Source organism: Lysobacter sp. CA196 (genome assembly GCF_052078695.1).
Classification (GTDB): Bacteria; Pseudomonadota; Gammaproteobacteria; order Xanthomonadales; family Xanthomonadaceae; genus Lysobacter.
The window spans coordinates 1-57671 of sequence record NZ_JBQJIN010000028.1; the positions used below are offsets into that span (position 1 = coordinate 1).

Genomic DNA, 57671 nt, shown 5'->3' on the forward strand with positions numbered 1-57671 from the left:
GGGTAAGCCTGGACATCCGTATGCCGGCGGAGGTGTTTCTGGAGAAGCTTTACAGGCGGCCGGTGAACTTCTCTATTGAGGACGTGCTTGCGGTGGGGTGATGCACTTGGATGTTGACTCCGCCAACCAAAGAAAAATGCTTTTCTTTGAATCACAAGCCCGCACGTTCGATGCCGACGCAGGGCTTTTTCATACGGGACATCCCTGTCCCGATGAAAAACGGCCTGCATCCATGCAGGCCGCCCTCCGGGTCTTCTATGGCCTTCGCTAGTGCGAAGCGACGCACGGCAACGACAACGGCAACGGCAACGGCAACGGCAAAATCTTTACAGCCACGGCGATGTCCACAACACGTGCGACGGCAACGACGAGAACTTTGTAGGAACGACGTAAGTCGCGACCGCGCGGCCTTGGCTTCGCGCCAAAACTCGCCACCCGAAGATTAGGAACGGCGCCTACGCCCCAACCAGCCGAAACGCCGCCCCGCCGCACTCAGCGGCGCGCGACGATGACGATGTCGCCGCCGGAGGATTCATCCACCGCGACCGGATACAGCTCTTCGAGGGCCTCGACGAAGGCATGCGGGTCGTCGCTGCGGAATACGCCGCTGACTCGCAGGCGCGCCACTTGTTCACCGCCGAGGACCATGCGCCGGCGGCTGTAGCGGTTGAACTCGGCAACCGCCGCCGACAAGGCCTGGTCTTCGAACACCAGCTTGCCCGACAGCCAGGTCGGCAAGGCGCCGGGCGCCGCCGCCGGCAGTCGCTGCAGCGGTTGGTGCTTGCCGAGGCGGGCCTTCTGTCCCGGGTCGAGGGTGCCGAGCGCGGCCTGTTTGGCGTCGGCGGCCGGTGCCGCCAGCAAGGCGACCCGACCTTCGACCAGGGCCACCTCGGTCGTATCGTTGCGTCGGTACACCTCGAACTCGGTGCCGACCGCGCGAACGCTGCCGTCCTGGGTATGCACCAGGAACGGACGCGTCGCCTTGGCCACACGGAAATAAGCGCGGCCATGGTCGAGGACGATACGCCGCTGATCGCCGGAGAAATCGACGACCAGACGGCTGTCGGTGTCCATGCTCACGCGCGAACCGTCGTCGAGGGCGATGGTGCGGCTTTCGCCGACCTGGGTGAGGTAGACGGTCTCCACCACCGGCCGTTGCAGCCAGCGCGGCACCACCGCGGCCAGGGCCACCACTGCGGCGAGCGCGCCGGCGCCCCAGGCGTAACGCACCCAGGCGGCGGGCACCTGGCGGCGGCGCTTCGGCAATGCCGGCGCCACCGCCGCCGCATCGCGCAGGCGTTCGGCGATCTGCGGATGCTGGGCATGCTCGCCCGCGGCCGACCACAGCCGCTCGATGCGCTCGTAGGCGGCGCGATGGCGCGCATCGGCGGCCATCCAGCGCTGCCAGCCCTGGCGGTCGCTCTCGGCGACGTCGTCGGCGCGCAGGCGCGCGAACCAGGTCGCGGCCTGGCGTCGGAACGGGTCGCCGCCTTCGATCACGTTGAGACGCGGCGGTTTCACGAGTCTCCCAGGCGCGTATCGAAATGCAGCAAGGCGCGCATCATGTTTTTCTCCACTGCGCTCACACTGATCTCCAAACGTTTGGCGATGGCGCTATAGGTCAGGCCTTCGTAGCGCTGCAGCAGGAACACCTGGCGGCAGCGCGGCGACAACTCGTCCAGCGCCACCAGGAATGCCTGCAGGCGGCGGCTACCTTCGTAGACGCATTCGCCGTGCGGGTCCTCACTCGGCCAATCCTTCGCGACTTCGTCGATCGACACGTGCTGGAACACCTGATGACTCTTGTCGCGGCGGAAGCGGTCGCGCAACAGGTTCGAGGCGATCTGCAGCAAAAACGCCTCGACGTTGAGCACGCCGGTCAGCGACGGCATCCGCACCAGCCGCACCAGGGCTTCCTGGGCCAGGTCTTCGGCGTCGTCGGCCGATTGCAGATGGCGCGAGAAATAGCGGACCAGGGCTGGACGGTAGCGCGCGATCAGCAGCGGCAGATCGGCGGCGCACGAGGCATCGGAAGCACCCAGCGTATCGCCGGCTTCGCCGCTGTTCATGGCCCCTCCCCCGCTACCGGACAAGCCGACGCTACGGCACCGGCCGGCCGCCGGCAAGCCTGCCGAAAGGCGAGTGAGGGATCCGTGGCAAGCTGCGTCTACATCGGTGGGGAAAGGACAACATTCGAAGGATCGAGCTCGCAGTCACTCATCGGGGAGCGTTGCAATGGGGATCGTTTCACAGCGTCGCGCAGCACAAGGCAGTCGATCGAACGGTACGGATTCGAACAAGCAGGCATCGGCGGGGGCCGATCCGAGGCAAACACTGAAGACAAACGCGCACACGCATTGCGCCCGGCGCCCCTTGTCGGTCGCGCTGAGCCTCGCGCTCGGCCTGTCGGCCCTGGTCGCCGCGGCGCCGGCGCTCGCGCAACAAACGCAGGACAGCGCGCATCACTACGCCTTGCCGAGCCAGTCGCTGGCCTCGGCGCTGAACCAGGTCGCGTCCTCGTCGGACGCACAGATCCTGGTTCCGCCGGACCTGGTGCGCGGCCGCATCGCCCCGGCCCTGTCCGGCCGCTACACCACCCGCGAGGCGGTTACCCGCCTGCTCGTCGGCAGCGGCCTGAGCTTCCGCGTCACCCAGAGCGGCGTCATCGCAATAGTGACTGCGCGCGAACCGGCGCCGCCCAAGGCCAAGCCGGCGAGCTCGCGCGAGCCGGCGGCCAAGGCCAAGGCGGAGCCCGATCCGACCGAACTGGCGGCAATCCAGGTCACCGGCTCGCGCATCAAGCGCGCCGAGATCGAAGGCCCTTCGCCGGTCACCGTGATCACTGCCGAACAGATGGAACGCGAGGGCCATGCCACCGTGTTCGAGGCGCTGGAGACCCTGGTGATGGCCAACGGCGCGGTCGAGACCGAGCTGTCGGGCGGGTTCTCCGCCAACGCCCATCCGCTCAATCTGCGCGGCCTGGGCCCGGGCCGCTCGCTGCTGTTGATCGACGGCCGCCGGGCCGCCGACTATCCCTTCCCGTACGAAGGCCGCAGCAACTTCCAGAACTTCGGCAACATCCCATCGGGCGCGGTCGAACGCATCGAGATACTCGCCGGCGGCGCATCCGCCATCTACGGCGCCGATGCGGTCTCCGGCGTGGTCAACATCGTGCTCAAGCGCAATTACCAGGGCGACGAGGTCAAGCTGCGCGCCGGCAGCAGCACCATGGGCGGGCGCGATCGCTTCGATCTGCAATGGACCGGCGGCAAGACCGGCGAGCGTTGGGGCGTCACCTACGCTTTCCAGGCCTATAACCAGGAGCTGTTGTACGGCTTCCAGCGCGACGACTGGGACCTGCGCGCCAATCCGAGCCCGGACCCGCGGCTCGGCGTGCAGCCCGACGCCGGCCTGCGCATCCGCCGCGGCAGCAGCAGTAGCAGCAGCCCGCTGATCGCGCCGCCGGCCGGCACCTGCGAGCGCTGGGGCGACGAGTTCCAACGCCACACCTACAAGCGCATCAGCTCCGGCAACGTGCAGAGCCTCGGCGATGCCTGCGGCACCTGGAAGGACGTCACCTACCAGCACCTGAGCAAGGGCAAGAACGAGCTGGCCGGTTACCTGTTCGGCACCTGGGATTTCACCGACGACCTTCAGGGCTGGGGCTCGGTGCAGGCCTGGCGTTCGCGGGTCGAATCGCTCGGCGGCTTCGAGAGCATCACCGGCCCGCACACCGACGGCGTCGGCCGTCGCGGCGATTTCTACGACCCGCAGTTCAACGCGGTGATCGCGCCGACGCGTTTGCTGACCCCGGTCGATCTCGGCGGCGTCGAGCAGATGAACCAGCACTACCGCGAACGCTCGCTCGACCTCGCGCTCGGCCTGCGCGGCAAGATCGGCGACCGCTGGGACTGGGACGCCACCGTCAGCCGCGCCGAGTACCAGTTCGAACGCACCCGCCGGCGCATGGTCGGCAACCTGGTCAACGATTATTTCTTCGGCAAGCAACTGGGCACTCGCCCGAACGGCGTGCCGATCTATCGCTTGAACCTGCCGCGCTGGTACCGGCCGATGACGCCGGAGGAATACGAGTCGATCTCCACCCTGGCCAAGTACGAGGCCCAGTCCTGGGTCAACACCGCCAGCTTCGTGCTCACCGGCGATCTGTTCGAGCTGCCGGCCGGTCCGGTCGGCGTGGCCACGGTGCTGGAAGCGAGCTCGCAGGGCTACGACCTGTCCAGCGATGCGCGCGTACAGCCCGGCGTGGTCCGGCTCTACAACCTCACCGGCACCAACGGCGGCGGCGAACGCGACCGTTATGCCGCGGGCGTGGAGTTCAGCATCCCGATCCTGAGCACGCTCAAAGGCAGCCTGGCCGGCCGCTTCGACAAGTACGACGACATCACCGCGGTCGACGACGCCAAGACCTGGAACGCCGGCCTGGAATGGCGCCCCACCGACAACCTGCTGATCCGCGGCGCCTACGCCACCAGCTTCAAGGCGCCGGACCTGCACTGGGTCTTCAGCGAAGGCAGCGGCAGCTTCGCCAGCGCGGTCGACCCCTGGCGCTGCATCGCCGCCGGCGCCAATCCAGGGTGTTCGGGCTATAGCTACAACGTCTTCAGCCTCAGCGAAGGCGACCCGAACCTGGAAGAGGAAACCGGCAAGTCCTGGAGCGTCGGTGCGGTCTGGGACGTGTTCGACGGCTTCTCGGTCACCGCCGACTACTGGAGCATCGAACTCGACGGCGCGATCGAACGGCTCAGCCCGACCAGCATCCTCGAAGGCGAAGCGGGCTGCCGTACCGGCAAACAGCTCAACGGCCAGCCGTTCGCATTCGGGCCCGACTCGGGTTATTGCCGCAACGTCACCGCCCTGGTGACGCGGCGTCCGGAAGGCAGCGAAGCCATCGACCGCATCGCCGAGGTCAAGTCGGCGCCGCTCAACCAGTCCTACCGCCGGGTCACCGGCATCGACGCCAGCGTCAACTACCGGCTCAAGACCGAGCGTTACGGCGACTACCGTTTCGACCTGAGCTGGTCGCATACGCTCAAGTCCGAACGCCAGGTGTTCGCCACCGACCCGATCGAAAAGGATTGGCGCGACGACCCGACCAACCTCGACTTCCGCAGCCGCCTGCGGGCGGGCGCGAGCTGGCGCGCCGGCGACTGGTCGTCGAGCCTGTTCATGACCCGCTACGGCAGCCTGCCGAAGGCGAACGGCCTCGGCCGCACCGGCGTCTATTTCCTGTGGAACGCCAACATCGGCAAGCGGATCACCGACCAGGCCACGGTCAAGTTCTTCGTCAACAACCTGTTCAACAACACCCACCCGGGTGACGAGACCAATACCTCATTCCCGTATTTCTACGAGACCTACAGCCCGATCGGCCGCGAGTTCGCGATCGAGTATGAGTACCGATTCCGTTGATCGGAATTGCGGGCGGCGGCCACCGCAATCACGTACCGATGACCGAAGTTCAGTCATCGATCATCGTTGCCGTTGCCGTTGCCGTTGCCGTTGCCGTTGCCGTTGCCGTGATTTTGATTTGCTTTGCCGCTTTGCCGCTTTGCCGGTCAATTGAAGACCCGTAGGGCGGCCCGCAAGGATGCGGGCCGTGCGCAAGCAGGCCATGGATGGCCTGTCTGGAGCATCCCTGCGTCGGCAGCGATCGCGCGGGCTTGTGCCCTTGCAAGGAGAGCCCTTTTCTTTGGTTACCTTTCTTTTGGGCTTAGCAAAAGAAAATAACCCGGCCGCGTCAGCGGACGGAAGCTTTGCACTTGCTTGATCGAAACGCCGGAGGCCGACAGGGCATGGTCGCGACTCGCGTCGCTCCTACCCTAGAAGCGGCGACCACAGAAGCGGCGACCACGGCGCCTCAACCTCGCGACGCTCCCGGCTGGAGCCAGGGTAGGAGCGGCGCAAGCCGCGACATCGTTGCGACCATCTCGCTATGCATGCATCAAGCAAGATCAAGATCAAACGCCAAAAGCTTCCGCCACTAAAGCGGCGGGTTACTTTCTTTTGTCTAAAGCAACAAAAGAAAGCTAACCAAAGAAGTTGCTTTGTTTTGAATCACAGGCCCGCGCATTCGACGCCGACGCAGGGCTCTACATACGGGACATCCCTGTCCCGATGAAAAACGGCCCGCATCCATGCGGGCCGCCCTCCGGGTCTTCTATGGCCTTCGCTAGTGCGAATCGGCGCACAGCCAGAGCCAGAGCCAGAGCTAAGCCTTGGATCGACATGGCTTCGAAAGATTTTCATCAGCCGAGATTCGCGGTCGCGGCTTGCGCCGCTCCTACCCTGGGCTGCCGACGCGACTGAAACAGCACAACCCCAAACAGCGACAATGGCTATCAGGCGAACATACGAGCCCCCCTGCGATGATCAAACTATCTTGCCTTGCCTCCGGGTCCATTCTGCTGGCCCTGTCCCTCATGGCCGCGACCGCCACAGGCCAGGAGCGCCCGCCTGCGACCGCGGAGAAGACAGAGGCTGCGAACGCGCCAGCCTTCGACGACGGCCCTTATCTGCGCTACGCACTCGACCGCATTGAGGCGCGCTGGGTCTGCGACGGCAAACCGGTCGAGCGTTCGTTTCCGGCACCGCGTTGGCCGGTGATGGTGCCGGCGCAATGCGGCCATGCCGAGCCGGTATCGGTGCGCGCACCGGCCAAAGCCGAGGCCGAGGCCTCGCCGCAGGGCGTCGAGCGCATCGCCGCGCTGTCGGACGTGCACGGCCAGTACGAGCTGATGCTGCGGCTGTTGCAGAGCAACGGCATCGTCGACCGCAAGCTGCGCTGGCGCTATGGCCGCGGCCACCTGGTCGTCGCCGGCGATGTGTTCGACCGCGGCCCCAAGGTCAACCAGGCCCTGTGGCTTCTTTACGACCTGGAACAACAGGCGCGTGCGGCCGGCGGCGCGGTGCATCTGCTGCTCGGCAATCACGAGATCATGGTGCTCGCCAACGACCTGCGCTACGTCAACGAAGGTTATCAGCACAACGCCGGCCTGCTCGGCAGTTCCTATGTCGAGCTGTACGGCCCCGACACGGTGCTCGGCCGTTGGCTGCGCAGCAAGCCGGTGATCGGACAGGTCAACGACGTGTTGTTCGTGCATGGCGGCATCGCCGCGAGCTATTTCGAATCCGGCCTGAGCCGCGCACAGATCAACCAGCGCTATCGCGCGACCCTCGGCACGCCCAAATCGGTCTGGCAGCAGGACCCGTCGCTGCTGCCACTCTACAACGGCAAGACCAGCCCGATCTGGTACCGCGGTTATTTCCTCGACCCGGCCCTGACCCAGGACCAGGTCGACGCGATCGCACACAGGCTCGGCGTCGAGCACATCGTCGTCGGACACACCTCGCACCAGCGCATCGGCAGCTACTTCGACGAGCGTGTGATCGCGATCGACAGCAGCATCAAGAACGGCAAGTACGGCGAACTGTTGCTGATCGAACGCGGCAAGATCAGCCGCGGTACGCCCGAAGGCAAGCGGCTGCCACTGACTGCGGGCGAAACCGTCACCGACTGAGCGAAGCGGCGACGACGCGGCCGATGCTCCGGCCGGCCGCGTCGAACGATCGCCGGGTTCAGCGCGCGATCTCGAGCAATTCCAGATCGAACACCAGGGTCGCGTTCGGTTCGATCTGGCCGGGAAGGCCGCTCTCTCCATAGGCCAACTTGGCCGGCACCCAGAAGCGGTGCTTCGCGCCGGCCGACATCAGCATCAATCCTTCGCGCAAACCCGGCATGACCTGGTTGAGCGGAAATTCGGCCGGATGATCGGTGGCGTAGGTGCTCTCGAATTCGCTGCCGTCGAGCAAGCGGCCAACGTAGTTGACCCGCACCGTGCCGTCGGCCGCCGGCCTGGCGCCACGGCCGGCGCGTTCGACCCGGTACTGCAGGCCCGAAGCGGTCGTGACCACGCCGGCCCGCTTACCGTTATCGGCGAGGTAGCGGCTGCCTTCGCTGAGGTTTTTGCGCGCCAGCGCCTGCAGGCCGGCCTCGCGCTTGCGCTGCAGGTGTTCGACGAAATCGCTGCGCACCTTGGCGAGCTGCGCCTCGTCCAGGCGCGGCGTTGCGCCGGCATGGGCCGCGCGCAACGCGCTGACCACGGCGTCGATGTCCACCTCGTCCTTGATCGGCGCCAGCCGCTTGGCCATGTCGAGACCGACCATGTAGCTGACCTGGCCGCGCGGGCCTTCGATGATGGCCGACGCGGCCGCTGCGGCCGGCTTTGCGGTCGTGGCCGCGGCGTGCTCGGTATCGGAGCTGCAGGCGGCCGGTAACCACACGAGACACAGAACGAGGGCATGGGCGGAGCGGTTCATGGTGCGGCACTCTCCTGGCGATGAGCTGAGACAGTCGGCAAGGCTGGGTTGCAGCCGTCAGTCGGTCACCGCGAAGGTGACCATCATGCCCATGTCCTCGTGCTCGAGGTTGTGGCAATGGATCATGTAGCGATGCGTGCCCGACAAGTCCTGGGCGAAGTCGATGGCGAGGCGGACGATCTCGCCCGGCCAGATCACCACGGTGTCGTTCCAGCCGGTGTCCTGCGGATTGAGCCCGTGGCCGGCCACGGCGCGGCCGCGGATGTCGGGCGGGCTGATGCTGCGCGACACCACCCGGAAGCGGAAACCGTGGACGTGGATCGGATGCGGCATGCTGGTCATGTTGTTGCGTATTTCCCAGACCTCGCGGCTGCCGCGCTTGATCCGGAACATCGGCTCATGGCCGACCGTGTGCATGTTCCAGTCGTTGATGAACCAGCTACCCTCCTGGTCCATGCTCAGGCGAATCGGCCGTACCGCCCAGCCGGTGGTGTCCGGCGGCGGCGCCAGGTCGCTGAGGCGCTCGGGCAGTTTGGCCGGCATCCGCTTTGCTGCCTTCGCCGTGGTCTCGCCGCAACCGGCGATGCAGAACTGCAAGAGATCGAAGGCCTCGCCCATCGCCGCCGCACCCGGGTGCTCGCCCATCGGGTCGGGCGCGAACGCGCCGGACTCGTCTTCGTTCTCCATCGCCACGTATTCCAGGCTGCGCAGCAGCACGCGTTCGCCGGCGGCCACCGCGCTGAAATCGACCAGCACGTCGATACGTTGCGCCGGCGCCAGGAACACGTCGTCGACCGTCCATGGCCGCGCCAGCAGGCCGCCATCGCTGCCGATCAAATGGAACGGCAAGGACTGCCCGCGATGCTCGAAAGCGAGCCGCAACATGCGCGCGTTGGCGACATTGGCGATGCGGAAGCGATACAGCGCCTGCAGCACGTCGAGAAAGGGTTCGGGCGTCCAATTGACCAATAGCCGGTTGCCGATCCAGTCGTCGGCGCCCTGCCGATAGACGATGGCGTTGTCGGCGTTCACCTGCTTGTCGGAAATCATCAGCGGCAGATCGCGCACACCCCAGGGCAGATCAAGGCTCGCGGCGAGCGCGCGCGCTTCGTCGTCGTCCACGCGCAACAGGCCGGCCAGGCCATGTTGTAGCTGCGCTCCGGTGCGTCCGTGCGGATGGGCGTGGTACCAGTACAGGCCGGCGCGATCGGCGACGCGAAAGCGATAGCGCTTGTGGGTGCCGGGCGCGACCGGATGCAGCCCGCTGCCGTCGTTGGCCTCGTCGACGCTCAGGCCATGCCAGTGGATCGTGGTGTCTTCGCCGAGGCGGTTGTCGAGCGTCACGTCCAGCTCTTCGCCGCGTTCGATCCGCAGCAAGGGGTTGAGGCCGGCACTGGCGGTGTGGGCGTAATGCCAGATCCGGGTCGGTGCACCGTCGAAGATCGGCAATGCGGCTTCGGTCGCGGCCAGCAACAGCGGCGCCGACAGACGCGTTTCGGCGAGCAGCCCGGTAGCGCCGGGAATGCGCAGCGGTTGCCGGAACGGTGCCGATGCGGATGGCATCGCCGTACTCGACCCATCCGCGCTCGCCGCATCGCCGTCGCGATGCGCCGCATGCGGCGCACGACGCTCGCGCCGCGACAGCGCATGCGGCAATGCGACCGCCGCCGCGGCGGCCGCCGACAGGCCCAATACCCACTTGCGACGATTCGTGTTGACCATGGCTCGGGACACCCTCGCTAGCGATGCATCGACGAAGCGCGCAGCGGATGCATTCGTCCTTGCACGGACTCATTCGCCGCTATCGATCGCAGGAAACACGATCCGCGCATCCCAGCGGATCGACTCTCCGGCGCATCGGCGTCGGCATGAATTACGGGCATCGATCACGTTTCAGTGTGCCATCGATACCCGCTGAAACCCCTTGATTCGCAGCGTTTGTTTCATCCGCGGCGCTGCCGCGTCAAATAACCAAAGATCATGAGAAATCCAGCCGTTCGCAGCTGAGGTATCGGCGGGCCGCGCCGTCTGCATCTCAACAGGGGTGCACTTCAGTCGTTCGATGCGAGGCAACCACCATGTCCATGAATGGCGGCGAGATCGTTCGCCCGCAGGCAATGTTCGCTGCCGCCGGGCGCGTCTTCGCGACCGCGTCGATCCGGCATCGACTGGCTCGGCACGCTGATGCCATCGATGTCGGACACGCTTTCGCTCGGCACATGCTTCCTGGCCGCGACCTTCCCTCGCCGACGCCGCGCATCGCGCACAGCCGGCGTTTCGCGCGATGCGCGGGAACCACCGCTCCATCGCATCGGCCGAGTCGTCGGCCGATGCGTTCATCCGCAACAACTCACACCGGTCGCCAAGACGAGGCCTGACGACGACTCAGGTCGGGGCGCGCGGATCGGGCGGTGAAGTCAGCGCCCGACCACCGATACGCGGGCGACTTCCCTTCAAACACGGAAGCTAAGAGGAGACTCTGATGGCCACCCCAGGTGCAAGCGGTTTTCGCCGACGAATCACGCTCGGCGCATTGTTGTTGTTCGGAAGCTTGATCGGATCCCAGTGCGCGTTCGCGGCGCAACGCACTTTGCAACTGAGCGAAGACGACGTCGTGAGCAAACGCGTTCCGACCGCGCGCTCGGCACTGTTGGCCGCGCCTGGCAATCGGGTCTGCGAAGCGGGCGCCAAGTGGGTACGGGTCGGCTTCAAGGAACTGGTGCTGCAAGGCTACGACTCGCTCAAGATCACCAGCTCCGGCGGCGACCGCTACATCTTCCAGGGCGACCACTGGAACGACCGCTCCTTCCACTCGCGCGCCTTTCGCGGCGAGTGCGTGGTCATCGAGCCCTACTTCGGCCACCCCGACAGCCGTTACACCGTCGACAGCTACGACTTCGGCACCAAGGACCTCAACCTGACCACGGTGACGGTTGCCGGCGCTGGCGACATCTGCGACAGCTCGCCGGCCGATTGCGGCAAGACCTCGGACCTGATCGTGGCGATCAACCCGACCTCGGTCTTCACCGCCGGCGACAACGCCTACGGCAGCGGCACCTTGGCCGAGTACAACGATCTCTACGACTCACGCTGGGGCCGATTCAAAGGCCTGACCCGACCCTCGCCCGGCAACCACGACTACAAGACCACCGGCGCCAAGGGTTACTTCGACTACTACAACGGCTCAGGCCAATCGACCGGGCCGGCCGGCGACCGCAGCAAGGGCTATTACAGCTACGACGTCGGCGACTGGCATTTCATCGCCCTCAACACCATGTCCGGCAGCAGCGTCGCCTCCGCCCAGCTGACCTGGCTGAGCAACGACCTCGCCGCGAACACCAAGCCTTGCACCGCGGCCTATTTCCATCATCCGCTGATCAGCCGCGGCCACTACACCGGCTATAGCTCGGTGAAGCCCATCTACGACCGCCTGTACGCGGCCAAGGCCGACCTGGTGATGGTCGGCCACGACCACAACTACCAGCGCTACGCCAAGATGGACGGCAGCGGCACGGCCAAGACCGACGGCCTGCGCCAGATTCTGATCGGCACCGGCGGACGCGACTTCTACTCGCTCAGCGGCAGCCATACGCTGTTGCAGGCCAGCCAGGCCCACACCTGGGGCGTGCTCAAGCTGACCCTGACCGCGACCGGCTATACCGGCGACTTCGTACCGGTGGCCGGCAAGACCTGGACCGACAATTTCTCCGGCACCTGCAACAAGGCGCAGACCGGCAACTTGCCGCCGGTGGCGAACTTCAATTCGGCGACCAGCGGCCTGACCGCGAACTTCACCGACGCCTCGACCGACAGCGACGGCAGCATCGCTTCGCGCTCATGGAGCTTCGGCGACAACACCGGCTCGACGGCGACCAATCCCAGCCACGCCTATACCAGCGCCGGCACCTACTCGGTGTCGCTGACGGTCACCGACGACGGCGGCGCCAGCCACAGCACGACCAAATCGGTCACCGTGGTGGCCCCGGGCAATGCCAATCCGGTCGCCGCGTTCACCTTCACCACGTCGAACCTCACCGCGACATTCACCGACGCTTCGACCGATTCGGACGGCAGCATCGCCGCACGTCTATGGAGTTTCGGCGACGACATCACCTCGACCACCACCAGTCCTTCGCATACTTATGCAGTCGCTGGCACCTATAGTGTGTCGCTGAAGGTGACCGACGACGACGGCGCCACCAACACCGTGAGCAAGTCGGTGACGGTGACCACGGCGCCCACCGGCAACGTGCTCAGCAACGGCGTGCCAGCGACCGGCATCGCCGGCGCCAAGGACAGCGAGCAGTTCTGGACCTTGTCCGTCCCGACCGGCGCGAGCGGCCTGAAGTTCGTCACCGCCGGCGGCAGTGGCGATGCGGATCTGTACGTGAAATTCGGCTCGAAGCCGACCACCGCCAGCTACGACTGCAAGTCGGACGGCAGCAGCAACGCCGAAACCTGCTCGATCGCCACCGCACAGGCAGGCACCTATCACGTACTGGTCAAGGCCTTCGCTGCGATTTCCGGAGTGGCGCTGACCGGCAGCTATTCCAGCGGCCCCTCCGGCGGTGTGGTCTGGAGCAACGGCGGCCTCACCACCGGTGCCACCGCCAAGGACGGCACCGTCGCCCCCTCGGGCACCAGTTGGAGCGAAGTGCAGAACGACAACGGCAACACCGCCGAAAGCAACACCACCACCGGTTACGCCGTCAGCAATACCACCTACCGTGTGGCCGACGATTTCGTCGTGCCGAGCGGGCAGAGCTGGACGCTGTCTTCGGTGGATGTCTACGCTTACAAGACCAGCTACACCGGTACCAGCTCGCCGTTCACCGCCGGCGTGCTGCAGGTCTGGCGCGGCCGGCCCGGCGATTCCGGCAGCACCTTGCTGTGCGGCAGCACCAGCAGCAACGTGCAAGCGTCTTCGACCGATGCGCGGATCTATCGCACCGGCAACAGCCTGTATCCGTCGCCAGGCAGCGCCACGGTCACCACGCGCAAAGTCTGGCGCAACCGCCTGAACATGCCGGCGGCCTGCGCGGGCAGCGGCTTCTTCAGCGCAGGCAGTTATTGGCTGGTGTGGGGCAGCACCGACAGCAGCGCCGGCGCGCACTTCGCTCCGCCGATGACCGTGGTCGGCGCGCGCGGCCGCTCCGGCGCCAATGCCCGCCAGTACGATGTGTCTGCGGGCACCTGGAGTTCCCTGATCGATGTCGGCAACCCGTCCTCGGCACCGGACGTCGCCCAGGAGCTACCCTTCGACCTCATCGGCACGACGCAGTAAAGCGCAGGTCCGGGTCGCCGCATTCGACGATCCCGCTGTCCCAAGAATGGCTGCCCATGCACGGCCGGCGCAGGCGACGTTACGACGCCGCCTGCGTCTTCGCGACAGAGAGACTCGAATGAACCACAACGCTTACCGCCTCACCGGCGCATCCCTGATCGTCGCGGCCTGTTTGCTGGCCGCTTGCGAACGCCAGGCCGCGAGCACAGCCGAAGCGCCCTCGCCGGCCGCCGCACAGGGCAAGGGCAACACGGTCATGGCGGTATCGACTTCGCCGGCGGTATCGATCACCGGCGTCGAACTCGGCAGTGCGCCGATGCGGCCACAGGACGTGCCGAAACGGCAGAAGACTTTCACCACCGGCGACACCGTGGTGGTGACGATCAGGACCGCAACCCGCGATGCGCAGATGCGCGTGCTGGGGCGTTTGCAAGTGCGCTGGATCGACCCGGCCGGCAAGATCTTCAACGAAGAAGCCAAACCGGTCACCTTCAACGGCGCCGGCGTCGACGATTTCCGCGTGGCCGAACCGATGGGATGGAAGTCCGGCAACTACCGCGTCGAGGTGTCGCTCGAAGGCGGCCCGGTGGTGCAGCAGGACTTCTTCGTCCGTTAGGCAGGCGCCGGGGTTTAAGCTTGGTGGGCGTGCTTCAAGGGGTAGGAGCGGTCGCGATGGCCATGCCTCGATCTCTCGTCGTTTTCGGGGTGTATCTGTAGGAGCGAGGTGAGTCGCGACCACGGGACGTTTAGAGATGACGAGGCTGTCGTCATCCGCCGAAGCGGCGTGCTCTCGCAGGGTAGGAGCGGCGCAAGCCGCGACCGCGCTGCGTCGGCCTGCGGCGCCTCGCTCGAGCAAGATCTAGATCCAGATCAAACGCCAAAAGCTTCCGCCACTAAAGCGGCGGGTTACTTTCTTTTGTCATAAGCAACAAAAGAAAGGTAACCAAAGAAGTTGCTTTGTTTTGAATCACAGGCCCGCACGTTCGATGCCTCCGCAGGGATCTACATACGGGACATCCCTGTCCCGATGAAAAACGGCGCGCCTCCCTGCGCGCCGCCCTCCGGGTCTTCGATTTCCTTCGCTAGTGCGAGATTACGCAAGGCCACAGCCACAACAAAAGTCGCAGGAATCGGAGCGCGGCGCCGCCATCCCTTTGTAGGAGCGGTGTGAGCCGCGACCCCGGCACGCGCAGAGCCAACAAGGCCAAGCTCATCCGCCGAAGCGGCGTGCTTTCGCCGGGGTAGGAGCGGCGCAAGCCGCGACCGCGAATCTGCGGCCGCCGGCGCGGGGGATCGGGGCTGCGTGGTCGCGGCTTGCGCCGCTCCTACCCAAGAGCTGCCGCGAAACCGCCAATGGTTGCTGTTGCTGTGATGCGCTGGGCGCAGCAACGAGCTTGCGAGAACACCTGGAGACCCAAAGGGCGGCGCACAGGACGTGCGCCCAGCCTTTAAATGGAATGACCCGATAGGACAAGGATGTCCTATCGAAAAATCCCGGCGACAGCTGCGAACTCGCAGGGGAGCTTCGTCAAGGAAAGCCCTTTTCTTTGGTTAGCTTTGACCGAAGGAACTCCCTGTGGGACTTTTGGGCTTAGCAAAAGAAAGTAACCCGGCCGCGTCAGCGGACGGAAGCTTTAGATGTTCATGTTGCTTCAGCGCTTTGCGGTAAGAAACGTAGTACCGGAGAGTGGCGCTGTCGCGACTCGCGTCGCTCCTACCCTGGGCTCTGGAAGCGACCCGAGGTCGAGCATGGTGATCGCAGCCGCTATGAGGAGAAACGACGCAAATCGCGGCCATGCCGCATACCCAATCGGCCGGAATCGCGCCCCACGCATCGCAATGGATGACGCCCACTCAAGCCTGGGGCTATGCTCAGGCGATTCCCTGCAGGAGACCGTCCGTGCGCGAGCTGTATCCGGAAATCGAGCCCTACCGCACCCACCGCCTCGCAGTCGACGAACTGCACGAGTTGCACGTCGAGGAATGCGGCAACCCCGACGGCTTGCCGGTGATCTTTCTGCACGGCGGCCCCGGCGCTGGCGTCTCGCCGTATCACCGCCGCTTCTTCGACCCCAAGCGCTATCGCATCGTGCTGTTCGACCAGCGCGGCGCCGGGCGCTCCACGCCGCACGCGGAGCTGCGCGACAACACCACCTGGCATCTGGTCGCCGACATCGAAGCGATCCGCAAGCATTTCGGCATCGAGCGCTGGGTCGTGTTCGGCGGCTCCTGGGGTTCGACGCTGGCCCTGGCCTATGCGCAGACCCACCCCGAGCGCACGCTCGGCCTGGTCTTGCGCGGGATCTTCCTCGGCAGCACCGGCGAGCTGCGCTGGTTCAACGAACTCGACGGCGGCGCGCGCTGGATCTTCCCGGAGCGCTGGACGCGTTATCTCGACCACATTCCGCCGGACGAACGCGAGGACATGACCGAGGCCTATTGGCGCCGGCTCGACAGCGACGACGAGGCGGTACGGCTGGCCGCGGCGCAGGCCTGGAGCTATTGGGAAGGCGGCAGCACCACCTTGTTGCACGACCCCAACGAGGTCGGCAACTTCGAGGAGCCGCAGGTCGCGATCAGCGTCGCCCGCGCCGAGGCGCACTACTTCCGCAACCGGGTGTTCCTGGAACCGGATCAGTTGCTGCGCGGCGTCGAGCGCATCCGCCACATCCCGGCGACCATCGTGCACGGGCGCTACGACATCATCTGCCCGGTCAAGAGCGCCTACGACCTGGCCTGCGCCTGGCCCGAGGCCGATTTCCGCGTGGTCCTGGCCGGCCACAGCGCGGCCGATCCGGCGATCGTGGACGTGTTGGTCGGCGCGACCGACGCATTGGCCGACCGCTACGCCTGAGATTCGCCGCACGACCCAAGGCCGGCGGCGCTATCGCGTCGCCAGGCCCTGCCAGCGCTCGAATTCGGCGCGCCCGACCTGCTCGGCGATATGACGCAGCCAGCGGCTGAAGTCCTGCGGCTGCCCGGCCAAGGCGGCCCACAGCTCGGGCAAGGTTTTCCAGGCCCAGTCCGAAGCTTCCGCGGGATCGGGCTGGGGCCGGCCGTCGTAGCCGCCGACGAAGACATGGTCGTATTCGTGTTCGATCAAACCGTCGGAGACGTCTAGGCGATAGGTGATGCGGGCCACATGCCGGAGCTCGCACTCGAAACCCATTTCCTCGCCCAGCCGCCGCCGCGCCGCGGCGTCGATGGCCTCGCCCTCGCGCGGATGGCCGCAACAGCTGTTGCTCCACAAACCGCCCGAGTGGTATTTGCCGTCGGCGCGACGCTGCAACAACCAGCGCCCCTGGGCATCGAATACGAACACCGAGAATGCACGATGCAACAGCCCTTGCTGGTGCACCTGCATTTTCTCGCCGACGCCGATGGCCTGGTCTTCGCCATCGACCAGGATGAGCATCTCGTTCATACCGTCCTCGTTTCGTACCGCGCTCGCTGCATGAGCGCGACTATGCCAGCCCCTGGGTTTTCTTACGTGCGCTCAATCACGGGCGAGGCATGAAGCCGCCCGGATCGGCACAGCTCCGCATCTCATGCGTATCCGCAAAAGCGAACGGCCCCGCCAAGGCGGGGCCGCTGCATTCGAACCGGTCGCGACGGATTTACTTGTCGATGCGGGCCGGATCGCGGTTGGTCGAGCTGGCGCCCTTGCTGTCGGCGGTCGGAGCCGGCGGCTCGCCGCCCAGATCGCTGGCCGGCATGCCGTTCGGGAACGCCTGCTTGCACACGCGCGAGAACAGGTTGGCCGAATAGGGGTTGAAACACTTGTGGTTGACGACCTTGTACTCGCCGGTAGCGGCGTTGACCGGCCTCCAACAGTCCTGCGGCACGCCGATCTTGCAGAACAAGAACGGGTTGTTGCCGTAGTACGGGATGAACTCGTTGGCGAAAGCGCTCGACGACGCCATCAGCAACACGATCGACAGACAAAGCTTTTTCATGAGACCTCTCCTTAGTGTGAACTTGAAATTCCTGTATTGCTGATCGGCGCGTCGCTCCCCCGCCAGGACTCGCCTGCGCAACCGGCGAATCGGCACCCCGGGAACCCACGCTTCCCCTTGCCGCCGCAGCCTTCACGGCTTGAGCTTCGAGGCGAAGACTAGCCGATGCGCCATGACCAGGCAAAGACCGGCCCCGCAACGACTATCGCTCAGGCTCGTCGCAAGGGCCTCGACGGCTGAATTTGCAGGGGAACGCCCTCCCTCCGGCGGGCCGAAACGCCCGACCCGGCCTCTTGGGCGATCCCTGGCCGCCTGGGGCCGCCGATCCGGCATCCGAAGCGCTGTAAAGGGCTTCGGACCCGATTTCGGCGCTGCCGGCCCCCACCGGGACGGTCGGGAGCCGCGATCCATGTGGACAGATACGGCGGCCGTCGCCGGGACCGGTCAAGCCCAGCCACCGCAACATCATGAATACGCGGGGCGGGGACCTCACCCGGAGGAGCCCCAGGGGGCCGCGGCCGGAATCGCGGGCAACAAAAAACCCCGCCGGAGCGGGGTTTCTCGTTGGATCGTCGCATCGGTGCCGACTGCGATGATCGATGTAGTGGTGCCCAGGAGAGGACTCGAACCTCCACGGTTTTACCCGCTAGTACCTGAAACTAGTGCGTCTACCAATTCCGCCACCTGGGCCTGCCGCAACACGTTCAGTACTGCGGGGCGCGTATGTTGCGTTGCGGCGGGTCGGCTGTCAACGGTTTTGTCGCAACTTATTTCAACCAGCGTTCAAGGCAAGGTCGGCGACGCCGCGCCCTGCCCGTTGCGCGTGGCGAGGCTCGCGGCGGCAGAAACGCGGCGCCCGCATAGCCTCGTTGTCGCACCGGCGCCGGGCCGGCGCCGGGCCCGCGATTTCACGGCCGCACCGGCGTCCGATTGCGGCGCCGGTTGCCGCCGTATTCGCAGCGCAGGTCGGCGCCGCAGCGGCGTGCCTGCGGCTTGATGCCTCATCGCCGCCGGGCTAAGGTCCGCGGACATCCTGAATCGCGGGCGGCGCATCGTGCGTCGCCCGTTCTTGCTTTGGAGACCCACAATGAACCCGAACCACCTGCCGCACGCGTCCGGATTCCCCCCCCCGCTGACTCTGTCGCGCCTGGACTGCGACCGGCTCGAAGCCCTGCTGGAACAGCCGCAGGCCGCCGGCCTCGACACCCGCGGCCTGCGCCGCGAACTCGACCGCGCCGAGCTCGTCGAACCGGAACAGATGCCGGCCGACATCATCACCATGAATTCGGTGATCCGCTTCATCGACGAGAGCAACGGCGAGGAACGCGAAGTCGCCCTGGTGTATCCGCGCGACGCCGACGGCAGCACCGAGCGCATCTCGATCCTGGCCCCGGTCGGCACCGCCCTGCTCGGCCTTGCCGTCGGCGCCCGCATCGACTGGCCCCTGCCCGGCGGCCGCAGCGCGCGACTGCGCGTGATCGCCTTGCGCTATCAGCCCGAAGCCGCGGGCGACCTGCACCGCTGAGCCGTGCGATCGCCGCCAAGGCGGAGAACCAGTTGGCTATGCGGCAGACGCCGCCAGATTCGCGGCGATCTGAAACCGCGTGGTCGCGGCTTACGCCGCTCCTACCCTAAAAGCATTCGCCGTTGCCGTTGCTGCGATGATTTTGCTTTTGTTGTTGCTGTGCGCGGTTCCGAACTCGCGATGCGATCGTAGACCCGGAGGGCGGCGCACAGGACGTGCGCCCAGCTCCTAAATGGAATGCCCCCGATAGGACAAGGATGTCCTATCGAAAAATCCCCGCGCGAGCTGCGAACTCACAGGGGAGCTTCGTCAAGGAAGGCCTCCCTTTGGTTAGCTTTGACCGAAGGAACTCCCTGTGGGACTTTTGGGCCAGCAAAAGAAAGTAACCCGGCCGCGTCAGCGGACGGAAGCTTTGCTCTTGCCGTGGCTTCACCGCTCTGCGGTTAGAAACGCAGCAACGGATCACGACGCGGTCGCGACTCGCGTCGCTCCTACCCAGGGGCTACATGGAGTCACGACGCGAACGTTAGGCAGCGCGGTCGCGGCTTATGACCGAAGGAAATCCCGTGGGACGCCGCTCCTACAGGGGCCACGGCCAGTAGCGCCTCAAGATTGAGGCGGCGCGGTCGCGACTTGCGTCGCTCCTACCCCGCGACAGTTCACGGCTTCGATCAGTGACGTCGGCGGTTCGGTCTTTACCGTCCCTTGGTCGCGGCTCGCGCCGCTCCTACCCTGTACCGCGCTGGCTCAAGCGGTGCAGGCCGCCGGTGCGGCCAGGCTGAAACCCACGGTGGTCGCACCGTCGCCGCTGCTCGCGAATACTTCGCCGCCGTGCAGGACCGCGATCGCCTTGACGATCGACAGGCCCAGGCCATGGTGGCGCTCGCCGCGGTGTTCGCGCGCGGCGTCGACGCGATAGAAGCGATCGAACATGCGCTCCAGGTGCTCGGAAGCCACCGACGAGCCCTGGTTGCGCACCGCGACCCGCGCGCCTTCGCCGCCGTTGCCCAGCTCGACCACGATCTCCGAGCCCGGGGTCGCATGCTGGACGGCGTTGTGCAGCAGATTGGTCATCGCGCGGCGGAACAGCGCGGTGTCGATCCAGGCATCGGCGAGGCCATCGATGCGCAGGCGCATGCCGGCCTCTTCGAGCAGGTACTCGAGGAACTCGCCAGTCTTGGCCACTTCGTCGGCGAGCGCCACGCAGACCCGATCGAGGGCGATGTCGCCCTGGTCGGCGCGCGACAGGAACAGCATGTCGTTGACGATGCAACGCATGCGTTCGAGCTCTTCCAGGTTCGACTGCAATACGTCTTCGAGCTGGGCGGCTTCGCGCGGCCGCGACAGCGCGACCTGGGTCTGGCCCATGAGATTGGTCAGCGGCGTGCGCAGTTCGTGGGCGACGTCGGCGTTGAACGCGTCCAGGCGCGTATAGGCGCCTTCGAGCCGGTCGAGGGCGCCGTTGAAGGCGCCGGTCAGATGGCCGAGCTCGGGCGGCAACTGCGCGGGCTGCAGGCGTTGCGAGAGGTTGCTCGGGCTCAATGCCTGGGCTTCGCTGGACAGACGCTGCAACGGCCGCAGACCGACCCGCGCGATCCAATGGCCGAGCAAGGCCACCAGCGCGGTGCCGACCACGCCGAGCACCACCAATGCCAGCACGAACGAACGCAAGGCCGAGACATAGGGCCAGGAATCGATGCCGATCCACAGCCGCACCGCCGGCCGCTCGCCATGCGGCGGGATCAATTCGTTGAGGGTGCGGTACGGCGCCGAGTGGCCGTCCAGCCACAGGCGGCCCATGCCGTGGTCGCCCTTGCGCGGCACGTCCACTTCCGGCTCGCCGCTGCCGATGCGGAAACCGGCGTCGCCGCTCCAGGCCCAGATGCGGATGCTGCGATCGCTGGAGGTCAGGTTCTCGACCTTGTCCTGCACCTTGTGCCAGCGCTCGCGGGTATCGCACATGGCCACGCTGCCGGCCACCGAACGCAGCTTGGTCTCCAGTTCGGCGCGCTGGTAACGCACGATCTGGTTTTCCAACACCTGGTACAAAGTGGCGCCGACCAGGGTGAACACCAGCAAGGCGGCGAGCGCGAACATCGCCGCCAGGCGTTGGGCGATGGAGATGTCGCTGAAAGGCTTCAAGCCGAGGCCCTCCCCGACGCCGGACCTTCGTGAAGCCCGTCCTCGCGCGCTTCCAGCACATAGCCCATGCCGCGCACGGTATGCAGCAGCTTGTCGCGGAACGGGCCGTCGATCTTGGTGCGCAAGCGCTTGATCGCGACCTCGACCACGTTGGTGTGGCTGTCGAAATTGATGTCCCAGACCTGCGCGGCGATCACCGTCTTCGACAGGATCTGGCCGCGGCGTTGCGCCAGCAAGGCGAGCAAGGCGAACTCCTTGCCGGTCAGGTCGAGGCGGCAGCCGTCGCGGTGGGCACGGCGCGCGATCAGGTTGATCGACAGGTCGCCGATCTGCAGCTCGGTCGGCTCTTGCTGGCGGCCGCGCCGGACCAGCGCCTGCAAGCGCGCCAACAGTTCGATGAAGGAGAACGGTTTAACCAGGTAATCGTCGGCGCCGGCGCCGAGGCCGTGCACGCGGTCGTCGACGCGGTCGCGCGCGGTCAGCATGATCACCGGCGTCTGCTTGCGCGTGCGCAACTCGCGCAGCACCGCGAAACCGTCCATGCCGGGCAGCATCACGTCGAGCACGATCACGTCGTAGTCGAGCTCGCGCGCCAGGTGCAGGCCGGACACGCCGTCGCGGGCGACGTCGACCGTCCAGCCCTGCTCGGCGAGGCCGTCGCGCAGGTAATCGGCGGTCTTGACTTCGTCTTCGACGATCAGCAGCTTCATCGCGACACCGAGCTTGCGGGCAATACCAGGGCCGACATCGTACCTCCGCTCAGGCCGTCGCCGCTGCGACCGGCTCGGCCGAGGCGGTCTGCGCCGCCTCGCGACGGCGGCGCAGGAACAGCCGGTCCAGCGCCAGATAGATCACCGGCGTGCTGTACAGGGTCAGGACCTGGCTGATCAGCAGGCCGCCGACCACCGCCACGCCGAGCGGCTGGCGCAGCTCCGCGCCGGTGCCGAAGCCGATCATCAGCGGGATCGCGCCGAGCAAGGCCGCCAGGGTGGTCATCATGATCGGACGAAACCGGGTCAGGCAGGCTTCGTGGATCGCCTCGGCGGGCGACAGGCCGCGCCGGCGTTGCGCATCCAGGGCGAAATCGACCAGCAGGATGCCGTTTTTCTTGACGATGCCGATCAGCAAGACGATACCGATCAGGGCCATGATCGAGAAATCCAGGCGCCACACCCACAGCAGCAAGACCGCGCCGATGCCGGCCGACGGCAGGGTCGACAGAATCGTCAGCGGATGGACGAAGCTCTCGTAGAGCACGCCGAGGATGACGTAGACCGCGAGCAAGGCGGCCAGAATCAGCAGCGGCTGGGTCGCCAGCGAATCCTGGAAGGCCTGCGCCGAGCCCTGGAAGTTGCCGCTGACGCTGCTGGGCATGCCGATCTCGGCCTTGGCCCGGTCGAGCGCGGCGACCGCATCGCCGAGGGCCACGCCGGTGGCGAGGTTGAAGGAGATGTTGACCGCCGGCGACAGGCCGTTGTGGCTGATCGACAAGGGCCCGTTACCGGGCGGCTCGACCCGCGCCACCGCCGCCAGCGGCACCATCTGCCCGGTGGTGGCCGAACGCAGATGGAAATAGGCCAGGCTGTCGATGCTGCCGCGCATGCGCGGGTCGATCTCCAGGATCACCCGGTATTGGTTGGTCTCGGTCTGGAATTCGTTGATCTGGCGCTGACCGTAGGCGTCGTACAACGCGTTGTCGATGTCCTGGGCGCTGAGGCCGAAACGCGCCGCGGCGGTGCGGTCGATCGCCAGACGCACGATGCTGGCGCCGATCTTCTGGTCGTTGGACACATCGCGCAGTTGCGGCAACGTCGCCAGGCGCTGGGTCAGGCGCTCGGCCCACTGCCCCAGCTCGGCGCTGTCGGCACCGCGCAAGGCGTACAGGTATTGGGTACGCGAGGGCCCGGCGCCGATATTGATGTCCTGCGCCGAACGCATGTAGATCGCGATGCCCGGCACCTGCGACAGCTTGCCGCGCATGCGGTCGATGAACTGGTCGGCGGACACGTCGCGATCGCCGCGGTCCTTGAGCACGAACCAGAAGCGGCCGTTCGACATGGTCGGGGCGCCGGCGGTGGCGCCGACCGAATGGCCGTAGCTCTGGATGGCCGGGTCGTCGGCGGCGAGCTGCGCCAGTTGCTTGTGCTTGGCGACCATGTCCTCGTAGGAGATGTCCTGCGCGGCTTCGGTGGTGGCGAATACGAAGGCGGTGTCCTGGGAGGGGAAAAAGCCTTTCGGGATCAGGGCATAGGAGGCGACCGCGATCGCCACGGTCAGGCCGAAACCGGCCAGCATCAGGCGTTGATGGGCCAGCGCCCATTGCAGGCTGCGGTCGTAGCCGGCGAGCAATCGGCCCGACCAGGTGCCGGCCGCGTCGGCATGACCGGAAGATTTGCGCATGAAGCGCGAGGCGAGCATCGGCGCCAAGGTCAGCGAGGCCACGATCGAGATCAGGATCGCCACCGTCACGGTCAGCGCGAACTCGGCGAACAAGCGCCCGACCACGCCGCCCATGAACAGCAAAGGGATGAAGGCGGCGATCAACGACACGCCGATGGTCAGTACGGTGAAGGCGATCTCGCTGGACCCCTGCAGCGCGGCCTGCAGCATCGGCATGCCGGCTTCGCGATGGCGGTGGATGTTCTCGACCACGACGATGGCGTCGTCGACCACGAACCCGACCGCGATGACCAGCGCCACCAGGGTCAGGTTGTTGAGGCTGAAACCGAATGCATACATCGCCGCGAACGTGGCGACCAGCGCCACCACCAGCACCGCGCCGACGATCAGGGTGGCCGGGAGGTCGCGCAGGAACAGTCCCATCACCACGACCACCAGCAGCACGGTCAGGACCAGGGTCAGTTCGACGTCGTGCAGAGAGGCGCGGATGGTCCGGGTGCGGTCGTTGAACATCTCGACCTCGACGCTGGCCGGCAGATTGGCGCGCAACCGCGGCAAGGCTTCGAGCACCGCATCGGTGGTCTTGATGATGTTGGCGCCGGGCTGGCGGAACACCACCAGCATCAGCCCGTCCTTGCCGTTCTGCCAGGCGCGCACATAGTCGTTCTCGCCGCCGAAGCTGATCCGGGCGACATCGCCCAGGCGCACCGGTGCGCCGTTGCGGTAGGTCACCACCAGGCGCTCGTAGTCCTCGGCCTTGAACAACTGGTCGTTGGTTTCCAGGGTCGACAGACGCCGCGCGCCGACCACCGCGCCTTTCGCCTGGTTGACGCTGGCGCTCTGGGCGACGTTGCGCACATCGGCCAGGGTCAGGCCGAGCGCGGCCAGGCGCTCGGGCGCGGCCTGGATGCGCATCGCCGGCCGCACCTGGCCGGCGATGAAGACTTCCGACACGCCATCGATCTGGCTGAGATTGCGCGCGAAACGGGTCTCGGCCAAATCGCTGAGTTCGGTCAGCGGCATCAGCGGCGATTGCATGCTCAGGATCATGATCGGGCTGTCGGCGGGATTGATCTTGGTCCAGCGCGGCAGACTGGGCATGTCGCGCGGCAATCGCCCGGACACGTTGTTGATCGCCGCCTGCACCTCTTGCGCGGCGGTGTCGATGCTCTTGTCGAGCACGAACTGCAAGGTGATGGTGGTGCTGCCCAGGGCGCTGGTCGAGGTCATCTCGCTGATGCCCGGCACCGCGGTCAACTGGGTTTCCAACGGCGTCGCCACCGCCGAGGCCATGGTCTCGGCGCTGGCCCCGGGCAGCGAGGCATCGATGCGGATGGTCGGGAACTCGGCCTGCGGCAACGGCGCCACCGGCAGCCGCGGCAAGGCGAACAGACCGAGCAACAGCACCGCCGCGGTCAGCAGCGTGGTCGCGACCGGATGGCGGACGAACCAGCCGGACATCGAGACGCGACCGCTCACGGCGCCCCCGCCACGCGCGGCGCCGCTGCGGGGCCCGGTGCCGCGCGCGCGGCCGGGGCGGCCGCGGTCGGCGCCACGGTCATGCCGGGCTTGAGCCTCGATTGACCGTCGCGCACGACCACGTCGCCGGCCTGCAGGCCGCTGATCACCGCGATCCGATCGTCCTGATAGTCGATCCGCACCGGCACCAGCGCGACCTTGTTGCCGGCCTCGACGCGGTAGACGAAGTTGTCCTCGGCGCCGCGCTGCACCGCCTCGCTGGCGACCACGGTCGCGCCCGCGCTGGTGCCGGTGCGCACGCGCACGCTGACCAGTTGCCCGGGCCACAGGCGGTCCTGCGAATTCTTGAACACCGCGCGGATCCGCACCGTGCCGGTGGCGTCGTCGATCTGGTTGTCGATCACGCTCAACTCGCCTTGCGCCAGCACCAGGCCGGCATCGCGATCGAGCGCTTGCACGTCGACCGTGCCGGCGGCCTGGGCCTGGCGCAGACGCGGCAGATGGTCCTGCGGCAGAGTGAACATCACCGAGATCGGGTCGACCTGTTGCACCGTGACCAGGCCATCGTCGTCGCTGGCGCGCACCACGTTGCCCGGATCGACCCGGCGCAGGCCGACGCGGCCGTCGATCGGCGCCAGGATGCGGGTGTGCGACATCTGCACGCGGGTCGCGTCGATCGCCGCCTGGTTGGCCTGCGCGGTGGCCTGCAGCTGCTGCACCGAGGCGGCCTGTTGTTCGAGCATTTGGCGCGCGATCAACTGGCTGCCGGACAACTGGCGGAAACGCTCGAGGTCGGATTTCGCCGCGCGCAACTGCGCCGCATCGCGCGCCAACGCGGCCTGGGCGCCATCGAGATTCGCCGCGATGCTGCGGTCGTCGATGCGCGCGAGCAACTGCCCGCGCTTGACCTGCTGGCCTTCGCGGAACAACACCTGCGTCAGCACGCCGTCGACCTGCGGGCGCAGCACCGTGCTCTGCAACGAGGTCACCGTGCCGATGGTTTCCTGCCAATGCGGCACGTCGCGGCGCTCGACCCGCATCGTCGTCACCGGCACCGGTGGCGGTGGCGCCGGCGGTGGCGCACCACGGCTGCCGAATGCGCCCCAGACCAGCCCTCCGGCGACCACCGCAAGCGATGCGGCGGCGGCGAATACGGTCTTGCGGGCACGGGGCGAAAGCGTGGTGGCGGGCTTGGAGACGGGCGTGGGCGACATGGCGGCATCCGTGGCGGGTCGATGGAACGGCGCACCGGGCGCGCCGCCACGGCCCGCGGGGGGAGGAAAGCAGACCGTGCGACGACTCTAGGCGGCGGCCGCGGACGCCACGCTGTCGCTTGGCTGACAAATTCGTCAGCTGGCGCGAGTATCGGTGCCCGGTTTCATATCGGCGCAGTCGACGACAGTGCCTATCGGCACGGTCGCCTCGCCGGCGCGCGTTATTCGCAGAGCGGACGGCGCGATGCCGCGCCGGAGGAGCGCACGCGCGCTCCTGCTCCAGACAGATATGTCCAGATAGACGCGGTCAAACAGACATGTACAAACAGGCGGGTTCAAACCGAGGTGTACAAACCGACGGGTTCAAGCAGTTGGGTCAACCAGATTTGTTCAACGCGGCTTGACCGCGCGCGGTGCCGGCGCGACCAGCTCGATCTCGAACAGGTCCGGCCACAGCTTGCCGGTCACGAACAAACGCTTGCGCGCGCCGTCGTAGGCGATGCCGTTGAGCACGTCGGCGCCGCGGCTGCCGCTGCCGTGACGCGCGAGCAGGCCGCCCAGATCGATGCGGCCGACGATCCGGCCGCTCTTCGGGTCGATCCGGACGATGCTGTCGGTCATCCAGACGTTGGCGAACAACTCGCCCTCGACCCATTCCAGCTCGTTGAGCTGCGGCACCGGCTTGCCGTTGAAGGTCACCTGGATGCGCGAACGCTCGCGCAAGGTGCGCGGATCGAGCAAGCGGATCTGCGGGGTGCCGTCGCTCATATAGATCGTGTCGGCCGAGCGCGCCAGGCCCCAGCCCTCGCCGGGATAGGCGAAGTGGCCGGCCATCGCGAGCCCGGGCAGTTGGACGATGTAACCGGTCTGCGAGGTCCAGGTCAGCACCAGCAACTGCTGGCCACGGTCGGTCAGGCCTTCGCCGAACACCGAAGCCGGCAGATCGGTCTTCTCCAGCACCTTGCCGTCGGCCAGGCGGACCTTGCGCACCGACGAGCGCCCGTACAGGCCGGTGCTCTCGTACAGGAAACCGTCCTTGAAGATCAAGCCCTGGGTGAACGCGCCGGCATCGTGCGGATGGCGCGCGACCACCCGGTACGAATAGACCGGGATTTCGAGCCCCGGCGCCCGGGCCGTCGCCGCCGGCAGCGCGCTGGCGCCGATCAGGGCCAGGCACGGGACCAGCGAGGCAGGAAGGCGTGCGCGCAAGGGCATGGCAGTCTCAACGTGGGCGATCACGGAGGCAGAGAATACCGCCTCGCGGCGCAACCGGCCGGCACGGCGCGCGGCCGGCTTCGCAACCGGTTCCCGTGTGTGCTCCACGCCCCGTCCACATCCGCCCAGCCGTCCCCGGTTAGAATCCCGGCTCAGCCCTACCCTGCCTCAAGGTTCCATGACTGATCCCGTACGTCCGGTTTTCCACGGTTTCGAACAGATTCCCTTGCGCGAGTACGCCGAGCGCGCCTACCTCGACTACTCGATGTACGTGGTCCTGGACCGCGCCCTGCCCTTCCTCGGCGACGGCCTCAAGCCGGTCCAGCGCCGCATCATCTATTCGATGAGCGAACTCGGCCTCAACGCCGGGTCCAAGCCGAAGAAGTCCGCGCGCACCGTCGGCGACGTGATCGGTAAGTACCACCCGCACGGCGACAGCGCCTGCTACGAGGCGATGGTGCTGATGGCGCAGCCGTTCTCGTACCGCTATCCGCTGGTCGAGGGCCAGGGCAACTTCGGTTCCAGCGACGACCCCAAGTCGTTCGCGGCGATGCGCTACACCGAGTCCAAGCTGACCCCGATCGCCGAAGTGCTGCTCGGCGAGCTCGGCCAGGGCACGGTCGACTGGACCCCGAACTTCGACGGCACCCTGGAAGAACCGACCTGGATGCCGGCGCGCCTGCCGCACCTGCTGCTCAACGGCACCACCGGCATCGCGGTCGGCATGGCCACCGACGTGCCGCCGCACAACCTCAACGAAATCGTCAGCGCCTGCGTGCGCTTGCTCGACGACCCCGACGCGACCACCCGCGACCTGTGCGAGCACGTGCTGGGCCCGGACTATCCGACCCCGGCCGAGATCATCACCTCGCGCAGCGACCTGCTGGCGATGTACGAGACCGGCCTGGGCAGCGTGCGCGCGCGCGCTATCTTCGAGAAGGACGGCCCGAACATCGTGGTCACCGCGCTGCCCTACCAGGCCTCGCCGGGCAAGGTCATCGAACAGATCGCGACCCAGATGCGGGCCAAGAAGCTGCCCTGGCTGGAAGACATCCGCGACGAGTCCGACCACGCCAACCCGACCCGCATCGTGCTGGTGCCGCGCTCCAACCGTGTCGACGTCGAACAGCTCATGGGCCACCTGTTCGCGACCACGGACATGGAGAAGAGCTACCGGATCAACATGAACGTGATCGGCCTGGACGGCCGGCCGCAGGTCAAGGGGCTGAAGGCCTTCCTGAGCGAGTGGCTGATCTTCCGCACCGACACCGTCACCCGCCGCCTGACCCACCGCCTGGAAAAGGTCGAGCGCCGCCTGCACCTGTTGGAAGGCTTGCTGGTCGCATTCCTCAATCTCGACGAAGTCATCCGCATCATCCGCAGCGAGGACGAACCGCGTCCGGTGCTGATGAAGCGTTTCGACCTCAGCGAGGAGCAGACCGACTACATCATGGAAACCCGGCTGCGCCAGCTCGCGCGCCTGGAAGAAATGAAGATCCGCGGCGAGCAGGACGAACTGGCCGTCGAACGCGAACAACTGATCGCCACCCTCGGCAGCAAGGCCAAGCTCAAGAAGCTGATCAAGGACGAACTGCTCGCCGACGCCAAGAAATTCGGCGACGCGCGCCGCTCGCCGCTGGTCTCGCGCAACGCCGCCCAGGCCTTGTCGGAAACCGAGCTGGTCGCGAGCGAGCCGATGACCGTGGTCATCAGCGAAAAGGGCTGGGTGCGCGCGGCCAAGGGCCACGAGATCGACGCCGCCACATTGAGCTATCGCGACGGCGACGGCCTGCTCGGCGCAGCGCGCGGACGCAGCACCCAGCAGGTCGCGTTCCTGGATTCGACCGGTCGTTCCTACTCGACCCTGATCCACGGTCTGCCTTCGGCGCGCGGTAATGGCGAGCCGTTGACCGGGCGGTTTGCGCCTGTCGCGGGCGCTTCATTCCAAACGCTGGCGGCTGGCGACAACGACACGCGCTTTGTTCTGGCCAGCAGTCATGGCTACGGCTTCGTGACCCGCTTCGAGAACCTCACCGGCCGCAACAAGGCCGGCAAGGCGATGCTGTCGCTGACCCCGAACGCGAAGGTGCTGCAGCCGGCGCAGGTCGGCGACGTCGAACTCGACCGCGTGGTCGCGGTGACCAACGTCGGCCACCTGCTCGCCTTCCCGGTGTCGGAGCTGCCTGAGCTCGACAAGGGCAAGGGCAACAAGATCATCGACATCCCCAAGGCCAAGCTCGGCACCGAGCGCGTCATCGCGGTCGCCGTGGTCGCCCCGGGCGGCACGCTCACGGTCAAGTCCGGCACGCGCACCATGAGCCTGTCGTGGAAGGACCTGGAACCCTACCTCGGCGCCCGCGCCACCCGCGGCGGCCTGCTGCCGCGCGGCTGGCAGAAGGTCGAAGGGCTGTCGGTCGAGTAAGTCGCGCCGACACTGCCGCAGACACGACAACGCCCCGCTTCGAGCGGGGCGTTGTCGTTTTGGGGCAAGGGTCGAACACAACACTGCGGTTGTGTCCACTGTTTGCAGCGACGCGCTTTTGGGTAGGAGCGGCGCAAGCCGCGACAGCCGAAGCGGTGAAATGCCACTCCGGTATCCGAAGCTACGGCGCAATCGGATGCCGCTGTAAAGCAGCCGATTCTTTGCGGCTTCGGGTGACTACGCTTGCGAGAACTACTTCGGTGGGTCGCGGCTTGCGCCGCTCCTACCCGGTGGAGACGACTCGCTTTGGGGTAGGAGCGGCGCAAGCCGCGACAGCCGCAGCGGTGAAATGCCACTCCGGTATCCGAAGCTACGAGGCAATCGGATGTCGCTGTAAAGGAGCCGGTTCTTCGCGGCTTCGGCGACTGCGCTAGCGAGAATTACTTCGGTTGTCGCCGCTTGCGCCGCTCCTACCCAAAAGCAGAGCGCCTCCCTGAGCCTTCGCCCGGTACCGCGAGCCGCGGTGCCGGGCGAACCGATCGCTTACTCGGCGCAACCGCTCAACGCCCGGTCTCCCGGCTCTGCGTCGATGCGGTCGCGCCCATCGCGTCCGCTACGTCCTGCGCATTCGGCATCATCGCCGCCGATGCCGAGTGAGCGTTCGGCGAGAACGACAGCAGCAGGCCGAAGCTGGTGCTCGGGTCCTGGCCGCTGCCGTGCTGGCGCCGCATCAGCAGCGACAGCTTCCAGCCTCGGGAGAAGCTCATGTCCATACCGGCGCCGTAGCTCAGCGCGTTGTCGCCGTAGCTGCGCAGGCCCAGCACGTAGTCGTTGGCGACCGGCATGATCACGTAGTTGAGGTTGACGTCGCTGCGGTTGTCGAGGGACTCGCGGTACTCGAGCAGCCAGTACGGGCGGAACAGGTTGCCGCCGGTGGTGACGATCGGCAGGCTGCCTTCGACCCCGAGCGATGCACCGCTGTTCTCGACGGTCTGCGAGCCGTAGCTCAGATCGTAGATGCCCAGGCCGGTCTCGCGATAGCCGTCGAGCTTGGTGCGGCTGCTGTCGAGGCGGCCGTAGCCGGTCAGCATCATGCCGCTGCCGCCGCCGTGTTCGTAACCCGCGGTCAGCGAGCCGAACATCTGGTCGCCTTCGCGTTCGGCCGTGGCGGTAGCGCCGGCGGTCGCGCTGTAGCGGCGGATGTCGAAGTCCAAGCGGCCCCAGCCGAGGATGCCGTCGACGAACCAACGTTCGCTCGGGCGCCACAGGCCGTACAACGACAGCGCACGCTGCTTGGCGTCGAGTTTCGAGCGGCCGTCGTCGAGGTCGGTGTCGTTCCAGCCGAAACCACCGGCCACGCCGAGCAGGAAGCGTTCGCCGATGCGCCAGTCGGCGCCGACGGTGACGCCGTCGCTCTGGAAGTCGAAACCGTCGCTGCGTGCGTTGCGTTCGCGTTGACCGTTGGTGATGCTGCCGGCGGTCCACAGGCCCCAGCCTTCCGGCAGGCGCACCGGGTCGATCGACACCACTTGGCCCGCGGTCAGCGACATCGCCCCGCCCGAGCGGCTGCTCAGGTTGAGGGCCATGCCGTTGCTCGAGCTGTTGGCACCGGCGAAGCGCTGCTGACGCAAACGGTCCTGGATGTTGGACTGCTGCGCCGACGCGAAGCGCACGCTGGCATCGACCTGCGCCTGCAAGCCGCCGACCACGCTGGGATCGCGGGTCGGGTCGGGACGCGCGGCCACGGTCAAGGTGGTGCTGATCGAGGCCTGCAGATAACTGCCGCTGGCCGCCTGGGTCGCGACCAGGGTCGCCACGCCGGAGCCGACGATCGTCACCCGGCGACCGCTGACCGTCGCCACCGCCGTATTGGCGCTGCTGAAGCTGAAGGCGCCGTTGCTGTTGCTGCTCGGGTCGGGCAGATCGAAGGCCGCCTCGCCGACGGTCTTGGCGATCTCGCCGATCCACGCCAGGGTCGGCGTGCCGCCGCTGATGATCACTTGCAGGGCGACTTGAGGCGCGGCGGTGTAGTTGGCGTTGCCGGCCTGATCGGCGGTGAGCGAACACGTGCCCGAGCCCAGCGTGCTGACCGTGTTGCCGCTGACGGTGCAGATCGCCGGCGAAGTACTGGCGAACACCACCGGATTACCCGAGGCACCGCCGCTCGCCGACACGGTGAAGCTGCCGCCCGGCGTGTACACCGGCGCCGCCGGATTCGCGCTGAAAGCGGTAATGGCCTGGGCGGCCGCACCGATGGTCACGTCCAAGGTCACTTGCGGCGCGGCGCTGTAGTTGCCGTCGGCGGCCTGGTCGGCCGTCAGCGAACAAGTCCCCGCGCTCAACATCGTCACGGTGCTGCCGCTGACCGTACACACCGAACTCGTGGTGCTGGCGAACACGACCGGGCTGGTCGAGGCGCCCGGCGTGGCCGAGACCGCGAAGCTGCCGCCGGCGGCGAACACCGGCGCCGCCGGGTTGGCCGCGAAATCGGTGATCGCCTGGGCCGCCAGGGCGATGGCCACGTTCAAGCTGACCTGCGGCGAAGCATTGTAGTTGGCGTCGCCGGCTTGGTCGGCGGTCAGCGAACAGGTGCCGGCCGTCACCATCGACACCGTACTGCCGGCCACCGTACACACCGACGGCGTAGCGCTGGCGAACACCACCGGGCTGCTCGAAAGACCGGGCGTGGCCGAAACCGTGAAGCTGCCGCCCGGCGCATACACCGGCGCGGCCGGGTTGGCGGCGAAGTTGCTGATCGATTGGGTTGCGACACCGATCGCGACGACCAGCGAGGCCTGCGGCGCCGCGCTGTAGTTGGCGTTGCCGGCCTGGTCGGCGCTCAGCGAACAATTGCCCGCGCTGACGATCGTCACCGTGTTGCCGCTGACCGTGCAGGCCGCCGGCGTGGTGCCGGCGAACACCACCGGATTACCCGACGCGCCACCGGTCGCCGAGACGGTGAAGCTGCCGCCCGGCGAGTACACCGGCGCGGCCGGATTGGCCGCGAACGCGGTGATGGCCTGGCTGGCAGGACCGATGGGCACCGCAAGCGTCGCCTGCGGCGCAGCCGTGTAGTTGGTGTTGCCGGCCTGGTTGGCGGTCAGCGCGCAGCTGCCCGCTGCCACGGTGGTCACCGTGCTGCCGGCGACGGTACAGACCGCCGGCGTGGTGCTGGCGAACACGACCGGGTTACCCGACGCGCCACCGGTCGCCGACACGGTGAACGTGCCGCCCGGCGCGTACACCGGCGAGGCCGGATTGGCGGCAAAGGCGGTGATCGCCTGGCTGCCCTGCGCGATCGCCAGCGTGTAGGCGCGCGTGCCGCTGAAACCGTTGTTGGAGGTCGCCTGCACGGTGAAGTTGTAGCTGCCGGCGGCGGTCGGCGTGCCCGACAGCGCGCCGGCGCTCGACAGCGCCAGGCCCGCCGGCAAGGCGCCGGCGGTGACCGTGAAGGTGTACGGCGCAACACCGCCATTGGCGCTGGTCGCGCTCAAGGTCTGTGAGTACGCGGTGTTGAGCGCAGCGTTCGGCAAGGTCGGCGGATTGACCGTGACCGCCACCGTCGCGCAGTTGAGCACGAGGTTGGTGACGTCGCTGGCGATGGCCAGGCCGCTCGAAGGATTGATGGTGCACAGCTGGCCCGCGGGATGGCTGAGCACGCTGACGTTCCAGTTCGCTCCTTGCGGCAGGCGCGTCGGGAACACGAAGCTGGTGGCGGCCTGCGCCACTACGACCTGCTGCGAGCTGACCGGGTTGGTCGCGGCGAGTTGCAGGGTGACCGGGCCGGTCTGGCCACTGGCCGAGCCGCCGACCGCGAATTCGGTCTGGGCGAAACAGATCAAGGCCGCGCCGTTGCCGGCTTGCACACCATTGTTGATGGTGACCGCGGTCAGGCCGGTCGCGCCCGAGCTGCCGCCCGCGCCGCCGCCACCGCCGCCGTTCCAGTTCTGGGTGCAGGTCGCCGTGCCCACGCCGGCACCGCCGCCGCCCGCGCCGACCGTGGCGCCGCCGCCACCGCCGCCGCCGTAACCGGCGCCGGTGAAGGAACCGAAGAAATTGAAGGCATCGCCGCCACTGCCGTTGGCGGCATTGCCCGCGGTGGCCGGAAAGCTGCCGCAGCCTGCGCCAGCGGCACCACCGGTGCCGACCGTGCCGCCACCGCCGCCGAACGGACCAATGCCGCCGGGTACGTTGCCGCCCGTGCCACCTGCACCGCCACCGCCGACACCGCCGGCGCCGCCGGCGATGACGTCGTCGCTGCTCCAGCCGGCGTTGCCGCCGCCACCGCCGCCGCCGGCGATGCCGACGCGATTGCCGATGCCGTTGCCGCCGACGCGCAGGTCGGTGGCGCCGCCGCCGATGCCGTCGAGGCCCTCGCCGATACCGCCGGGATTGACCGCCTGCGAGCCTTGCCCGCCGACCCAGATCGACAGCGCCGCGCCCGGCGTCACCGCCAAGGTGCCACGTACCCGTCCGCCGAGGCCGCCACTGCCGCCCGGAGAATTCGGGTTGCTACCGGCATCGTCGCCAGCACCACTGCGACCAGCGCCGCCTTGAGCGCCGCTGAGGTAGACGGTCAACGAATGCACGCCGGCCGGCACGGCGACGGTCTGCTCGCCGCCAGTAAAACCGAACGCCGCCGGCGTTTCGCCGATGCCGCAGCTCTGCGCTTGCGCAGTGCCGGTCATGCCGAGCCCCGCCAGCAACAGCAGGCCGCCCCACCGGGTCTTGGCTGCGCGAGCCGCGCGCAGAGCCGGATCGAGACGCAAGCGCGTGCTCGCGCCGGTGCGGAATCGCAAAGTCTTCATAGCCATCAAATCGCCCCCTAGGCGAACCGCATCGCGGTTGCACGAAACTCACGCACACGCGAGCGCGCGCACAGCCGTGCGCCACGAACGCGGTGCTCCCCTGCGTTGAACGTCCTGAGTTTTTCCCGCTGGCGGCCTACCCCAAGGCCACGCGAGCATCCGGTTGGAACCGGAACCCGGGAAACAGAAGCGCCACTCCCTGAGACGCTTCATTTGAAAACAGCAAACGCGTAACGAGGCCGATAGCGGGCAACTCGTCGCACTTTTAACTGTGCTCTGCAGCACATTAAGCCACGGGACTCGGATTTTTACCTACCGCCGGTCCGATAAGCCGGGCCGTGGCTCGTCACGGCCGAGCTTGCCGACTCGGGCGCGCCGCTACGCTCGATCGGGCTGGTCGTGGCCCAGCTTCCCGCGAGGCCAGCCGCCATGCGACGAATCCTGCTGCGAGCCTCGTGGCGCAACGCTCAAGCACGGCAACGCGGCATCCCCGACCCGGCCGGCGGATGCGGTCGTGGCCGGGCCGCTGTCGCCCCGGGTACAATCCTCCGGCTCGCTGCACTCAGGCGCAGCGCGGTCGTAGAGCAGCCGGCTACACCGTGAAATCGCAACGGCCCCGTAGCTCAGCTGGATAGAGCATCCCCCTCCTAAGGGGAAGGTCACACGTTCGAATCGTGTCGGGGTCGCCAACCACGCAGCGCCGCTCATGCGCGCTGCCGGCGCCCGCGAGGGCGTCCCCTTTCCGTCTCGCCACGCCACGGCGCGACCATCACTTGGAGCTTTCGGTATGACCCACCCCGTTCTCGCCGCCCTGGGACTCAAAGACAACGAGTCCGGCACCTACCTCGGTCATGGCGAATGGTCGAAGACCGCCGACGCCGGCGTGCTGGAGCCGATCAACCCCACCGACGGCGAAGTGCTGGCGCGCGTGCAGGCGTCCTCGCAGAGCGACTACGACACCATCGTCGAGCGCGCCCAGGCCGCCTTTGCGGTGTGGCGCACCACCCCGGCGCCGCGCCGCGGCGAAGCGATCCGCCTGTGCGCCGATGCGCTGCGCAAGCACAAGGACGCACTGGGTTCGCTGGTCGCGCTGGAAATGGGCAAGTCCAAGCCGGAAGGCGACGGCGAAGTGCAGGAAATGATCGACATCGGCGATTTCGCCGTCGGCCTGTCGCGCCAGTTGTACGGCCTGACCATGCACTCCGAGCGCCCGGGCCACCGCATGTACGAGCAGTGGCATCCGCTCGGCCTGGTCGGCGTGATCTCGGCGTTCAACTTCCCGGTCGCGGTGTGGGCCTGGAACTCGTTCATCGCGGCGATCTGTGGCGATATCACCATCTGGAAGCCCTCGCCGAAGACCCCGCTGTCGGCGATCGCCTCGATGAAGATCTGCAACGAGGCGCTGCGCGCGGCCGGCTTCCCGGACATCTTCTTCCTGTTCAACGACGCCGGCACCGAGCTGGCCTCGAACTTCGTCGACGACAAGCGCATCGGTCTGGTCAGCTTCACCGGTTCGACCAAGGTCGGCCGCGTAGTCGGCGAACGCGTCGCGCGCCGCATGGGCCGTTCGCTGCTGGAACTCGGCGGCAACAACGCCATCATCGTCGACGCTTCGGCCGACCTGAAGCTGGCGATCCCGGCGATCGCGTTCGGCGCGGTCGGCACCGCCGGCCAACGCTGCACCACCACCCGCCGCCTGTTCGTGCACGAGTCGATCCATGACGACGTGCTGGCCAAGCTGGTCGCCGCGTTCAAGCAGGTCGAGAAGAAGATCGGCGACCCGACCGACCCGGCCAACCTGATGGGCCCGCTCAACAGTCGCGATGCGGTGCAGGCTTACCTGGATGCGGTCGAGAAGGCCAAGGCCAGCGGCGGCAAGGTCGAGACCGGCGGCGCGCAGATCGAGCGCAAGGGCAACTTCGTCCTGCCGACCATCGTCACCGGCCTGAGCAACGACGCCGAAGTGGTGCAGACCGAAACCTTCGCGCCGATCCTGTACGTGATGAAGTTCAAGACGCTGGACGAAGCCATCGCCCTGCAGAACGACGTGCCGCAGGGCCTGTCGTCGTCGATCTTCACCGCCAACCTCAAGGCCGCCGAAGCCTTCCTGTCGGCCGCCGGTTCCGACTGCGGCATCGCCAACGTCAACATCGGCACCTCCGGCGCCGAGATCGGCGGCGCGTTCGGCGGCGAGAAGGAAACCGGCGGCGGTCGCGAGTCGGGTTCGGATGCATGGCGCGCCTACATGCGCCGCCAGACCAACACGATCAACTACTCCGACGCATTGCCGCTGGCGCAGGGCATCAAGTTCGATCTGTAAACGAACCGGCGGCGTCCAGCCGCCAATGAAGAGACGACGCAGGGCGGCCGGCAACGGCCGCCCTGTTTTGTGATAGCCCGCGCAAAACCCTGGCGCACTGCCGATCGCAGACCGCGACGCGGTCGGCGTAATCCCCGTTCCACCGCCCCTAGCATGGGTTCGCCAGATGGACTGGCGACATGAGGGAGATCTTGTGGACACACGGAACCGTAGCATCCGCTTGAGCGCACTGGCTTTCGGCGTATTCGGCTTCGCCGCCGCGCTGACCGCCGTCGCCGCGCCGCAATGCGATCACTGCCTGGCCGGCTATTACGCCTGCCGCACTAATAGCCCCGGCGACACCCAGCCCTGCCTGGAAGAAATGTGGGCCTGCGAAATCGCCAACGGCTGCGCGATGAGCTTTCCGCCGGACTGATCGATCGCGGCGCACCATCGCCGCCAAGCGCAATGATCCGCACGCAAGCCGCGGCTCCGGTCGCGGCTTGCCTCGCCCGTGCCGCGCCCGTCGCGGCTGAGGAGCCCGCCACATCGCACTCGTCGTATCCTGTGGCCCGATCAAGTCACGAAGGAACGTCCCTCCATGCAAATGCCCGTTCGCCAGACCAACGTCCTGGCCATCATCAGCCTGATCGCCGGCATCCTCGGCTGGACCCTGCTGCCCCTGGTCGGCAGCCTCGGCGCGATCATCACCGGCCACATGGCGCGCGGCCAGATCCGCCGCGAGCCCGACCGCTACGACGGCAACGGCCTCGCCATCGGCGGCCTGATCCTCGGCTGGGGCTCGGTGATCATCGCCGTGCTCAGCATCATCGTGATCGTGCTGTTCTTCGGCGGCCTGGCCACGATCGTGGCTCTCAGCGGCCAGCACTAAGGCGACCCGGTCGGCGCCCGACCCGACCCGGCCGCCGCCAACCGCCGCACGCCGCGCTCGCCCCGGGCCGCCCGCTTGGGCGATAATCGGCGTCCCCGTTCCCGAGCGCCCCCGACGACCTCGTGTACAGCCTTGCCCGACCCTTTCTCTTCGGACTGGATGCCGAACGAGCGCACGGCCTAGGCCTGGTGGCGCTGGAAACCGCATACCGCAGCGGCCTCAATCCACTCATGGCGCGGCCGCCCAAGCCGCTGCCGACCAAGGTCTTCGGCCTCAGCTTCCCCAATCCGGTCGGCCTGGCCGCCGGCCTGGACAAGAACGGCGCCCACGTCGACGCCCTGCTCGCCCTGGGCTTCGGCTTCGTCGAGATCGGCACCGTGACGCCCAAGCCGCAGGCCGGCAACCCGCGTCCGCGCATGTTCCGCCTGCCCGAACAGCAGGCGGTGATCAATCGCCTGGGCTTCAACAACGACGGCGTCGACGCGCTGGTGCGCAACGTCGCCAAGGCGCGGCGCAAGCGCGGCCTGCTCGGCATCAACATCGGCAAAAACAAGGACACGCCGAACGAGAACGCGGAGAGCGATTACCTCTACTGCCTCGAACGCGTGTATCCGCTGGCCGACTACATCACCGTCAACATTTCCTCGCCGAACACCGCCGGCCTGCGCGAACTGCAGGAAGAGCAGTCGTTGCGCCGCCTGGTCGGCAACCTGCGCGAGGCGCAAGAGAAGTTCGCCGCGCGCGAAGGCCGGCGCGTGCCGATGCTGGTCAAGATCGCGCCCGACCTGTCCGACGACGACATCGAAGCCGCCGGCCGCGTGCTCGGCGAGCTGCAGGTCGACGGCGTGATCGCCACCAACACCACCATCGCGCGCGACGGCGTCGAAGACAGCCCGCACGGTAAGGAAGTCGGCGGGCTGTCGGGGCGTCCGCTGATGAGCCAGTCGACCACGGTGCTGCGCAAGATGCGCACGCGCCTTCCCGAAAACATCGCCATGGTCGGCGTCGGCGGCATCCTGTCCGGCGCCGATGCGGTCACCAAGATGGCCGCCGGCGCGAGCCTGGTGCAGTGCTATTCGGGCCTGGTCTATCGCGGGCCGGCCTTGGTCCACGAATGCGTCGAAGCGATTCGGCGCCGCAAGGAAGCGCCCAGCCGCGGCAATGTCCCGCCGACGATCTGAGCCCGCCGTCATTCAGCCCGCCCTCACTCACACGACTCCCTATCGCAGGCATGGTTCGCAGGCATGAGCGCATGAACCCGAGCGTGCGCGTGCTGCGCGATGCCTCGCTGAAAGACCGCAACAGCTTCGGCGTCGCCGCGCGCGCGCCGTGGCTGGTCAGCGTCGACGAAGCCGCGGCCCTGCCCGAGGCGCTCGAACGCGAAGAACTGCGCGACGGCCTGGCCCTGGTACTCGGCGGCGGCAGCAATCTGTTGTTCGCCGGCAACCCGAGCGGCGCCGTGCTCGAACTCAGCGGCCGCCAGGTGCGCATCGTCGAGGACGACGGCGAACGCGCCATCGTCCGCGCCGATGCCGGCGTGCCCTGGCACGGCTTCGTCCTGCAGATGCTGGCGCAAGGGTTCGCCGGCCCCGAGAACTTGGCCCTGATCCCGGGCACGGTCGGCGCCTCGCCTATCCAGAACATCGGCGCCTATGGCGTGGAAGTACGCGACTTCGTGCACGCGGTCGAAGCCTTCGAGCCCGCGACCCGGCGTTGGCTGCGCTTCGACAACGCGCAGTGCCAGTTCGCCTACCGCGACAGTCTGTTCAAGCAGGCGCCGGACCGTTACCTGATCACCGCGGTCGAGTTCTCTCTCTCGCGCAGGCCCGCACTCAAGCTCGACTACGCCGGCCTCGGCGAAGAGCTCGCGGCGATGGGCGTCGACGCGCCGACGCCGCAGGCGGTCGCCGATGCGGTCATCGCGATCCGTCGCCGCAAGCTGCCCGACCCGGCCGTGCTCGGCAATGCCGGCAGCTTCTTCAAGAACCCCATCGTGCCGGTCGCGCAAGCAGAAGCCTTGTTGGCGCAGCATCCCTCGATGCCGTCGTTCCGCGGCAACGATGCCGATACGCGCAAGCTGTCGGCAGCGTGGTTGATCGACGGCTGCGGCTGGAAAGGCCATCGCGACGGCGACGCCGGCGTGTCGGCCGCGCATGCCTTGGTCTTGGTCAACCACGGCCAGGCCAGCGGTGTGCAGTTGCTCGACCTGGCCCACCGCATCGCCGCTTCGGTGCAGTCCCGCTACGGCGTCGCCATCGAACCGGAACCGCGCCTGATCGGCGCCTCGTGGTGAGCGCCGCGCCGGCGCATCCGATGCGCGCGGCCAGCCTGATGCTGGCCAGCACGATCTCGTTCGGCGTGATGACCATCGCGATCCGTTTCGCTTCGCACTCGCTGCATACCTTCGAGATCGCGTTCTTCCGCAACCTGTTCGGCCTGCTCGCGGTGTTGCCGTTGTTGCTCGGCGCGCAACGCGCGGAACTGCGCACCCGCCAGTTGCCGAAGTATTTCGTGCGTTGCCTGATCGGCATCTGCTCGATGCTCGCCGGCTTCTGGGCCATCGGCCACTTACCACTGGCGCAGGCGATTTCGCTGACTTACTCGACGCCGATCTTCGTCACCATCGCCGCGGTGCTGTTCCTGCACGAGCAAGTGCGCGCGCGGCGCTGGCTCGCAGTGCTGGCTGGTTTCATCGGGGTGCTGGTGATCGTGCGCCCGGGTTCGGCGGATTTCTCCATCGACAGCCTCGCCGCCCTCCTCGCGGCGGTGCTCGGCGGGGTGATCTCGATCCAGATCAAGCAGCTCTCGCGCATCGACTCGGCCAACACCATCGTCCTCTACACCTATGCGTTCTGGGTGCCGATGTCGTTGATCCCCGCACTGTTCGTCTGGCAGTGGCCGCAGGGCACGGTGTGGTGGTGGATCATCGCCGCCGGCGTGTTCGGCACCGGCGGGCAGGTGCTGTGGACGCACGCGCTCAAGCTCGGCGAAGTCTCGGCGCTGACGCCGATCAGCTTCATGCAACTGCCGCTGGTCGCGCTGGCCGGCTGGTTGTGGTTCGGCGAAGGCCTGGACGCCTACACCGTGACCGGCGCGACGATCATCCTGGCCTCGAACGCCTACATCGCCCATCGCGAAGCGGTGTTGGCGCGGCGCGCGGCATCGGCTGCGGCGTCGGCGGGGGCTGTGCCGGGGGAGTAAGTCGCTGCGCCTTGTCGTAGCGTTTGTATGGGCCGCCGGTCGGGTGGGGCCTCGCGATCTGGCGCCAATCCCCCCTCCCCCCTTTGCAAAGGGGGAACAGCACGGTGACTTTGAAGGCATGAACGCTCCTGCTGGCTCGTACCAGCGATGCATCGGCAACGCTTGTTGCAGCGCACGAAGGCCTCAACGGCACTCGGCGATTCCGTGACCGGGGTCCGGGCATTAGCGGACAGGCGCGGCCGCATTAGCGGTCAACCTGCACGGATCGGGTCCGGCGCACGCCGGCGCGATTGACGCGGCCGTACGGCGGGCGATATCCAGACGCGGCAGTACGGAGGGGAACCGGCCACGCGCACGCCCTAGCGCGCGCCGGTATCGCGACCCGCTCCTCCCTTCATGACGATCCAAGGAGAGAGATCATGGCACTGAGCCGTCACGTGGCCGTCGCCCTTCTGGGCGGCGCCGTCGCCTTGTCCAGCCTGCCCTCGCATGCCGAGCAAGGCGATTACGGTTTCTTCGAAACCATCCGCAATCTGTTCTCGCCGCCCAAGGCCGACAACAAAGTCCAGCCGGCGCAGCGCAGCGGTCAGTACCCGCTGCTCAGTCGCGACGCCGCGCGCGCCGACGGCTTCGACCCCGGCGCCTACTACCAGTGGCAGACGGTGCAGTTGCCAGCCGAGACCGGCGCGGTCTGCGGCAACGGCTCGCCGTACAAGATCTTCGTCAACCGCGTGCCCGACACCACCAACACCATCATCTACATGGAAGGCGGCGGTGCGTGCTGGGACTACGCGAGTTGCTCGGGCCAGGGCGGCGTGCGCGGCGCGCGCAATCCCAACGGCGTGCCCGACGACTACATGAAGCTGCTCAATCCCGGCGCCAGCCTGGTCAGCCCCTTCGTGACCCGGGTCAGTCCCTTCGATGGGGTCAAGACCCAGGGCTGGAACATGGTCTACGTGCCCTACTGCACCGGCGACCTCTACGGCGGCGACAAGGTCGCGGTCTATAACGATCCCAGCGGCCAGGCGTCTCCGCTGGTCTGGCACCACAACGGCCTGCGCAACTCGCGCGCGCTGACCGCCTGGCTCAAGGACAACCTGCCGCGGCCCGGGCAGATGCTCAGCACCGGCTGCAGCGCCGGCGGCGCCGGCAGCCTGATCAACTACGACCCGCTGCGCCGCGATCTGTCGCCGAGCCGCGCCTTTCTGATCGACGACTCGGGCCCGATTTTCCCGACCCCGCGCAACGGCGATCCAGCGCAGTATCCCTCGCAACCGCTGATGGCCCATATCCGCGGCGCCTGGGGCCTGGACGCACCGAACGGCCCGCTGGCCTACCTCGCCAGCGGCCTGCCGCAGCTCGACCTCGACGAACTCGGTTCGATCTACCCCGCGCTCGCCAACAAGCACGGCAACGACCGGCTCGGCGCCACCCACTTCTGGCAGGACCTGAACTACTCGTCGTATTCCTACGAGCGCTTCCACGACGATATCCAGTCGGCACCGAACCAGGCCGCCAAGGAAGCCCTGATCCACGCCAAGTGGGCCGGCGATACCCAGCGCCTGTCGGAACGGCTCAACGGCCTGGACAACTTCGGCGGCTATTTCCCGCAGTACCGCGCCTTGAACGAAAGCCACTGCACGACCATCGTCGATTTCAAGAACGGCGACGTGCAGGAGCAGAGCCTGGAGCTGAAGCACTTCATCGACAGCGTGCTCGACGGCAGCGGCAAGGTGCGCGACGCCTCCGAGCAGAACGACAGCCGCGACAAGGCCAAACCGTTCAACCTGCTCTACTGGCTGGTCGACCAGCTGCTGGCCTGACCGGCCCGCACCTGAAGGACGCAGGCGCCGATGCGCACGCCCCTCCTGTCGTTGCTCGCACTGACCGCCGTGGCTCTAGCCGCGGCGGTCGGCGGCGGTTGGCTGCCGCTGTCGAAGGCGAAAGCCGATACGACCGTGGCGGCCGGCGGCCAGGGCAGCGCAACGCCGACGCAGATGCAAACCTTGCTGGCGACGCCGCAGGCCCGCGACTACCGCCAGCGCCAGCAATTCCAGCGCGACGCGCAACGCTTCTTCCGCGATGCGCGCAACCTGGGCCCGGTCGCGCGCAGCCAGCGCGCCCAGGTGCTGGAGCGCAAGATCGATGTCTATGAAAATGCCGGCGAACTCTCCGCCGGCGAAACCATGCTGCTGCGGGTCGGGCTGATCCAGGCCACGGTCGCCGACCCGGCCGAACAAGCGGCGCAGGTCGAAGCGCTCGCCCAGCGTTACCGCGCCGATGCCACGCGCCGTAACGCGCAGTGGCAGGCACAGCAACAACGAGACCCGCGCTTCCGGGACTACAAGCAACACGAGCGCGACGTGGTCGCCGAAGTCCTGGCGATGCAGCGCATCCCCGGTGGCCTCAGCCGCGACGAGTACCTTCGCCAGCGCCTGCAGGCCGAACGCGAACGGGCCTATCGTTAGCGAAGTTGCTGCCGGCTGGCGGCAACGCGCTCAATCGCCTTCCGCCACCACCACGCGATTGCGGCCGCCGCGCTTGGCCACGTACAAGGCCTGATCGGCGCGCGCGAAGGTGGCCGCCGTGTCCTCGCCGACGCGGTGCGTGGCCAGGCCGACGCTGATCGTAAGCGGCAGGCCCACCGGCAGGTTCGCGACCGCCTCGCGCACGTATTCGCATTGCAACTGCGCTTGCGCCTGGCCGCACTCGAACATCATCAGGAACTCCTCGCCGCCGTAGCGCGCCACCCCGCCCGGCGCGGCCGCGTACAGACGCAGCGCCTCGGCCACCGCGAGCAGGACACGGTCTCCCTCCGGGTGGCCGTGGATGTCGTTGATGGTCTTGAAATGGTCGATGTCGAGCACGGCGACATGCAAGCTCGCCGGCGCCTCGCGACGCGCCAGCGCCTGTTCCAGCGCCAACGCGAATGCGCGCCGGTTCGGCAAGCCGGTCAGCGGGTCGGTGCGGGTCAGCGCGGTGAGGTCGGCGTTGCTGGCTTCGAGCTCGGCCTGGTACTGCAGCAGCCGGTGCTCGTACCAGTCGCTTTCCTGCAACTGCCGCGCCAAGGCGTGGCTGACCCGGCGCAATTCGAGCAGACGCGAGGTCTGGGTCGACAAGGCCTGCAGGGCGACGTACTGGTGCTGGTTCAATTCGCGCGGCTGGCGGTCGATCACGCACAAGGTGCCCAGCGCCTCGCCGCCCGGCGCGATCAGTGGCGCGCCGGCGTAGAAGCGGATATTCGGGTCGTCCAGGACCAGGGGACTGTCGGCGAAACGCGCATCGTTGTGCGTGTCCGGCACCACCATGGTCCGGTTCGGTTCGAGGATGGCGTGGGCGCAGAACGCCAGCTCGCGCGGCGTCTCGCTGGCCGCCAGGCCGATGCGCGACTTGAACCACTGGCGATCGGCGTCGACCAGACTGACCAAGGCGGTCGGCACGTCGCAGATCGCGGCCGCGATCGCGACCAGATCGTCGAAGTCCTTTTCCGGTGCGGTGTCGAGGATGTCGTAACTGCGCAACGCCGCCAGGCGCGCGGCTTCATTGGCGGGTAGCTCGGGTTTCTGCACGACTCGGTTTCCAGGCGTCGGAGCTGTCGAACCCCATCCCCTGCCATGGTTTCCGACCCGCGGATTCTAACAAGGCCTCGTCGAGACGAAATCCGACCAGAGCACGGATCGGGGCCGGCCGCCCTGCCCCGGAACCCGCACCATGCGCAAGTGCGGGACCGTTCCAACCCCCGTTTCGCCGACCGCCGTCACGGCCATTGCGCGAAGCCGTACTTTCAAGCGATGGCACTGGTTGCAATGTCAGCCCGCTACAATCGAACCTGCCATGCAGGCGCGCCAACGGCCTGCGAACGACTACCGGGAACGACCGCACCCATCGCCACAGAGAGGGCCACGTGCAAGTGGAAACGAACGATTACGTCGAACTCAAGAGCGAGATCCTCGACGGCATGCGCAGCTACATGGAAGAGCTCAAGGAAGACGGCAGCGACGCGGGTTATACCGCGCAGGACATCGACGACTGCGAAGGGATCATCGATCGTTTCCTCGACGCCATCGCCAACGCCGCCGGCGACAACGCCCGCGCCAGCGGCGCGGTCAAGGATGCGGTGCTCGCGCTCAACGCCCTCAACGCGCGCTGCGGGCATAGCCTGATCGAGACCGACCAGCGCGAAAGCCTGTGCGAACTCATCATCGGCGTCGCCGCAACCGCCGGCGTCGGCTCGGGCCAGGACGACATCACCGAGGAATGGCGGGAGTGGTGAGGTTTAGCCGGTCGCGTTGAATACAGCAGCCGGCGCGAATCGCGCCTGCCTAGTCGCACAGATGGTCGGACTCTCGCTTCACAGTCGTGGATCGCAACTCACCCAACTGCAAGGATCCTGCCTCGACCGAATAGTCGGCAGCGTCTTCAGTCGCGTTTCGGCAGGCGCCTGCCTGGGGAGTGCTTCGCCACGCACTGCACCGAGCATCAAAGCCAGTCCGAAGAACGCCATCCAGGCGAGGACGCTGCGCAGCCAACGGCTACACTGCGTAATTCCGTTTGCAGTTCTCATGGTTCATCCGTGCCAGTCAGCCGTTGCAGCTGAAACCTTCGATGCGGGCAACCTTGTCCGCTTCCCGTCACAATCTTTCTTCGTATGAAATGTGCTTTGCAAGCGTTCGAGCACAGCAGGAAACGAAGGATGAACTTGTTGAACATGAATGCGTAGATGGCACATCCATCGGCGCTCAGCGGTCGGTACTTGATAGCTGTCGAAGGCGAGAAAACACAGAACAAAAGCGGTCGATGCACGGCCCCGTCGCAGGCCTCCTCGTCGCCACGCAGGCACAAAAAAACCGGGCCCGCGAACGGGCCCGGTCTGGATGACGCTTCAGCCTGCGATCGTTACGGCGTGACGGTCAAGGCCACCCGCAACGCGACCTTCGGCCGCACCGGATCGTCGCTGGCCACGCAGACATAACCCACGTGTCCACCCGGCGCGAGGCCGGCGCTGTTGATGCGCACGCGATTGGCGATCGCGCCGTGTCCCGGCACCGTGCCGAAGGCGCGCGTCGGCGCACCGATCCACGGCGCACCGCAAGCGCTCAGGCCCTGGATGTCGTAGGCCAGCCCGGCAAAACCGGCACCGGCCAACCAGGTGCCGGCACCGCTCACATCCGGCGCGATGGTGCGGAACTGGCTGTCGCCGCTGTTGGAAGCGAACCAGACCCAACGGTTGGCGAAGCTGGTGCGCGCATTCACCACCAGCCAGTAGCGGCCGGGGGCGAGTTCGACGTTCTGCCCGGCCGCGGCCAGGTCCAGCGCGATGTTGGCGCCGTCCAAGGTCACGCCCACGCCGGTCGGCGCCGCGGTATAGCTCCACACCGCATTGCCTGCCAGCGGGTTGCTGCTGGGGTTGCCGCCGTTGTCGGCATACACGCTCCAACTGATGTTGGTCGCCGTGCTCGCCAGGGACGCACCGCTGGACACGAAGCCTTCCGAGAACAGCTTGGACAGGCGGGTGGTGTCGGTCAGGGTGAAGTCGTCGCTGGAGAACTGCGCTGGCAGACCGCCGGCCGATGCCGGGTCGGTGTAGATCGTGCTGCGGAAGCCGCTGGCGACGCCCTCGCTGCTGGCGCTGACGACGGTGCGCGAAGCCGAACCGGTGTTGTCGACCTGGAACTCCAACGGCGAGCCGCTGGTGTTGCCGATGCTGAAGTCGGCGAAGCCGCGGCTGCCGGCCCTCAGGCTCAGCGACACTTGCTCCGGGCTCAGCACGATCGCCGGCGGCTGCACCGCGACCGCGATCGGCAGATGCAGATCGGGCGATGCGCGGGTCAACAGCGGCTTGAGGTCGAGCTGACCGAAGTGCCAGCTTCCGTCCTTGGCGAAGCCCTTGCTCAGCACGATCACGTGCACCGTCGTGCTCTGGCCGGGCGCCGACAGGAACACCGGCGGGAACGCGATGCCATCGAGTCCCTTGACCTGCGCCAACCACAACTCAGGCTTGCCCTGGGCATGGCGGAAGGTGCGCTTGAACGTGCACGAGCCATAGCACTCGCGCTTGTCCAGGCTGGCCAGGTTGAGCTTGGAGACGTCGCCGCCCGTGGCCGGATCGGCCGCCAGGAAGTTCGCCGTCGTCTCGTTGAGCACCAGGCCGGAACGCAAGGCGCGATCGACCTGGATGCGGCCCGCACCCTTGGCGAACGCATCGGCGGGAGTGACTTCGTCTTCTTTGAAGACCTCCTGCTTGGCGGTCATCATCAAGGCCGACTTGATCTCGTGCGAGGTCCAGTCCGGCTTGGCCTGGCGCAACAGCGCAGCGGCGCCGGCCTGATGCGGCGAGGCCATCGAGGTGCCGCTGAGCAGGCCGACGATGTTCTCGCTGCCGGTCAGGGTGGTGCCGGAAATCACCGCGAGTACGTTGACGCCGGGTGCGGTGACGTCGGGCTTGATCAGATCCAGGCCGTCGGTCGGTCCGCGCGAGCTGAAGGCCGCGAGCACGTCGGGTGTGTTCGGAATCGGCGTCGGCGGGAAGTTGATCCCACCGGTCGTGGTATTGCCGTTGCCGGTGGCGAAATTGCGCAAGGCATCGCTGTCGGTCTGCGCGGCGAGGAAGGTCGGGATGGTCGTGCCCGGAACGCTGGGCGAGGTGGCGCCCGGCTGGTTGTTGGCGATCACCACCGCGACCGCACCCGCGGCGGCGGCATTGTTGACCTTGATCGTGAAGTTGCAGGTGCCGCGACGGACCACTGCGACCGCGTTCTGGAAGGTGGCGGCCGGGAACGCGGCGCAGCCGTCGGCGGCGGTGTCGATGCCGGCGCTGACGCGCACCGGTGTGGTCGGCGGCAGGGACGTGGTGAACGCCGCGCCGGACGAACCCTCGGTCAACACCACCGCCTGCAACGCCGGCGGTACGGTGCCGGGACCGGTCACCTGCAACAGATAGGCGAAGGTGCCGCGACCGTGCTGGGCCGCGGCGGTCGTCGAGGTCCACGGTTCCTGGTGGCCCATGGTGCTCGGGCCCGGGCCGCTGTTGCCGGCGGCCGCAGCGATGTAGATGCCCGCATCGGCCGCATTGAGGAAGGCCAGCGACACCGACTCGCCCCACGGCGATGCACCGCCGCCGATGGAATAGTTGATGACGTCGACGCCGTCGGCGATCGCCTGGTCGACCGCGGCCACCGCCGAGGTGTTCGGGCATTGGCCTTGATTGGTCGCGATGATCGTGTAGCAAATGTCGTAAGCGATGATGTTGGCGTGCGGGGCGACGCCGGAAATGCGGATGTTGCGGCCCTTGTAATTCGCGGTCCAGGCATTGCCGGCCGCGGTCGACGCGGTGTGGCTGCCGTGGCTGTTGGTGTCGCCGAAACCGGGCTCTTCGCGCAGGCCCGGGACGCCGCAGGTATTGCCGGGCGGTCCGCAGACGAAATCGTAACCGCCGATCAACTTGTCGTTGCAGCGGCCTTCGTCGACGCCGCCGGGGGCGCAGGAACCGAGGTAGTTGCCGCTGCCGTTCGGGTTGATGTGCTGATAGCCGGTGTCGTCGACCGCGGCGAACGCCGGGCTGCCGAAGTTGATGCCGGTGTCGAGCACGCCGACCACCACGCCTTCGCCGCGGAACTGGGTCGGGCTGGCGTTCCACAACGCGGGCGCGCCGATCAGCTGCGGACCGACGTCGGTCGCCAGCGGATACTCGCGGTATTCCTCGACCAGTTCGACGCCGGGCAGCTTGGCGATGCGCGCGGCTTCGTTCTGGGTCATGCGGGTGACCACGCCGTTGACCGCGTGATGCATGCGGCGCTCGATCGCCAGCGGACGGCCGATCAGCGAACTGATGCCGCGCTCATGATCGCGCTGCACGGTATCGAGGTGGCGTACGTAGCTGCGCGCTTGCGTGCTCTGCACGTCGATGCGATTGCTGCCGCCGCCTGCGCTCTTGGCGGCAGCGCTGTTCGCGTTCTGCGCGCCGGCCAGGCGTTGCGGTGCGGGCAGGCCCGCGACTTCGCCGTGGTAAGTGCTGAGCGGTGCTTCCTTGTACAGCACGATGTAACGGCTGGTCTGGGTTTCCAGGCCGTTGTGGACACGGTTCGGCGATGGTGCGCCGCCGATCGCGCCGGCATCGGCCGGGCTGTCGTTCGAGAGACCGCGGATCGCGGCCCCCGCGAGCGCCGCCAGCCCGACCAGGCTGATGGCGATCGTCAATCGGTTCAATGCAGTTGGCATGAGAGATCTCCTCGTCCGTTCGCGAAGAAACCGCCCCACGCCTGCCCCCTCAGGCATGTCGCGGTTCGAATTCAGGAAGGTAAAGATCGTCGGCGACGAACGGCGGCCCCTGCTCCGCGCCCGCAGCCGACCAGCGCCCTTCCAAGCGCTGGAACTACCGCAAACGCAACGAGGCGCAGCCTCCCCTCCCAAGCCAGCAGACTGCTGGAGCCCCGAACGTTGCGGCGTGATGAGTAACACATTTCCGATGCGCCTACAGATGCTTTTTCGGCATGTTGCAGTGCTGAAACCTCAGTTCCCGCCAACCGCCCGAGGTGCAGCCCGTGCCGGCCAACGATCGCAGCCAGGCCGAGCGAACTGTCGCCCTCCACGATCAATACCGCAAACGAAGACGGCGCCCCGCAGGGCGCCGTCGTTTTGTTGCATCGCCGCAGATTCGCGGCGCCAACCTTGCATCGCAGCAATGCGTCGCGGCGCGGCGCCCTTCCTGGGTCTTACCAGCCGAAGCCGACGCCCACGCCCGCCGAGCTTTCCGAGTCGCTGAAGGCGCCGCCGACGGTGACCGTCGCGCGATCGCTGATCGCGCGCTGATAACCGATCGACAAGGCCTGCTCGCCGCCCTGGAAACCGGCGCCGACCGCGATGCGGTTCTGGGTGCGCAGGCCGGCCGCACTGGCCGACATCTGCACCATCGCCGAAGTCATCGCGCCGATCTTGTCGATGCGCTCGTCCTGCTTGTTGAAACGCCAGTTCATGTCCTCGCGCAGCTCGTTGATCGCCGCGGTCGGTGCAGCCAGCATCTGGTTCATGCGCGCATCGGTGTAGGTGTTGGCGCTGCGCAGGGTTTGCGCGTCGCCGGCATCGGCGCGCGAATTCGCACTCGCCAGCGTCTGCGCGTCGCCGGCCTGGACCTGGGCGACGTTGGCCGCGTCGGTCGGCGCGGTGCCGGTGGCAACGTTCGAGACACGAGTGCCGCCACCGCCCTGCAGGGTGACCTGGGCCTTCGAGGCGTCGTCGTACGTCACCGACGAAGCCACACCGGCGCCGACCCGCGTGTACAGATCGGTCAGGCGGCCGTCGACCGCGGAGAACGCTGCGCCGACGTCGTTGTAGTTGCCTCCCTGGATCACATAAGTCGGCGGGGTGAACACGCCGCCGGCGAAGCTCGCGCCACCGCCGAAGGCACCGCTCAGGGTATTGAGCTGCGACAGGTTCACCGCATCGGTGTCCTGGGTCGCCGCTGCGACGTTGACCAACTGCCGCTCACTGCCGGCTGCGCCGAACGAGACGGTATTGGCGCGGTCGGCGATGGAATCGCTGCCGAGCGCGACCGAACCGGTGGCCGACGCCGAGCTGTTCGCGCCCAACGCGGTGGTGTTGTCGGCGCTGGCCGAACTGCCGGCGCCGCTGGCAGTGGAGAAACGTCCGCCGGCGGTGCTGGCCGAGCCGCTCGCGGTGGAGAACTCGCCGGCCGCGGTGGCGCTGTCGCCGATCGCGCTGCTGTTGGCGGCCGAAGCGGTCGCGCCGGTGCCGACTGCAGTGCTCTGGTCGCCCGCGGCGGTGGTGCCCGCGCCGACCGCGACCGCGCCGACCGCGCTGGCGGTGGCGCCGGCGCCGGTGGCCACGGCGAAGTCGCCGTCGGCGCTGGCGCCCTGACCGCAAGCGATGGCGCTGCCACCGGTGGCGGTGGCGCCGCCGGTGGTGGTGCCGCCGAAGCCGTCGTCGAGCACGCAGGGCTCTCCGGCCCAGGCGGATGCGCAGGCCAGCGACAGAGCGGCAGCGAGAAGAGTCTTGTGCGAAATGTTCAAACTGTCCCCCAATAGGATGTCGTGCACCGCCGCGGATCCGTGCATCGTCGCGGCGGCGGAAATAGCCATCGACGCGGACCGCACAGGCGGCCACGCCGGGTGTCGAGGTGCCGGACCCATGTGCGGGTCCGGCACCGGAGCGTTACGGCGAAGGCGCGACCGTCAGGGCCACCCGCAGCGCCGCCTTGGGACGCAGCGGATCGTTGCTGGCCACGCAGACATAGCCGGAGTAGCTGCCCGGCGCGAGGCCGGCGGCGCTGATCTGCACCTGCGTATCGACGTTGGCGCCGACCGCGAGGCGGCCGAACGCGCGCGACGGCGCGCCGATCCAGGTGGCGCCGCAACTGTTGGCACCCTGCAGCTGATAAGCCATGCCCGGCGCACCGGCCGTCGCCGTCCAGGCACCGCTGCCATCGGGAGCGATGATCGCGCCACGGTAGATGCTGTCGCCGCTGGTGGCGTTGAACCAGAACCAACCGGTCGCCAAAGGCGCGCGCACCGATACCACCAGCCAGTAACGGCCGGCCGGCAGATTGACGTTCTGACCGGCAGTGGCGAGGTTTAGGTTGATGGTGGCGAAGCCCGAGGTCGACACGCCGACGCCGGTCGCCGTGGAGGTGTAGCTCCACACTGCCAGCTGCGGCGTCGATTCCGGATTGCCTTCGGGATTGCCGTTGACGTCGCGGAAGATCGACCAGTTGATGTTGGTCGAAGTCGCCAGGGAGCCGCCGTTGACGAAACCGTCGGCGACGATCCGGGTGATACCGGTCGCATCGCTGAGGGTGAAGTCATCCGCCGACAGCTGCGCGCGCGCGCCGACCGTGGCCGCGTCGGTAAAACGAGTGGAGCGACGACCGTTGGCGTTGTTCGGCAACTGTGCGACCAGCGTGCGTCCGCCGCTACCGGTGTTGTCGATCTGCCAATCCAGGTTGGAACCGCCGATGTTGCCGAGGCGGAAGGTCACGTTGCCACTGCTGCCTTGCGTGAGGGTCAACGCGGTGGCCGGGGTGGCGTCCAGGCGCGGCGGTTGCACTGCGACTGCGATCGGCAGACGCAACAGCGGCTGGCTGGTGTCGCCGCCCGACGGCGTGAGTGTCAGCTTGCCGAAGTTGAAGTTGCCGTTGGAGGGCAAGGAGCTGGTGCTGACCGTGATCTTGACCGTCTTGGTCTCGCCCGGGTTGAGCGTGAACAGCGAGGGCGAGACCAGCGCGCTCAGGCCCTGCACCTTGCCGGTCCAGGTCTGCCGGGTCGGCAACACGTTGCGGAAGGTGCGGGTGAACGAGCACGAACCGGCGCAGCTGTACTTGGCCATGCTGGCCAGATTCAGCGCCGAGACCTCGCCGCCGCCGGCCGGATTGGCCGCACGGTAGTTAGCGGTGGTCTCGTTGAGCACCAGGCCGGCACGGATCGCCTGCTCCAGTTGCAGACGGCCGGCGCCCATCGCGTGCGCATCGGCCTGAGTGACGCCGTCTTCCTTCAGCACTTCCTGCTTGGCGGTCATCATCAGCGCCGACTTGACCTCAGCCACGGTCCAGCCCGGACGCGCCTGACGCACCAGCGCGGCGGCGCCGGCATGGTGCGGCGAAGCCATCGAGGTGCCGCTCATCAGGCCGACCAGGTTCTCGCTGCCGCTGATCGACGTACCGGCGGTGACGGCCAGAATGTCCACGCCCGGCGCGGTGATTTCGGGCTTGATCACATCCAGGCTGCCGGCCGGTCCGCGCGAGCTGAAACCGGCGAGCTGGTCGGGCGTGTTGTTGACGATCACCGACGGGAACGGAATGGCGCCGACGCTGGTGTTGGCGTTGGCGTTGGCGAAGTCGCGCAGCAGGTTGCTGTCGGCCTGGCTGGCGACGAAGGCCGGAACGGTCGCACCGGTCACCGACGGGCTCAAGCCCGTGGGTTGGTTGTTGGCGATGACCACCGCGACCGCACCGGCAGCCGCGGCGTTGGCGACCTTGTCGGTGAAGTTGCAGGTGCCGCGACGAACTACCGCGACCGAGTTCTGGAAGGTATTGGCCGGAAACGCGGCGCAGCCGTCGTTGGCGGTATCGATGCCGGCGCTGACCCGCACCGGCGTGTTGGCCGGAATGGCGACGGTGAACGGCGTGCCGCCGCTGCCTTCGGTCAGTTCGATCGCCTGCAGGTCGTCGGGCACGCTGCCCGGACCGGACACCGACAGCACCCATGCGAAGGTGCCACGGCCGTGTTGCGAAGCGGCGGTGGTGGCGACCCACGGCTCCAGATGACCGGTGGTGTATGACGCCGGGCCGTCGTTACCCGCAGCGGCGGCGACGTAGATGCCGGCATCGGTGGCGTTGAGGAACGACAGCGAGGTCGCTTCGCTCCACGGATTGGAACCGCCGCCGATGGAGTAGTTGATGACGTCTACCACGCCGTCGGCGATGGCCTGGTCGATCGAGCGCACCGTGGCGGTGTTCGGGCACAGGCCGCGACCGGTGGATATCTGGGTGTAGCAGGCGTCGTAGGCGATGATGTTGGCGCGCGGCGCGACACCGGAAATGCGGATATTGTGGCCGCGGTAGCTCGCGGTCCAGGCGTTGCCGGCCGCGGTCGAGGCGACGTGGCTGCCGTGGCTGTTGGTGTCGCCGAAGCCGGGCTCTTCACGAATGTCGGCGACGCCGCACTGGTTGCCCGGCGCGTTGCAGACGAAATCGTAGCCGCCGATCAGCTTGTCGTTGCAGCGGCCCTCGTCGACGCCGCCGGGCGCGCAACTGCCCAGGAAGGTGCCTGCGCCGAGCGGGTTGACGTGGTGATAGCCGCTGTCGTCGACCGCGGCGAAGGCCGGGCTGCCGAAGTTGATGCCCGAGTCGATGATGCCGACCACCATGCCCTCGCCACGGAACCCGGTCGGAGCGGCGTTCCACAGCGCGGGCGCGCCGATCAGCGCGGGGCCGACGTCGGTGGCCTGCTCGTATTCCTTGTACGGCTCGACGAAGCGAACTTCGTCCAGCTGGGCGAGGCGATCGGCCTCGCGCGGAGTGAGTTGGGCGACCATGCCGTTGAGGGCGTGGCGCATGCGGAAGTCGACGCGCGGGCTGCGGCCGAGCAGGCCGCGGATGCGCTGCTCGTGCTGGGCCTGGACATCGCCCAGATGCTGCACGTAACTGCGTGCCGCCGCGCTTTGCACGTCGATGCGTCCGGTGCCGGCAACCGTGCTGGGCAGGCGCTTGGGCGCCGGCAGACCGCGCAGGTCGCCCTTGTAGCTGCCCAACGGCGCCTCGCGGTAGACCACGATGTAGCGCTGATAGCCGTCCAGCGCGGCCTCGCTCTGCAGCGTCGGCGGCGGTGCGCCGCCGATCGGCCCGCTCGGGCCGGCATCGCGGCCCGACATCAGCGCGCTCGCCCCCGCGATGGCTGCGACCGCGGCGATACCGAGCGCGATCGCGGATTTCTTCAACACCTTCTGCATCTGAAACGTCCCCCTTACCTGCGTTTGCAAAGAGATCCGCGCGGCCACCGCCGATGGCGGAACCGATGCGGTCCACGACTAAGGATGCGATCCGAAACTGCTGCGTCCCTGCAGCCAACAACTCCCCTTCCTACTCACAACGCGCGCAGGCGCGCCCACCCCACCTCCGGCGGGATGCCTGTCTGACGAACGGGTCAAGGAACGAACAGACGAACGGTCGTTATTGGCGCACTTGCGTCTTGACAGACGCAAAAAGCGGCTCGGTCAGGTCAGACCGGACGCCACGGCCGCAGTTGCCCACCGCGGTAGACGATCAAATACACCGCCACCACCCAGGCGGTGGCGACCGCCCAACCGGCGAGGATGTCGGAGGGGAAATGCACGCCGAGGTAGAGGCGCGAGAAACCGACCAGGGGCACGAAGGCCGCCATGACCGCCAACACCGGCCAGCGCCAGCGCGTGTTCCAGCTCAGCAGGATCAAGGTCGCCGCGAGGGTCATCGAGCCCATCGCGTGGCCGCTGGGGAAACTGTAGTTGTGCTCGGGCGCGATCGACTCCCACAGGGACGGCCGTTCGCGGGCGAAGAATTGCTTGGCGGCGATGTTCAGCAGGGCCGAGCCGCCTAGCGCGAGCGCGGCGAAACTGCCTTCGCGGAAACGGCGGCGCGCGATCAGCGCGACCACCAGGGCGATGTCGAACGGCACCACGCCGTGCAGGTAGCCGATCCGCGAGATCAGCACGAAGAACTTGTCGTAGCCCTCGCGCGCCAGGCCGTGGGCATATTCGAGGATGGGCACGTCGAAGACGATCGCTTCCTGCTCGTGGATCTCGTCGGCCAGTTCGGCGAACCCCCACAACGGCATCAGCAGACCGATGAAGACCAGCAACAACAGCCAGCCATGGCGACGCAGCAGCGCGACGCCGAAGCGCGCTTCCTGTTGCAGGGTGTCGTCGCCTTGGCGAACGGCGACGGCCGGGTCGTCAGACGCCTGCGGAGCGGGCGCCATAATTGCGCTCGACGTAGGTGTCGATCAGGGCGACGAACTCCGTGGCGATGTTCTCGCCGCGCAGGGTCACGGTCTTGTGGCCGTCCTCGAACACCGGCGCCGACGGCGCCTCGCCCGTGCCCGGCAAGGAAATGCCGATATTGGCGTGACGCGACTCGCCCGGGCCGTTGACGATGCAGCCCATCACCGCGAGCGTGAGGTTCTCCGCGCCCGGATGGGTGATCTTCCACTCCGGCATCTTGGCGCGCACGTGTTCCTGCACCTTCTGCGCCAGTTCCTGGAAGAAGGTACTGGTAGTACGGCCGCAACCCGGGCAGGCGGTGACCATCGGCGTGAACGCGCGCAGACCCATGGTCTGCAACAGTTCCTGGGCGACGATGACTTCGTTGCTGCGGGCCTGGCCCGGCTCCGGCGTCAGCGAAATGCGGATGGTGTCGCCGATTCCTTCCTGCAGCAGCACGCCGAGCGCGGCGCTGGAGGCGACGATGCCCTTGCTGCCGATACCTGCCTCGGTCAGGCCCAGATGCAGGGCATGGTTACTGCGATTGGCGAGCTCGCGATACACCGCGATCAGTTCCTGCACGCCGCTGACCTTGGCGCTGAGGACGATGCGCTCGGACGGCAAGCCGAGTTCGACCGCGCGCGCTGCCGAATCCAACGCCGAACGGATCAGGGCCTCGCGCAGCACGCGGCCGGCGTCCCAGGGTTCGGCGCGCTCATGGTTTTCGTCCATCAGCTTCGCCGCCAGGGCCTGGTCGAGCGAGCCCCAGTTGGCGCCGATGCGCACCGGCTTGCCATGCTTGATCGCCAGCTCGATCAAGGTGGCGAACTGGCTGTCCTTCTTCTTGCCGAAGCCGACGTTGCCGGGGTTGATGCGGTACTTGGCCAAGGCCTCGGCGCAGGCCGGCTCGGCGGTCATCAGCTGATGGCCGTTGTAGTGGAAGTCGCCGATGATCGGCACTTCGATGCCCATCATCGCCAGCTTGTCGACGATGCGCGGCACCGCCGCGGCCGCCTCGACGGTGTTGACGGTCACCCGCACCATCTCCGAGCCGGCGCGCCACAGCTCGGCGACCTGCTTGGTGGTCGAGGCCACGTCGGCGGTATCGGTGTTGGTCATCGACTGCACCACCACCGGGGCGCCGCCGCCGACTTCGACACCGCCGACCTTGACCGAACGGGTCAGGCGACGCGGGAGGGGGCCAAAACCGGAATGAGCGCAGGGCAGGACGAGGTCTGAATTCATGCCCGCCATTGTAGCGCCGAGGGCCGGGCTTACGTGTCGCGCAGGTGAAGCGCGGGTCGATGAACGGCCCGACGCGGGGCTCGAAGCTGGGTCGCGACGCTGAGACCGGGGCCGCCCATCGCGATACTATCGGCGCCTGCGACTGTCGATGCCCCTTGCGGCGCCACGCCGTCGCCCCTGTCTGCCAGCCGTCTCTCCTGCCCGCCTCATGCCCCCCAGCGACCCCGATCACGTCCTTACACCGAGCCAGCTCAATACGCTGGCGCGCAACCTGCTCGAGGACACCTTCCCGCTGATCTGGGTCGAAGGCGAACTGGGCAACCTGTCGCGGCCGTCGTCCGGGCATCTGTACATGACCCTGAAGGACGCGCGCGCCCAGGTCCGCTGCGCGATGTTCAAACCCAAGAGCAGTTGGTTGAAATTCGTCCCGCGCGAAGGCCTGCGGGTGTTGGCGCGCGGCCGGCTGACCCTGTACGAAGCGCGCGGCGACTACCAGCTCGTGCTCGATCACATGGAAGAGGCCGGCGAAGGCGCATTGCGGCGCGCGTTCGAGGAGCTCAAGGCGCGGCTCAGCGCTGAAGGCCTGTTCGACAGCGAACGCAAGCGCGAACTGCCGCGCTTCGCTACCCGCATCGCGGTGATCACCTCGCCGAGCGGCGCCGCGGTCCGCGACGTGCTCAGCGTCCTGGCCCGGCGCTTCCCGTTGGTCGAGGCCGAGGTGTTGCCGGTGCCGGTGCAGGGCGATACCGCAGCGGCGCAGATCGTCGCCATGCTGCAACGGGCCCA

The 57671-nt window shown here is 67.4% G+C and carries 37 protein-coding genes and 2 tRNA genes (1 of these 39 running past the window's edge); 19 read left to right on the plus strand and 20 right to left on the minus strand.

Features of this window, described 5'->3' with window-relative positions; all coding sequences use genetic code 11:
* Positions 1 to 492 precede the first annotated feature (492 nt).
* Both ACTOWK_RS19230 and ACTOWK_RS19235 read right to left on the minus strand, forming a co-directional pair.
* Positions 493 to 1521: a FecR family protein gene (locus ACTOWK_RS19230; protein WP_441331703.1), complete on the minus strand. Its 1029-nt coding sequence runs from the start codon at positions 1519 to 1521 to the stop codon at positions 493 to 495.
* Entirely contained in the window at positions 1518 to 2069 is a 552-nt protein-coding gene (locus ACTOWK_RS19235; RefSeq protein ID WP_441331704.1) for an RNA polymerase sigma factor, read from the minus strand. The genes ACTOWK_RS19230 and ACTOWK_RS19235 overlap by 4 nt, the downstream gene beginning before the upstream one ends.
* Before the next feature lie 304 nt (positions 2070 to 2373).
* Between ACTOWK_RS19235 and ACTOWK_RS19240 the strand changes: the two genes are divergently transcribed.
* From ACTOWK_RS19240 to ACTOWK_RS19250, 3 genes are all read left to right on the plus strand, one after another.
* Entirely contained in the window at positions 2374 to 5430 is a 3057-nt protein-coding gene (locus ACTOWK_RS19240; protein ID WP_441331705.1) for a TonB-dependent receptor domain-containing protein, read from the plus strand.
* A 38-nt stretch (positions 5431 to 5468) separates the two neighbouring features.
* Positions 5469 to 5594 (plus strand): hypothetical protein, encoded by a 126-nt coding sequence (locus ACTOWK_RS19245; RefSeq protein WP_441331706.1) that lies wholly within the window; start codon positions 5469 to 5471, stop codon positions 5592 to 5594.
* Between the two features lie 846 nt (positions 5595 to 6440).
* Positions 6441 to 7538 (plus strand): metallophosphoesterase, encoded by a 1098-nt coding sequence (locus ACTOWK_RS19250; protein ID WP_441331707.1) that lies wholly within the window; start codon positions 6441 to 6443, stop codon positions 7536 to 7538.
* A gap of 58 nt (positions 7539 to 7596) precedes the next feature.
* Here ACTOWK_RS19250 and ACTOWK_RS19255 read toward each other — a convergent pair whose 3' ends face one another.
* From ACTOWK_RS19255 to ACTOWK_RS19265, 3 genes are all read right to left on the minus strand, one after another.
* Positions 7597 to 8337 (minus strand): FKBP-type peptidyl-prolyl cis-trans isomerase, encoded by a 741-nt coding sequence (locus ACTOWK_RS19255; RefSeq protein WP_441331708.1) that lies wholly within the window; start codon positions 8335 to 8337, stop codon positions 7597 to 7599.
* Positions 8338 to 8394: 57 nt separating this feature from the next.
* The gene (locus ACTOWK_RS19260) at positions 8395 to 10059 is read right to left on the minus strand and encodes a multicopper oxidase family protein (RefSeq protein WP_441331709.1); all 1665 of its coding nucleotides are present in this window, start codon (positions 10057 to 10059) and stop codon (positions 8395 to 8397) included.
* A 329-nt stretch (positions 10060 to 10388) separates the two neighbouring features.
* Positions 10389 to 10649, minus strand: a complete 261-nt coding sequence (locus ACTOWK_RS19265; RefSeq protein ID WP_441331710.1) for a hypothetical protein — start codon at positions 10647 to 10649, stop codon at positions 10389 to 10391.
* A 302-nt stretch (positions 10650 to 10951) separates the two neighbouring features.
* On the opposite strand from ACTOWK_RS19265, the gene ACTOWK_RS19270 reads away from it, so the two are divergent.
* From ACTOWK_RS19270 to pip, 3 genes are all read left to right on the plus strand, one after another.
* Complete coding sequence (locus tag ACTOWK_RS19270) at positions 10952 to 13621, plus strand: PKD domain-containing protein (RefSeq protein WP_441331711.1); 2670 nt, start codon at positions 10952 to 10954, stop codon at positions 13619 to 13621.
* Between the two features lie 118 nt (positions 13622 to 13739).
* On the plus strand, positions 13740 to 14237 hold the full coding sequence (locus ACTOWK_RS19275; RefSeq protein WP_441331712.1) for a hypothetical protein: 498 nt from the start codon (positions 13740 to 13742) through the stop codon (positions 14235 to 14237).
* A 1284-nt stretch (positions 14238 to 15521) separates the two neighbouring features.
* Positions 15522 to 16475: a prolyl aminopeptidase gene (gene pip / locus ACTOWK_RS19280; RefSeq protein WP_441331713.1), complete on the plus strand. Its 954-nt coding sequence runs from the start codon at positions 15522 to 15524 to the stop codon at positions 16473 to 16475.
* Between the two features lie 30 nt (positions 16476 to 16505).
* On the opposite strand, the gene idi is transcribed toward pip, so the two are convergent.
* The 3 genes from idi to ACTOWK_RS19295 form a co-directional block, all read right to left on the minus strand.
* Entirely contained in the window at positions 16506 to 17045 is a 540-nt protein-coding gene (gene idi / locus ACTOWK_RS19285) for an isopentenyl-diphosphate Delta-isomerase (protein ID WP_441331714.1), read from the minus strand.
* A gap of 193 nt (positions 17046 to 17238) precedes the next feature.
* On the minus strand, positions 17239 to 17577 hold the full coding sequence (locus ACTOWK_RS19290) for a hypothetical protein (RefSeq protein ID WP_441331715.1): 339 nt from the start codon (positions 17575 to 17577) through the stop codon (positions 17239 to 17241).
* Positions 17578 to 18182: 605 nt separating this feature from the next.
* Positions 18183 to 18267 (minus strand) — tRNA-Leu (locus ACTOWK_RS19295).
* Between the two features lie 397 nt (positions 18268 to 18664).
* Between ACTOWK_RS19295 and rnk the strand changes: the two genes are divergently transcribed.
* Positions 18665 to 19102, plus strand: a complete 438-nt coding sequence (gene rnk / locus ACTOWK_RS19300) for a nucleoside diphosphate kinase regulator (protein ID WP_441331716.1) — start codon at positions 18665 to 18667, stop codon at positions 19100 to 19102.
* Between the two features lie 747 nt (positions 19103 to 19849).
* Here the strand turns inward: rnk and ACTOWK_RS19305 are convergent.
* From ACTOWK_RS19305 to ACTOWK_RS19325, 5 genes are all read right to left on the minus strand, one after another.
* Positions 19850 to 21244 carry a heavy metal sensor histidine kinase gene (locus tag ACTOWK_RS19305; RefSeq protein WP_441331717.1) on the minus strand — a complete coding sequence of 465 codons (1395 nt, stop codon included), beginning with the start codon at positions 21242 to 21244 and terminating at the stop codon, positions 19850 to 19852.
* Complete coding sequence (locus ACTOWK_RS19310) at positions 21241 to 21954, minus strand: heavy metal response regulator transcription factor (protein WP_441331718.1); 714 nt, start codon at positions 21952 to 21954, stop codon at positions 21241 to 21243. The genes ACTOWK_RS19305 and ACTOWK_RS19310 overlap by 4 nt, the downstream gene beginning before the upstream one ends.
* Before the next feature lie 49 nt (positions 21955 to 22003).
* Positions 22004 to 25123 (minus strand): multidrug efflux RND transporter permease subunit, encoded by a 3120-nt coding sequence (locus ACTOWK_RS19315; protein ID WP_441331719.1) that lies wholly within the window; start codon positions 25121 to 25123, stop codon positions 22004 to 22006.
* Positions 25120 to 26337, minus strand: a complete 1218-nt coding sequence (locus ACTOWK_RS19320) for an efflux RND transporter periplasmic adaptor subunit (protein ID WP_441331720.1) — start codon at positions 26335 to 26337, stop codon at positions 25120 to 25122. The genes ACTOWK_RS19315 and ACTOWK_RS19320 overlap by 4 nt, the downstream gene beginning before the upstream one ends.
* 390 nt (positions 26338 to 26727) lie before the next feature.
* The gene (locus ACTOWK_RS19325) at positions 26728 to 27552 is read right to left on the minus strand and encodes a glutaminyl-peptide cyclotransferase (protein WP_441331721.1); all 825 of its coding nucleotides are present in this window, start codon (positions 27550 to 27552) and stop codon (positions 26728 to 26730) included.
* 178 nt (positions 27553 to 27730) lie between these two features.
* On the opposite strand from ACTOWK_RS19325, the gene parC reads away from it, so the two are divergent.
* The gene (gene parC / locus ACTOWK_RS19330) at positions 27731 to 29974 is read left to right on the plus strand and encodes a DNA topoisomerase IV subunit A (RefSeq protein ID WP_441331722.1); all 2244 of its coding nucleotides are present in this window, start codon (positions 27731 to 27733) and stop codon (positions 29972 to 29974) included.
* A 560-nt stretch (positions 29975 to 30534) separates the two neighbouring features.
* Here the strand turns inward: parC and ACTOWK_RS19335 are convergent.
* Complete coding sequence (locus ACTOWK_RS19335; RefSeq protein WP_441331723.1) at positions 30535 to 34782, minus strand: autotransporter domain-containing protein; 4248 nt, start codon at positions 34780 to 34782, stop codon at positions 30535 to 30537.
* A gap of 612 nt (positions 34783 to 35394) precedes the next feature.
* On the opposite strand from ACTOWK_RS19335, the gene ACTOWK_RS19340 reads away from it, so the two are divergent.
* From ACTOWK_RS19340 to ACTOWK_RS19380, 9 genes are all read left to right on the plus strand, one after another.
* A tRNA-Arg gene (locus ACTOWK_RS19340) sits at positions 35395 to 35471 on the plus strand.
* Positions 35472 to 35569: 98 nt separating this feature from the next.
* The gene (gene amaB, locus ACTOWK_RS19345; protein WP_441331724.1) at positions 35570 to 37102 is read left to right on the plus strand and encodes an L-piperidine-6-carboxylate dehydrogenase; all 1533 of its coding nucleotides are present in this window, start codon (positions 35570 to 35572) and stop codon (positions 37100 to 37102) included.
* Positions 37103 to 37322: 220 nt separating this feature from the next.
* Positions 37323 to 37517 (plus strand): hypothetical protein, encoded by a 195-nt coding sequence (locus ACTOWK_RS19350; protein ID WP_441331725.1) that lies wholly within the window; start codon positions 37323 to 37325, stop codon positions 37515 to 37517.
* A gap of 165 nt (positions 37518 to 37682) precedes the next feature.
* Positions 37683 to 37973 (plus strand): DUF4190 domain-containing protein, encoded by a 291-nt coding sequence (locus ACTOWK_RS19355; protein ID WP_441331726.1) that lies wholly within the window; start codon positions 37683 to 37685, stop codon positions 37971 to 37973.
* Between the two features lie 122 nt (positions 37974 to 38095).
* Complete coding sequence (locus ACTOWK_RS19360; protein WP_441331727.1) at positions 38096 to 39154, plus strand: quinone-dependent dihydroorotate dehydrogenase; 1059 nt, start codon at positions 38096 to 38098, stop codon at positions 39152 to 39154.
* Between the two features lie 71 nt (positions 39155 to 39225).
* Complete coding sequence (gene murB / locus ACTOWK_RS19365; RefSeq protein ID WP_441331728.1) at positions 39226 to 40266, plus strand: UDP-N-acetylmuramate dehydrogenase; 1041 nt, start codon at positions 39226 to 39228, stop codon at positions 40264 to 40266.
* 20 nt (positions 40267 to 40286) lie between these two features.
* Complete coding sequence (locus ACTOWK_RS19370) at positions 40287 to 41174, plus strand: DMT family transporter (protein WP_441331749.1); 888 nt, start codon at positions 40287 to 40289, stop codon at positions 41172 to 41174.
* Between the two features lie 419 nt (positions 41175 to 41593).
* Positions 41594 to 42997, plus strand: a complete 1404-nt coding sequence (locus tag ACTOWK_RS19375; RefSeq protein ID WP_441331729.1) for a pectin acetylesterase-family hydrolase — start codon at positions 41594 to 41596, stop codon at positions 42995 to 42997.
* Positions 42998 to 43027: 30 nt separating this feature from the next.
* Positions 43028 to 43642 carry a hypothetical protein gene (locus tag ACTOWK_RS19380; protein WP_441331730.1) on the plus strand — a complete coding sequence of 205 codons (615 nt, stop codon included), beginning with the start codon at positions 43028 to 43030 and terminating at the stop codon, positions 43640 to 43642.
* Between the two features lie 30 nt (positions 43643 to 43672).
* Here the strand turns inward: ACTOWK_RS19380 and ACTOWK_RS19385 are convergent, their stop codons facing one another.
* Positions 43673 to 44743 carry a GGDEF domain-containing protein gene (locus ACTOWK_RS19385; RefSeq protein WP_441331731.1) on the minus strand — a complete coding sequence of 357 codons (1071 nt, stop codon included), beginning with the start codon at positions 44741 to 44743 and terminating at the stop codon, positions 43673 to 43675.
* Positions 44744 to 45078: 335 nt separating this feature from the next.
* On the opposite strand from ACTOWK_RS19385, the gene ACTOWK_RS19390 reads away from it, so the two are divergent.
* Positions 45079 to 45447 carry a hypothetical protein gene (locus tag ACTOWK_RS19390; RefSeq protein WP_441331732.1) on the plus strand — a complete coding sequence of 123 codons (369 nt, stop codon included), beginning with the start codon at positions 45079 to 45081 and terminating at the stop codon, positions 45445 to 45447.
* A gap of 623 nt (positions 45448 to 46070) precedes the next feature.
* Here ACTOWK_RS19390 and ACTOWK_RS19395 read toward each other — a convergent pair.
* From ACTOWK_RS19395 to ispG, 5 genes are all read right to left on the minus strand, one after another.
* The gene (locus ACTOWK_RS19395; RefSeq protein WP_441331733.1) at positions 46071 to 49391 is read right to left on the minus strand and encodes a S8 family serine peptidase; all 3321 of its coding nucleotides are present in this window, start codon (positions 49389 to 49391) and stop codon (positions 46071 to 46073) included.
* Between the two features lie 494 nt (positions 49392 to 49885).
* Complete coding sequence (locus tag ACTOWK_RS19400; protein ID WP_441331734.1) at positions 49886 to 51226, minus strand: YadA-like family protein; 1341 nt, start codon at positions 51224 to 51226, stop codon at positions 49886 to 49888.
* A gap of 115 nt (positions 51227 to 51341) precedes the next feature.
* On the minus strand, positions 51342 to 54632 hold the full coding sequence (locus ACTOWK_RS19405) for a S8 family serine peptidase (RefSeq protein WP_441331735.1): 3291 nt from the start codon (positions 54630 to 54632) through the stop codon (positions 51342 to 51344).
* Between the two features lie 269 nt (positions 54633 to 54901).
* Positions 54902 to 55639, minus strand: coding sequence for a phosphatase PAP2 family protein (locus ACTOWK_RS19410; RefSeq protein WP_441331736.1), 738 nt, complete (start codon positions 55637 to 55639; stop codon positions 54902 to 54904).
* Positions 55614 to 56885, minus strand: a complete 1272-nt coding sequence (ispG, locus tag ACTOWK_RS19415; protein ID WP_441331737.1) for a flavodoxin-dependent (E)-4-hydroxy-3-methylbut-2-enyl-diphosphate synthase — start codon at positions 56883 to 56885, stop codon at positions 55614 to 55616. The genes ACTOWK_RS19410 and ispG overlap by 26 nt, the downstream gene beginning before the upstream one ends.
* Positions 56886 to 57093: 208 nt before the next feature.
* Between ispG and xseA the strand changes: the two genes are divergently transcribed.
* On the plus strand, positions 57094 to 57671 hold the start of the coding sequence (gene xseA, locus ACTOWK_RS19420) for an exodeoxyribonuclease VII large subunit (RefSeq protein ID WP_441331738.1). It continues 784 nt past the right edge of the window; 578 of the gene's 1362 nt are visible here — the first part of the coding sequence; its start codon is at positions 57094 to 57096; the stop codon falls past the right edge of the window.

Excerpts from the sequence above, each read along its gene's own strand:
- parC (WP_441331722.1), top strand. The coding sequence starts at position 27,731 with ATGACTGATCCCGTACGTCCGGTTTTCCACGGTTTCGAACAGATTCCC.
- ACTOWK_RS19325 (WP_441331721.1), bottom strand. The coding sequence starts at position 27,552 with ATGCCCTTGCGCGCACGCCTTCCTGCCTCGCTGGTCCCGTGCCTGGCC.
- ACTOWK_RS19335 (WP_441331723.1), bottom strand. The coding sequence starts at position 34,782 with ATGAAGACTTTGCGATTCCGCACCGGCGCGAGCACGCGCTTGCGTCTC.
- ACTOWK_RS19395 (WP_441331733.1), bottom strand. The coding sequence starts at position 49,391 with ATGCCAACTGCATTGAACCGATTGACGATCGCCATCAGCCTGGTCGGG.
- ACTOWK_RS19250 (WP_441331707.1), top strand. The coding sequence starts at position 6,441 with ATGGCCGCGACCGCCACAGGCCAGGAGCGCCCGCCTGCGACCGCGGAG.
- ACTOWK_RS19290 (WP_441331715.1), bottom strand. The coding sequence starts at position 17,577 with ATGAAAAAGCTTTGTCTGTCGATCGTGTTGCTGATGGCGTCGTCGAGC.
- ACTOWK_RS19375 (WP_441331729.1), top strand. The coding sequence starts at position 41,594 with ATGGCACTGAGCCGTCACGTGGCCGTCGCCCTTCTGGGCGGCGCCGTC.
- ACTOWK_RS19255 (WP_441331708.1), bottom strand. The coding sequence starts at position 8,337 with ATGAACCGCTCCGCCCATGCCCTCGTTCTGTGTCTCGTGTGGTTACCG.
- ACTOWK_RS19310 (WP_441331718.1), bottom strand. The coding sequence starts at position 21,954 with ATGAAGCTGCTGATCGTCGAAGACGAAGTCAAGACCGCCGATTACCTG.
- murB (WP_441331728.1), top strand. The coding sequence starts at position 39,226 with ATGAACCCGAGCGTGCGCGTGCTGCGCGATGCCTCGCTGAAAGACCGC.
- amaB (WP_441331724.1), top strand. The coding sequence starts at position 35,570 with ATGACCCACCCCGTTCTCGCCGCCCTGGGACTCAAAGACAACGAGTCC.
- ACTOWK_RS19235 (WP_441331704.1), bottom strand. The coding sequence starts at position 2,069 with ATGAACAGCGGCGAAGCCGGCGATACGCTGGGTGCTTCCGATGCCTCG.
- ACTOWK_RS19275 (WP_441331712.1), top strand. The coding sequence starts at position 13,740 with ATGAACCACAACGCTTACCGCCTCACCGGCGCATCCCTGATCGTCGCG.
- ACTOWK_RS19260 (WP_441331709.1), bottom strand. The coding sequence starts at position 10,059 with ATGGTCAACACGAATCGTCGCAAGTGGGTATTGGGCCTGTCGGCGGCC.
- ACTOWK_RS19265 (WP_441331710.1), bottom strand. The coding sequence starts at position 10,649 with ATGCGATGGAGCGGTGGTTCCCGCGCATCGCGCGAAACGCCGGCTGTG.
- ispG (WP_441331737.1), bottom strand. The coding sequence starts at position 56,885 with ATGAATTCAGACCTCGTCCTGCCCTGCGCTCATTCCGGTTTTGGCCCC.
- ACTOWK_RS19410 (WP_441331736.1), bottom strand. The coding sequence starts at position 55,639 with ATGGCGCCCGCTCCGCAGGCGTCTGACGACCCGGCCGTCGCCGTTCGC.
- rnk (WP_441331716.1), top strand. The coding sequence starts at position 18,665 with ATGAACCCGAACCACCTGCCGCACGCGTCCGGATTCCCCCCCCCGCTG.
- ACTOWK_RS19355 (WP_441331726.1), top strand. The coding sequence starts at position 37,683 with ATGCAAATGCCCGTTCGCCAGACCAACGTCCTGGCCATCATCAGCCTG.
- ACTOWK_RS19405 (WP_441331735.1), bottom strand. The coding sequence starts at position 54,632 with ATGCAGAAGGTGTTGAAGAAATCCGCGATCGCGCTCGGTATCGCCGCG.
- idi (WP_441331714.1), bottom strand. The coding sequence starts at position 17,045 with ATGAACGAGATGCTCATCCTGGTCGATGGCGAAGACCAGGCCATCGGC.
- ACTOWK_RS19320 (WP_441331720.1), bottom strand. The coding sequence starts at position 26,337 with ATGTCGCCCACGCCCGTCTCCAAGCCCGCCACCACGCTTTCGCCCCGT.
- ACTOWK_RS19245 (WP_441331706.1), top strand. The coding sequence starts at position 5,469 with ATGACCGAAGTTCAGTCATCGATCATCGTTGCCGTTGCCGTTGCCGTT.
- ACTOWK_RS19370 (WP_441331749.1), top strand. The coding sequence starts at position 40,287 with ATGCGCGCGGCCAGCCTGATGCTGGCCAGCACGATCTCGTTCGGCGTG.
- ACTOWK_RS19380 (WP_441331730.1), top strand. The coding sequence starts at position 43,028 with ATGCGCACGCCCCTCCTGTCGTTGCTCGCACTGACCGCCGTGGCTCTA.